Source organism: Ferrimicrobium sp., from assembly GCF_027364955.1.
Classification (GTDB): Bacteria; Actinomycetota; Acidimicrobiia; order Acidimicrobiales; family Acidimicrobiaceae; genus Ferrimicrobium.
Genome location: NZ_DAHXOI010000001.1, coordinates 346,027 through 396,994 on the forward strand (window position 1 = coordinate 346,027; position 50,968 = coordinate 396,994).

The 50,968-nt window shown below is 58.4% G+C and carries 44 protein-coding genes and 1 tRNA gene (1 of these 45 cut by a window edge); 12 read left to right on the forward strand and 33 right to left on the reverse strand.

Annotated features, from left to right (window positions below; all coding sequences use genetic code 11):
• Window positions 1–293, forward strand: partial view of a YecA family protein gene (locus M7Q83_RS01550; RefSeq protein WP_298334652.1) — the 3' end only. The gene continues 322 nt to the left of window position 1, outside the view; the window shows 293 of its 615 coding nt (coding positions 323–615); its start codon lies off the left edge, out of view; it ends in the stop codon at window positions 291–293.
• A 381-nt stretch (window positions 294–674) separates the two neighbouring features.
• On the opposite strand, the gene rsfS is transcribed toward M7Q83_RS01550, so the two are convergent.
• From rsfS to nadD, 3 genes are all read right to left on the reverse strand, one after another.
• Window positions 675–1,127, reverse strand: a complete 453-nt coding sequence (rsfS, locus tag M7Q83_RS01555) for a ribosome silencing factor (RefSeq protein WP_298334654.1) — start codon at window positions 1,125–1,127, stop codon at window positions 675–677.
• A 54-nt stretch (window positions 1,128–1,181) separates the two neighbouring features.
• Entirely contained in the window at window positions 1,182–1,544 is a 363-nt protein-coding gene (locus M7Q83_RS01560) for a hypothetical protein (protein WP_298334656.1), read from the reverse strand.
• A gap of 68 nt (window positions 1,545–1,612) precedes the next feature.
• Window positions 1,613–2,263: a nicotinate-nucleotide adenylyltransferase gene (gene nadD / locus M7Q83_RS01565; protein ID WP_298334657.1), complete on the reverse strand. Its 651-nt coding sequence runs from the start codon at window positions 2,261–2,263 to the stop codon at window positions 1,613–1,615.
• Window positions 2,264–2,424: 161 nt separating this feature from the next.
• On the opposite strand from nadD, the gene M7Q83_RS01570 reads away from it, so the two are divergent.
• The gene (locus tag M7Q83_RS01570) at window positions 2,425–3,768 is read left to right on the forward strand and encodes a class II 3-deoxy-7-phosphoheptulonate synthase (protein ID WP_298334658.1); all 1,344 of its coding nucleotides are present in this window, start codon (window positions 2,425–2,427) and stop codon (window positions 3,766–3,768) included.
• Between the two features lie 65 nt (window positions 3,769–3,833).
• Here the strand turns inward: M7Q83_RS01570 and boxA are convergent, their stop codons facing one another.
• From boxA to M7Q83_RS01605, 7 genes are all read right to left on the reverse strand, one after another.
• Window positions 3,834–5,021, reverse strand: coding sequence for a benzoyl-CoA 2,3-epoxidase subunit BoxA (boxA, locus tag M7Q83_RS01575; RefSeq protein WP_298334660.1), 1,188 nt, complete (start codon window positions 5,019–5,021; stop codon window positions 3,834–3,836).
• On the reverse strand, window positions 5,018–6,457 hold the full coding sequence (gene boxB, locus M7Q83_RS01580; protein ID WP_298334662.1) for a benzoyl-CoA 2,3-epoxidase subunit BoxB: 1,440 nt from the start codon (window positions 6,455–6,457) through the stop codon (window positions 5,018–5,020). The genes boxA and boxB overlap by 4 nt, the downstream gene beginning before the upstream one ends.
• A gap of 2 nt (window positions 6,458–6,459) precedes the next feature.
• On the reverse strand, window positions 6,460–8,067 hold the full coding sequence (locus M7Q83_RS01585) for an enoyl-CoA hydratase/isomerase family protein (RefSeq protein ID WP_298334664.1): 1,608 nt from the start codon (window positions 8,065–8,067) through the stop codon (window positions 6,460–6,462).
• 60 nt (window positions 8,068–8,127) lie between these two features.
• Window positions 8,128–8,946 carry an alpha/beta hydrolase gene (locus tag M7Q83_RS01590; RefSeq protein WP_298334667.1) on the reverse strand — a complete coding sequence of 273 codons (819 nt, stop codon included), beginning with the start codon at window positions 8,944–8,946 and terminating at the stop codon, window positions 8,128–8,130.
• Window positions 8,943–10,520, reverse strand: coding sequence for a benzoate-CoA ligase family protein (locus tag M7Q83_RS01595; protein ID WP_298334669.1), 1,578 nt, complete (start codon window positions 10,518–10,520; stop codon window positions 8,943–8,945). The genes M7Q83_RS01590 and M7Q83_RS01595 overlap by 4 nt, the downstream gene beginning before the upstream one ends.
• Window positions 10,521–10,769: 249 nt before the next feature.
• Entirely contained in the window at window positions 10,770–11,645 is an 876-nt protein-coding gene (locus M7Q83_RS01600; protein WP_298334672.1) for a shikimate kinase, read from the reverse strand.
• Window positions 11,646–11,831: 186 nt separating this feature from the next.
• On the reverse strand, window positions 11,832–13,082 hold the full coding sequence (locus M7Q83_RS01605; RefSeq protein WP_298334675.1) for an MFS transporter: 1,251 nt from the start codon (window positions 13,080–13,082) through the stop codon (window positions 11,832–11,834).
• A 131-nt stretch (window positions 13,083–13,213) separates the two neighbouring features.
• On the opposite strand from M7Q83_RS01605, the gene M7Q83_RS01610 reads away from it, so the two are divergent.
• A tRNA-Arg gene (locus tag M7Q83_RS01610) sits at window positions 13,214–13,286 on the forward strand.
• A gap of 446 nt (window positions 13,287–13,732) precedes the next feature.
• Here the strand turns inward: M7Q83_RS01610 and M7Q83_RS01615 are convergent.
• The 6 genes from M7Q83_RS01615 to M7Q83_RS01640 all read right to left on the reverse strand — a co-directional run bounded on the left by M7Q83_RS01615 (window position 13,733) and on the right by M7Q83_RS01640 (window position 19,195).
• Window positions 13,733–14,116 carry a DUF302 domain-containing protein gene (locus M7Q83_RS01615; RefSeq protein ID WP_298334677.1) on the reverse strand — a complete coding sequence of 128 codons (384 nt, stop codon included), beginning with the start codon at window positions 14,114–14,116 and terminating at the stop codon, window positions 13,733–13,735.
• A 93-nt stretch (window positions 14,117–14,209) separates the two neighbouring features.
• A complete protein-coding gene (locus tag M7Q83_RS01620) occupies window positions 14,210–14,608 on the reverse strand; it encodes a DUF3054 domain-containing protein (RefSeq protein ID WP_298334679.1) in 399 nt (132 codons plus the stop codon).
• The gene (locus M7Q83_RS01625; RefSeq protein WP_298334681.1) at window positions 14,608–15,384 is read right to left on the reverse strand and encodes an acyl-ACP thioesterase domain-containing protein; all 777 of its coding nucleotides are present in this window, start codon (window positions 15,382–15,384) and stop codon (window positions 14,608–14,610) included. The genes M7Q83_RS01620 and M7Q83_RS01625 overlap by 1 nt, the downstream gene beginning before the upstream one ends.
• Before the next feature lie 48 nt (window positions 15,385–15,432).
• Window positions 15,433–17,031 carry a long-chain fatty acid--CoA ligase gene (locus M7Q83_RS01630; RefSeq protein ID WP_298334683.1) on the reverse strand — a complete coding sequence of 533 codons (1,599 nt, stop codon included), beginning with the start codon at window positions 17,029–17,031 and terminating at the stop codon, window positions 15,433–15,435.
• Between the two features lie 83 nt (window positions 17,032–17,114).
• Complete coding sequence (locus M7Q83_RS01635) at window positions 17,115–17,399, reverse strand: Dabb family protein (RefSeq protein ID WP_298334685.1); 285 nt, start codon at window positions 17,397–17,399, stop codon at window positions 17,115–17,117.
• A 335-nt stretch (window positions 17,400–17,734) separates the two neighbouring features.
• Window positions 17,735–19,195, reverse strand: coding sequence for an MFS transporter (locus M7Q83_RS01640; RefSeq protein ID WP_298334687.1), 1,461 nt, complete (start codon window positions 19,193–19,195; stop codon window positions 17,735–17,737).
• A 327-nt stretch (window positions 19,196–19,522) separates the two neighbouring features.
• Between M7Q83_RS01640 and M7Q83_RS01645 the strand changes: the two genes are divergently transcribed.
• Entirely contained in the window at window positions 19,523–20,839 is a 1,317-nt protein-coding gene (locus tag M7Q83_RS01645) for an arsenic transporter (protein ID WP_366526346.1), read from the forward strand.
• A gap of 6 nt (window positions 20,840–20,845) precedes the next feature.
• On the opposite strand, the gene M7Q83_RS01650 is transcribed toward M7Q83_RS01645, so the two are convergent.
• Together M7Q83_RS01650 and M7Q83_RS01655 are read right to left on the reverse strand one after the other, a co-directional pair.
• Complete coding sequence (locus M7Q83_RS01650; RefSeq protein ID WP_298334691.1) at window positions 20,846–21,202, reverse strand: metalloregulator ArsR/SmtB family transcription factor; 357 nt, start codon at window positions 21,200–21,202, stop codon at window positions 20,846–20,848.
• A gap of 40 nt (window positions 21,203–21,242) precedes the next feature.
• On the reverse strand, window positions 21,243–22,646 hold the full coding sequence (locus tag M7Q83_RS01655; protein WP_298334693.1) for an FAD-dependent oxidoreductase: 1,404 nt from the start codon (window positions 22,644–22,646) through the stop codon (window positions 21,243–21,245).
• 190 nt (window positions 22,647–22,836) lie between these two features.
• Between M7Q83_RS01655 and M7Q83_RS01660 the strand changes: the two genes are divergently transcribed.
• Window positions 22,837–24,024, forward strand: coding sequence for a M20 family metallopeptidase (locus tag M7Q83_RS01660; protein WP_298334694.1), 1,188 nt, complete (start codon window positions 22,837–22,839; stop codon window positions 24,022–24,024).
• A 258-nt stretch (window positions 24,025–24,282) separates the two neighbouring features.
• On the opposite strand, the gene M7Q83_RS01665 is transcribed toward M7Q83_RS01660, so the two are convergent.
• From M7Q83_RS01665 to fahA, 11 genes are all read right to left on the reverse strand, one after another.
• A complete protein-coding gene (locus M7Q83_RS01665) occupies window positions 24,283–25,119 on the reverse strand; it encodes an LLM class flavin-dependent oxidoreductase (protein ID WP_298334696.1) in 837 nt (278 codons plus the stop codon).
• Window positions 25,120–25,283: 164 nt separating this feature from the next.
• Window positions 25,284–26,087 (reverse strand): sirohydrochlorin chelatase, encoded by an 804-nt coding sequence (locus tag M7Q83_RS01670; RefSeq protein ID WP_298334698.1) that lies wholly within the window; start codon window positions 26,085–26,087, stop codon window positions 25,284–25,286.
• Window positions 26,077–26,676 carry a precorrin-8X methylmutase gene (locus M7Q83_RS01675; RefSeq protein ID WP_298334700.1) on the reverse strand — a complete coding sequence of 200 codons (600 nt, stop codon included), beginning with the start codon at window positions 26,674–26,676 and terminating at the stop codon, window positions 26,077–26,079. Before M7Q83_RS01675 ends, M7Q83_RS01670 begins: the two co-directional genes overlap by 11 nt.
• Window positions 26,673–26,876 carry a 4Fe-4S binding protein gene (locus tag M7Q83_RS14145; RefSeq protein ID WP_366526347.1) on the reverse strand — a complete coding sequence of 68 codons (204 nt, stop codon included), beginning with the start codon at window positions 26,874–26,876 and terminating at the stop codon, window positions 26,673–26,675. The genes M7Q83_RS01675 and M7Q83_RS14145 overlap by 4 nt, the downstream gene beginning before the upstream one ends.
• Window positions 26,873–28,540, reverse strand: coding sequence for a precorrin-3B C(17)-methyltransferase (gene cobJ / locus M7Q83_RS01680; RefSeq protein ID WP_298334702.1), 1,668 nt, complete (start codon window positions 28,538–28,540; stop codon window positions 26,873–26,875). The genes M7Q83_RS14145 and cobJ overlap by 4 nt, the downstream gene beginning before the upstream one ends.
• A 26-nt stretch (window positions 28,541–28,566) precedes the next feature.
• Window positions 28,567–29,769: a precorrin-6y C5,15-methyltransferase (decarboxylating) subunit CbiE gene (cbiE, locus tag M7Q83_RS01685; protein ID WP_298334704.1), complete on the reverse strand. Its 1,203-nt coding sequence runs from the start codon at window positions 29,767–29,769 to the stop codon at window positions 28,567–28,569.
• Window positions 29,766–30,824, reverse strand: coding sequence for a cobalt-precorrin-5B (C(1))-methyltransferase (locus M7Q83_RS01690; protein WP_298334706.1), 1,059 nt, complete (start codon window positions 30,822–30,824; stop codon window positions 29,766–29,768). The genes cbiE and M7Q83_RS01690 overlap by 4 nt, the downstream gene beginning before the upstream one ends.
• Before the next feature lies 1 nt (window position 30,825).
• The gene (gene cobM, locus M7Q83_RS01695) at window positions 30,826–31,647 is read right to left on the reverse strand and encodes a precorrin-4 C(11)-methyltransferase (protein WP_298334708.1); all 822 of its coding nucleotides are present in this window, start codon (window positions 31,645–31,647) and stop codon (window positions 30,826–30,828) included.
• Between the two features lie 45 nt (window positions 31,648–31,692).
• Entirely contained in the window at window positions 31,693–33,078 is a 1,386-nt protein-coding gene (locus tag M7Q83_RS01700) for a cobyrinate a,c-diamide synthase (RefSeq protein WP_366526351.1), read from the reverse strand.
• Window positions 33,075–33,596, reverse strand: coding sequence for a cob(I)yrinic acid a,c-diamide adenosyltransferase (cobO, locus tag M7Q83_RS01705; RefSeq protein WP_298334710.1), 522 nt, complete (start codon window positions 33,594–33,596; stop codon window positions 33,075–33,077). Before cobO ends, M7Q83_RS01700 begins: the two co-directional genes overlap by 4 nt.
• Before the next feature lie 88 nt (window positions 33,597–33,684).
• Window positions 33,685–34,887 (reverse strand): fumarylacetoacetase, encoded by a 1,203-nt coding sequence (gene fahA, locus M7Q83_RS01710; RefSeq protein ID WP_298334713.1) that lies wholly within the window; start codon window positions 34,885–34,887, stop codon window positions 33,685–33,687.
• A 96-nt stretch (window positions 34,888–34,983) separates the two neighbouring features.
• On the opposite strand from fahA, the gene M7Q83_RS01715 reads away from it, so the two are divergent.
• From M7Q83_RS01715 to M7Q83_RS01725, 3 genes are all read left to right on the forward strand, one after another.
• Window positions 34,984–36,180, forward strand: a complete 1,197-nt coding sequence (locus M7Q83_RS01715; RefSeq protein WP_298334715.1) for a homogentisate 1,2-dioxygenase — start codon at window positions 34,984–34,986, stop codon at window positions 36,178–36,180.
• 119 nt (window positions 36,181–36,299) lie between these two features.
• Window positions 36,300–37,262, forward strand: a complete 963-nt coding sequence (locus M7Q83_RS01720; RefSeq protein WP_298334717.1) for an MBL fold metallo-hydrolase — start codon at window positions 36,300–36,302, stop codon at window positions 37,260–37,262.
• The gene (locus M7Q83_RS01725; protein WP_298334719.1) at window positions 37,241–38,845 is read left to right on the forward strand and encodes an FAD-dependent monooxygenase; all 1,605 of its coding nucleotides are present in this window, start codon (window positions 37,241–37,243) and stop codon (window positions 38,843–38,845) included. The genes M7Q83_RS01720 and M7Q83_RS01725 overlap by 22 nt, the downstream gene beginning before the upstream one ends.
• Window positions 38,846–38,893: 48 nt before the next feature.
• Here the strand turns inward: M7Q83_RS01725 and M7Q83_RS01730 are convergent, their stop codons facing one another.
• Both M7Q83_RS01730 and M7Q83_RS01735 read right to left on the reverse strand, forming a co-directional pair.
• Window positions 38,894–39,598, reverse strand: a complete 705-nt coding sequence (locus M7Q83_RS01730; RefSeq protein ID WP_298334721.1) for an N-acyl homoserine lactonase family protein — start codon at window positions 39,596–39,598, stop codon at window positions 38,894–38,896.
• A gap of 325 nt (window positions 39,599–39,923) precedes the next feature.
• Window positions 39,924–41,234 carry an IS1380 family transposase gene (locus M7Q83_RS01735; protein ID WP_298334723.1) on the reverse strand — a complete coding sequence of 437 codons (1,311 nt, stop codon included), beginning with the start codon at window positions 41,232–41,234 and terminating at the stop codon, window positions 39,924–39,926.
• A 136-nt stretch (window positions 41,235–41,370) separates the two neighbouring features.
• On the opposite strand from M7Q83_RS01735, the gene M7Q83_RS01740 reads away from it, so the two are divergent.
• Window positions 41,371–42,642, forward strand: a complete 1,272-nt coding sequence (locus M7Q83_RS01740) for an MFS transporter (protein WP_298334725.1) — start codon at window positions 41,371–41,373, stop codon at window positions 42,640–42,642.
• A gap of 328 nt (window positions 42,643–42,970) precedes the next feature.
• Here the strand turns inward: M7Q83_RS01740 and M7Q83_RS01745 are convergent, their stop codons facing one another.
• Complete coding sequence (locus M7Q83_RS01745) at window positions 42,971–44,419, reverse strand: PLP-dependent aminotransferase family protein (protein WP_298334727.1); 1,449 nt, start codon at window positions 44,417–44,419, stop codon at window positions 42,971–42,973.
• Window positions 44,420–44,471: 52 nt separating this feature from the next.
• On the opposite strand from M7Q83_RS01745, the gene M7Q83_RS01750 reads away from it, so the two are divergent.
• The 3 genes from M7Q83_RS01750 (at window position 44,472) to M7Q83_RS01760 (ending at window position 48,539) form a co-directional block, all read left to right on the forward strand.
• Window positions 44,472–45,143 (forward strand): hypothetical protein, encoded by a 672-nt coding sequence (locus M7Q83_RS01750; RefSeq protein WP_298334729.1) that lies wholly within the window; start codon window positions 44,472–44,474, stop codon window positions 45,141–45,143.
• A 520-nt stretch (window positions 45,144–45,663) separates the two neighbouring features.
• The gene (locus M7Q83_RS01755) at window positions 45,664–46,710 is read left to right on the forward strand and encodes an MBL fold metallo-hydrolase (RefSeq protein ID WP_298334731.1); all 1,047 of its coding nucleotides are present in this window, start codon (window positions 45,664–45,666) and stop codon (window positions 46,708–46,710) included.
• 851 nt (window positions 46,711–47,561) lie between these two features.
• Window positions 47,562–48,539 carry a hypothetical protein gene (locus M7Q83_RS01760; RefSeq protein WP_298334733.1) on the forward strand — a complete coding sequence of 326 codons (978 nt, stop codon included), beginning with the start codon at window positions 47,562–47,564 and terminating at the stop codon, window positions 48,537–48,539.
• A gap of 498 nt (window positions 48,540–49,037) precedes the next feature.
• On the opposite strand, the gene M7Q83_RS01765 is transcribed toward M7Q83_RS01760, so the two are convergent.
• Window positions 49,038–50,480, reverse strand: a complete 1,443-nt coding sequence (locus M7Q83_RS01765) for an AMP-binding protein (RefSeq protein WP_298334735.1) — start codon at window positions 50,478–50,480, stop codon at window positions 49,038–49,040.
• Window positions 50,481–50,968: the final 488 nt, after the last annotated feature.

Here is a 50,968-nt window from a genome sequence, read left to right on the forward strand (position 1 = left end):
AGGAGATCTCACCGGTGGAGTGGTGCGCTGGCTTCCTGTTGGCGACTGATCTCTTTCCAGAGGCGTTCTCCACGTTGGCCGATGATGATGAGGCGGTGAACCTTATGTTACCGTTTGTGGTGTTCGGGACCGAGGAGGGGCTCGAGGCGCTTGAGGAGAACCAGGATGGCTTCGCCGAGGAGCTGATCGATTCTATTCAACCATCGGTGGTCGGTCTCTTCCGTTACCTAGAGGAGCGCGATGCAGTTGGTTCTCCTCCGCAAGCAGCTACGGAGCCGTCGATACCTGAGTGATGGCCGATCCGCGCGCATATTGGCGTGCGTGCTAACGCCTCGCTGTCGGTGGTGTCGATTGCGTGCCAAGCCAGACCTACCAATGCCATCATCGGCGATCCCATTGTTGACAACTGCATAGCAGGTATCGTATCGAACGGGCGAGTTCGTTCATGATGGGCATGCTTCGCATCTGTGACCCACGCTAGCTGTGAGGCTTCATCTGGTCGCGGCGACTGACAACTCTCTCGCGAGCGCTGAGTCAACAAGCTCTCTTAGGGTCGGTGATTGGCGACGAGGATCGCTCGCTCTTGGCATTGAGAGGCACTCGTTGGTGATCGGTTGTGGCGGGGGCTTGACGTGAGCGTGCTTGGCTCTCACCCAGCGTGGTGGAACCCCTGTTCAGCGAGGTTGTGCGTTCGAGGGTATCGGTAGCTCGATGCGGGTAGCATCCGACCAAAGTCGTTCGAGTTGGTAGAACTCGCGCGCTTCGGTAGAGAAACAATGCACGATGAGCGATCCAAAGTCGAGCAGCACCCACTCCTCGCCTCGTTCACCCTCGACACGAACATGGAGACCGTATTCGTCCCGAGCGCGGTCGCGGAGTTCGTCGACTAACGAGTGCAGGAGTCGCGTGTTGGAGCCCGTCAGGATCAAAAAGTAGCTTGCGAAGGTTGACACCTCTCCGATGTCGATCGCCAGCACATCGCTGGCCGATTTTTCCATAGCGACGGCAGCAAGAAAGAGGGCTAACTCACGTGGATCGACATCGATGCGCTTGTATTCAGTGTGTGCAGGGGGGCCAGGATAGATTTCAATACCCAATTTTTGCCCTGGTCGTAGGTTATGTTTCACGATGCTTCCAGTGTAGCCGCCGACAACGGGCCCTTCGGTAAGGAGGGCGGGCTATCACGTGCCAGGCTGCAGAGGCGTGCCATCAAGGAGCGATAGCTCAATGGTACTGATTTCGCGGGTCATCGTGAGGTCGGCCTCGGATGAGCAGATCGGACATGGTTGTCGATGGCGCTGCGACCGAAGCACGCGGGAGCCATCGGCGGTGAGACGGACGATGAACTCTCCAGAGACTGGGTCCAGCGTGAAGGACTCATAGTGCTCCCAGGCCGACTCGGGCAGGAGTGAATACGAACTCGGAAGGGGATGACTACGCGGTAGACGTAAGAACCTCTTCTCCTGCGCCTCGAAGACCCACAAGCTGTTGCAGGTCTCTATCGTCTCGTAACGATCATTTGATTCGTTGATGCGTGCAGCCATGCGTAGTATTCCAATCTGCAAGGACATCTCTGTCCCGATCGTGCGTTCGATCCCAGGCTTTTATTATTTTAGTCCAGACGAGCCGACGACCCGGTAGGGCGACCTTGGTCCTCACCGGTCATCGCATTTCTCGGGTGTTGTTCACGGTAGAGCGCAAAGCGTTCTATGGCGTCGATAGCGGTCGCTGGCAAGAGGAATTGCAGGGGCCGATGATCACGTACTCTCTCCCGAAGATCGGTAGAGGAGATATCGAGCCATGGCATCTCCGCGAGTATTGGTTCATCAAAGTCCAGGATGTGGCTGATGGTGGGGTAGCCATAGCGATTGACGATGACCAGTCGAGCCAACCTTGAGAGCTCCTCGGCCCGTTCCCAGGTTGGCATTTGGGATGCTGCGTCAGCGCCGACGACGAGAAAGAGTTCGTCAGCTGGTTGCGCGTCGTGAAGTTCTATCAGGGTATCGATCGAGTACGATAGGCCCCCTCGACGGATCTCGATGTCGCTCGGCTCGAGTCCTGGGATAGGGGCGAGAACCTGTGTGACCACCAAGTGGCGTAGCTGAGCATCAGTGACCTCCCTGGTACCCTCCTTTTGCCACGGTTGGTTGGCGACGATAAAGAGGACGCGGTCGAGTTGTGCGGCGTGCATGGCGTTTTGGGCGGCCACAAGGTGGCCAATGTGAATAGGGTCAAAAGTCCCTCCGAAGACACCTAGCCGCATTGGCGGTGCCTTAGAGGGCGCTGAGCGACCTGGTCTCGCTGCATAGTGGTCCACTCCTCTGTTGCGCGGCTACGTTGCTAAGCAATCTTACTGGGGTCAGGGTGCCCAGAACGAACCGCTGGTGGGGTTCTTGTCACGTAGACTAGCTGCAGGAGGTAGACATGGAGCTGGCGTGGGATCCGTGGGATTGGCAGAACTACCAGATCGCGCAGCAGCCGGAGTGGCATAGTGCGGACGAGCTTGAGGCGGTACGTCGGGAACTTAGCCTGCGCGCGCCATTGGTCTATCCACGGGAGGTCGACGCACTGAAACGTGGACTCGCCCGTGCTGCGGCGGGTCGTGCCTTTGTCCTACAGGCAGGGGACTGTGCTGAGTCGTTCCATGAACATTCGGCCGCGGCCATTCGTGCAAAGCTGCGAGTCATTTTGCAGATGGCGGTCGTCCTGACGTACTCTTCGGGGGTTTCAGTCGTCAAGATCGGTCGTATCGCTGGCCAGTACGCCAAGCCGCGATCCGCTGAGACAGAACTCCATCAGGGGGTTGAGATTCCAGTTTTTCGTGGCCATATCGTCCATAGCGACGACCCGACTGTAGCGGCACGGCGTCCCGATCCACAACGAATGTTGACGGCATATGACTATTCACGTGCCACCGTCGCGACGGTGCGGGCGCTGACCGAAGGGGGGTTTTCTGACCTCTCGCGTGCGCATAGCTGGAACCAGGACTTCGTTGCCGCCTCGCCAGAGGGTGAGCGCTATGAGACCATTGCGGCAGAGATTGAGCGGGCGCTGAACTTCATGGGAGCCTGTGGGATCGACCTCTCCCAGGAAGAGGTCCTCCATCAGGTCACACTCTGGACCTCCCATGAGGCCTTGCTGCTTGGCTATGAGGCTGCCCTGACGCGCCGCGATCCTGCCTCGCATCGCTACTATGATCTGTCGGCTCATCAAGTGTGGATAGGTGATCGAACGCGTGATCCACAAGGAGCTCATATCCGCTTCGTGAGCGGGATCGCGAATCCCATCGGTGTCAAAGTGGGACCGACCATGGAGGTCGACGATCTGCTCACGATCTGTGGAGAGCTTGACCCGGACCGAGAACCGGGTCGTCTGGTCCTAGTGGCCCGCATGGGACACGATGTGGTGCGTGCAAAACTTGGCGAGCTGGTGAGGGCTGTCCAGACGGCCGGACATCCAGTCGTCTGGCTTTGTGACCCTATGCACGGTAACACCTTTGTCTCAGAAGCGGGGTACAAGACCCGAGACTTTGAAGATATCATGGATGAAATTTCGGGCTTCTTTGAGGTGCACCGACGGCTTGGTACCTGGCCAGGAGGCATCCATGTCGAACTTACTGGTCAAGACGTCACCGAGTGTCTCGGCGGAGGTGAGGGAGTCCTTGAGGAGGAACTCTCACGTGCCTACGATACGATCTGTGACCCTCGTCTCAATGCGCGACAGTCCTTAGATCTCGCCTACCGAGTCGCTGAACTGCTTATTCATTGAGTTGACACGCAAGCGGGGCCAGTCATCCTGGGCAAGCGGCAGGTACTCACGGGCTGCCCCAATGATCAGTAGGTTTCAATATGGAGACGGCCCTCCTGGAGGAGCTGCACCTCCCTTGCTGGCCAATCTGGGATCGACTCGGCCAGGACATCCCGGACAGATTCCTCCATTCCCTTGACTCCGCAAAGGTAGAGGTGGGTAGCGTCGTGTCCAAGGAGTTCTGTAACCTCGACGGCTCGTTCACGCAGACCATCTTGGACATGTCGAACTGGCAGTTCGTCTTCTCTCGAGAGACAGAGCTCGATGTCGATCAGCGTACGATCAAGCTTCATCAGCGGACCAAAATACGGGAGTTCCGACCGCGTGCGAGCTCCAAAAAACAGCAGCAGCTTGCCTGGCCCAGAAGGGAGGTGACGACGGTGAAACTCGGTCATGGCACGAAAGGGAGCAGAACCGGTACCGGTACAGATCATGATCAGGTTGCTCGCTGGATCGGTTGGCATGAGGAATGTGTCGCCAAAGGGGCCAACGAGGGCTACTTGATCGCCTTTGACAAGATCGCACAGATAGTTCGAGGCGAGTCCAGGCTGACCCCTTCCATTGTTCATCACTCGCTTGACGGTGAGCGCAAGATTGTTGTGGCCAGGTCGTTCACCATCACGAGGTGAAGAGACCGAGTAGAGTCGGAGTACCGGTCGCATCGTGTCGGGACTTGACGGGGGAAGAACACCCACACTCTGGCCCTCAAGAATCGGAAAGGCGTGGCCACCAAGGTCGAGAACGAGGTGGTGCACATCAGACTCGCTCTGTGGGTCAGTGATCCGATAGTTGCCCATGACGGTAGCGGTGATTGGGGAGTGTCGAGTGGCGACGTTGAGATGCGGAACAGTGGCGCTCTTTGGCGCGACCGCCCTTGGCGCTCCTTGGTGGGCAACCTCCAGAAGTGCTCGGGCCTCATCGTCACCTTCTGGGACCGATTCGAAGATCTCGCCAGTGTCCTCGGGCAAGAGTTCCCAGCCCAGCTGATCATCGATCGAATGTGGCGTCGTCACGATCCGCCACGAGTCGATAGCTCCGGTTGGACAGGGGCCAAGACAATCCCCGCAGGAGGCACAGATCGCTGGGTCGACGACATAGTTATCATCGTTGTGGGTGATGGCTCCGATCGGACAAGTCTCCTCGCAGGTATTACAGCGTATGCAGACCTCTGGGTCGATCAGATGTTGTCTGATCAGACCTGTGGAGGTAATCATGCGTGGAGGCGGACGAACTCGAAGTCCCCCGGCTTGTTGTCGATGGCAACCTTTGGTGCTGCGATCCAACGCGCATAATTGCCTGGCTCATAGACAGGTTGCATCAAGGAGTTGATGAAGGCGCGATCAGTGGCGTTTGGCAGGTGCGACACGGTCACCTGGTCGAAGGTGCGATCCGTTACCACGTTGCCCGCCGGATCGATCGGTTGGGACTGAAACTCTCCGACACGACGATGAAATCCGAGATGGGGTAGGGTGAGTTGGAATTGGATGCCTGACTTTTCAATGGCCTTGTTCCAACGCTTGACACCGTTGGCACAGTCGTTGGCGTAATCATCGCGCAGGCGTGCATTCAAGACGGTCAGCGCTGGTTCGTCGCGGGCAACGATCGCCCCACCTTGGAGTCGTAGCACCGGATAGGTCGCGCCGACGAGCCGGTGGTCATCGGTGATCTTGTGCTCATTGAATCGACCCTTCAGCCCTGAGGCGAAGGCATTCGCGGCATTCGAGGAGCCCTCTGCGCCAAAGAGATCGAGGCTCACCGAGAAGTGAAAGTTGAGATAGCGTTGCAGGGTTGGCAGATCGATGACGCCCAGGGTGCGGATTCGGTCGACATCGTAGGGGTCTTCGATACCCGCGGCCTTCATAGTGGCCAGGGTTGCATCGATCACGCGACCAATGCCACTCTCTCCGACGAACATGTGGTGCGCCTCTTCGGTCAACATGAAGCGAGTGGTTCGTGCCAAAGGATCGAAGCCTGATTGGGCCAGAGCCTCGAGTTGGTACTTGCCGTCCCGGTCAGTGAAGAAGGTGAACATGAAGAAGGAGAGCCAATCAGGGGTATCCTCGTTGAAGGCTCCGAGCATCCTCGGACGGTCCTCGTCCCCCGAGCGGCGATGCAGCAGCGCCTCAGCCTCCTCCCTGCCGTCGCGCCCAAAATACCGTTGGAGGAGATAGACCATCGCCCATAAGTGGCGACCCTCTTCGACGTTGACCTGGAAGAGATTACGAAGATCGTAGAGAGAGGGCGCGGTGGCTCCTAGGTGACGTTGTTGCTCGACGCTGGCGGGTTCAGTGTCGCCCTGTACCACGAGGAGACGACGCAGCATGGCTCGATACTCACCAGGAACCTCTTGCCACACCGGCTCACCGATGTGCTCACCGAAGCCGATTCTCCGCTCGGGATCACCAGGGGCCAAGAAGATACCCCAGCGATACTCCGGCATCTTGACGTATTGGAACTGCGCCCAACCTTTCGGGTCGACTCCAGTGGCGGTGCGTAGGTACACCTCTGAATCTGCGAATCCGTTAGGTCCCATCTGGTTCCACCAGTTCAAGTAGCCAGGGTGCCACTGTTCGAGGGCTCGCTTGAGACGCTCGTCGCTTGCCAACGCGACGTTGTTGGGGATTTGTGAGTCGTAGTCGATGAGCTCCATAGTTAGATCCTTTCTCGTTGGAAGTTGGTGGTAAGCCCGGTACCATACCGTTGCAGCGCTCCTTCAGGTCCGACGGCATTCGGACGATTGAAGACCCAGTTTTGCCACGCGCTGAGGCGTCCAAAGATTTTGGTCGCCATGCTTTCCGGACCGGCAAAACGCAGGTTCGCCTCCATGGCAGTGAGCGCATCCGGTGAGAAGGCGTTGCGCCCGTCAAGGGCGAGGCGTAGCTCATCCTCCCAATCGTATGCATCTGGCGTGAAGGTGACCAGACCCTTGTCTTGAGCGGCGTTCGCATCGAGCGGTTGGTTGATGAGTGGTTCCAGTGCGCGAAGTTGTTCAGGGTGACCCCAAAAGCGGGTGGCGAGTCGTGAGAGTCCGTTCATCATTGGGAAGGCCTCGAAGTTGAGGTGGTTCAGAACGAGTCCAGTCTCCCCATTGTCGAGGAAGTATGAGCGATCTGAGGCAAAGATAAGTTCCGCCAAAGGCCCCGCAAAGCAGCTGTCCCCATCAATCGAAGACATGATGGATCGAGAGGTCAGGTCGAGGCGAGCAAGGGTCCGCTGCCAGAGGGCGAGACCTTCGTCGACAATCCACTCGCCGCTCCACTGCAAGAGGAGTTCGCAATAGCGCTGGGCGAGAGCAAGATCTCCGCGGCTCTTGATAAGGAGCGTTCCAACTGTTGCTTCGTTGAAGCGTAGGTGACAGAGAAGGTCGTTAAGTTCTCGCGCTGTTGCGATCAACCATGAGGCATCGCCTTGGGCGAGGAGCTCGGCGGAGGAGGCCGGAAGCTCTGTTGGTCCGAGGATCTCGATGGCCACGACGCCGTTGTTCCGGTCGATGTCAGCTTGGAGGTGACCATACCTGATTGTATCGTCAGTGAGCTCGCGGTCGATGTCGTTCAAGGTGATGCCGGGTCCCGGTGGTGGGTCGGTACGTTTGCGGGAGGTGACGAGTTCGTCGAGGAGTCGATCGAGGCCGGAACGTGGTACCAAATGGTCGACCAGCTGCCAATTGAGAGCTCGTTGACCGCTGATACCCTCTTCCAGGGTGCAGAAGTAATCGGCGCGATCACGGCGTAGATGGCGTTTGTCAGTCAGCCGCGTCAGCCCACCCGTCCCGGGAAGCACTGCGAGCAGTGCAACCTCTGGCAGCGAGACAGATGCCGATCCGTCATCGACGAGTACGATGGTGTCACAGCTCAACGCCAGTTCATAACCACCTCCAGCCGCGGTGCCTTCGACCACTGCGATGAAATGGGCAGGAGCCCCTTCCATAAAGAGGCGCGTTTCGTTAGTGAACTTACAGAAGTTGACTTTGTGTTGGTGGGTCGCCCCGGCCAGCATGCCGATGTTGGCTCCTGCACAGAAGACGCGATCCTTCCCTGAGCGGACCAGCACCGTGGTGATCTGGGGGTAGGAGAGTCGTAGTCGCTCCAGGGCGTCGGCGAGCTCGATATCAACCCCCAGATCGTACGAGTTCATTTTCAGCTGGTAGCCGGTACCGATCGTCTCGTGCTCATCGACATCAAGGATGAGCTCTGCGCTCTGGTCGCCGAGTTTGAGCGTCCAATGGTGATAACGATCAGGGTTCGTGCGTAGGTCAATCATCATTCCTCCTATGATGCAGTATAGTTATATTTCCAGCGCCAAATACGGTAATATAGTGCATTATCCTGGTGGCGACCCGGTGAGGTTGGGGACGAGGATACCCCGCTGGGCGAGGAAGCATTCGATCGCGTCCAAAACCCGGTCGGTGTGGGTGAGATGAGGGGAGTGTTTGGCCTCTCGGATGAGGGTGAGGGTCGTCTCGGCAACGCGTGATGCGATGAGTTCTAGCTGCATGCTTGTCCCATATTCGTCCTCGGTTCCCTGCAGGGCGAGAACGGGCACGTCGATGGTGTCAAGTCGATCAAGGATCGAAAAAGTGCGAAAGTCCGGGTCCAGCCAGGCATCGTTCCAACCCCAGAAGGCACTCGAGAGATTTGAGCGATGATATCGCGCAAGCTTTGCGGCAAGGGCGCCGGCAGTAAACTGCTCCTTCGCCCCCTGGATTGCTGCGATGGCGATCGCTTCAACTACCACATGTGGTGCGATCACGACGACGCTGGTGAGGAGCGGATCTTGCTGGGCACCCGCATAGGCCAGGGCGATCGATGCACCGTCGGAGTGTCCGAGGAGTACCCTTGGCCCGCCGCAGAGCGCTTGGAGCAGATCGGGTAGTACTTCATCCGCCTCGCGTTGCATGTAGTCAAGCGAGCGAGGGAGATCGATGGTGCTCGACCCCCCGTAACCAGCCCTAGAGTAGGCGATGACGGGCAGCCGAAGTCGGTCTGCCAGTCGCTGGGGGAAGTCTTTCCACATCTCCACGCACCCGAGACCCTCGTGAAGCAGGAAGATGGTTGGACCATCACGGGACTCGAGGTTGGGCGACCAGTGTGCCACCTCTAGGGTGGCGGCGAGATGCTGGATCGTGGATGTCGTCCTCATGACTTTCGGAGTTTGAACCGTTGGATCTTACCGGTAGCAGTTTTGGGGAGTTCTTCGACGAATTCGATCCATCGAGGGTACTTCCAGGGGGCGAGTTGCTGCTTGACAAAGCCTTGGAGGTCGGAGACGAGCGTATCCGTGGGTTGGACATCCGAACGGGCAACGACGTAGGCCTTAGGCTTGATCAGATCATCGACATCCCTCCACGGGACGACAGCGGCCTCAAGAACGCTTGGATGGGCGATCAATGCTGACTCCACCTCAAAGGGCGAGACCCAGTTGCCACTGACCTTCATCATGTCGTCGGATCGACCTGCATAGTAATAGTAACCATCGTCATCGCGAAGGTACTTGTCGCCGGTATGGGTCCAATGCCCTCGGAAGGTGGCGAGAGACTTGTCGCGCTGATTCCAGTAGCCATCAGCGGCGGAGTAACCACGCACTACTAGTTCGCCGATGGTACCTGAGGTGGTGATCTCTAACCCCTCGTCGTCGATGAGGCGAGCGTCATACCCGGGAACAGGAACGCCGCTGGAACCATAGCGGATACCGCCTGGACGGTTAGCCAGAAAAATATGGAGCATCTCGGTCGACCCGAGGCCGTCGATAATCGCCGCACCGGTGAGTTCTTCAAAGCGGCGCCCGATCTCCGGGGGTAACGCTTCACCGGCTGAGGTACAGATCCGGAGCCCAACATCGGCAAGTTCTCGAGCGCGGGGGCTTGCGAGTAAGGAGGCAAAGAGTGTCGGCACGCCGCAGAAGACCGATGCGTGGCTCGTCTGCAGGAGATCGATGACGGAGTCCGGGGTCGGCCGTTCGTTGAGGTAGGCCACGCTTGCCCCAACGCCGAAGGGAAAGGTCAGCCCGTTGCCAAGGCCATAGGCGAAAAAGAGTTTGGCGGCAGAGAAGACCGTGTCAGTGGGGGTAAGGCCGAGCACTTGTTGGGCGAAACAGTTGATGGTGACTGCCACATTGCGGTGGAGGTGTCGAACGCCTTTTGGGCGTCCGGTCGATCCTGATGAGTACAGCCAGAAGGCGACCTCGTCGGCGACGGTGGCGATCGGTAGTTGATACGGCGAAGCCGCTAGGATGCGGGCTCCGATCCCCGGTCCGTGCAGTCCGTTGTCACGCTCGATCCACTTGACGCGTCGACACCCGGCCGCCGCCCGTTCGATCTTTTGCGCACCCTGGGTGTGGGCGACGATGGCTTTGACTCTGGAGTCTTCGATGATGTAGCGAAAGTCCTCTTCGGCTAGGAGCGGGTTGAGAGGGATGGGAACGATGCCCGCTCGAATGGCCCCGAGGAAGAGGGCAGGGAAGAGAATGGTGTCGCCGATGACCAAGAGAAGTCGATCCTCAGGCTCAAGGCCGAGCTCCATCAATGCGGTGGCAGAACGGAGCACGAGATCCTCAACCTCTCGGTAGGAGTAGGTGCCGTCCGCATCCGTGACCGCTGTGCGACCAAGCGGTTGTGATCGAGCGGTAGCGAGCAGACTCTCTGCAATGTTGTAGCTCTTTGGCAGGTTTGCGAGCCACTCTTCGATCGCGATCGTCTCTTGTTGTTGGACCTGCATCATCACTCCCCCTTCATGGGCACGCCTGCACCGGTCATCGATGACTCGTTCTCGGTCGGCATGCCATACAGGCACCTCTTTAGGTGCATCGGCACACTTGCACTATACTGCAAAATATGCGGGGAAAGTCCCGCAAGGACATGCATTATCATGCAGCCCTCGGCCGCGTGATCAATGACCGTGCAGCCAATGACGGTGCAGCCAATGACGGTGCAGCCATCTGTCGATGGCGCAGGTGGCGTTGGACCGCTACCCGTTCACCTCTTGTGGGGGCTCATCGGCTTCGGGGCGGTCGCCAACGCTGAGATACTTCGCAATCAGCCCTTCGAGTTCCGCGAGGGAGGTTTCGACGCTCCTCTGCGAAGTGGATAGATGGAGCTCGGCCGCTTGATAGAAAGGGGTCCGTTCGTACAGAATAGTCCTGAGCTCTTCCATGGCTCGATCGGAGCCGTGCATTGGCCGCAGGTCACCCTGGGCAATGACTCGTTGCATGTGTTCCTCTGGCGTTGTCGAGAGCCAAACGGTGGTCCAATGACGACGAAGTAGCCGGTAGGCCGGTTGATTTGTGACCAGTCCGCCTCCAATCTCTACGACGATTTGACCTTTGCTATCCTCGACGAGTTGTTGCAGGGTCTCGAGTTCAAGTCTGCGAAAAGCGGCATCACCCCCAAGAGAGAAGAGCTCGTCGAGGGGCATCTGGGTTCGTTCGGTGATCAGCTCCGTTAGGCGATAGAAAGGCCAACCGAGTTGAGCAGCTAGTAGGTGGCCTAGAGTTGTCTTTCCGGCTCCGCGTAGCCCGATCAGAGCGATGCCACGGCGCTCGGAGACGACGCGCTCCTTGAGCTTTTCGATGAGCGATTCCGCCTGGGTTGGCGTGGCGAGTGCGGCGACATCGATCAACTCGATGAGGCCGAGGTCGAGGGCTTGGGCCAGTCGGGTCAGTACGGTGAGCGAGGGGTTCGCACGACCAGTCTCGACCTGGGCTAGGTAGCGTTCCGAGAGCTGGGCTCGGCATGCGAGATCGGACCGAGACAGCCCTCGAAGGCTACGCTCCCGGCGCAGCGTGTGAGCCAGCTGGGCAACGATCCGTTCGTACTCAGAGCCTTGGGGATGGGAAAGGTCCACCTACGTCACCAACGACCGCGTAGGTGTGTCACGATGCGCAAGGAGACAAACTGGTGCACGCGTCTACTTTAGCGGCTTTGGCTGCGAGTTGACGGAGATAGTAGTCACGATGAGTGAGGTCGGTTGTCTTGGATGGATTGGCCAAAGCCGTCAGGCAATGGGAGCGGTGGGTGCAGCGTTGGAGCCCTATGGCGTCGGTCTGGCGACGGGGTTGTGTCGGAGACGCATAATGCCGACGACGCCGACAAAGATGGCGAAGAGCAGGATCACCGGGGCGAGCACCGTACCCATCATGAATCGATAGGTGGTGGCGGCGGCGATGACGCCAAGGATGAGTGGTGCGATGATACCAACGAAGTTGGAGGAACCCATCAACAAAGAGTTTGCACGGGGTAGCTGATCTGGTGGTAAAGAACTCGCCAGCGCCGAAAGTGCGAGGGGGAAGATCAAACCATGCGGGATGCCGAGGATGATCATTCCTACCAGAAAGAGAGTGAATGAGTGGCCGGCAACGATAAAGGTAAGACCGGTGATGGTCATGATCCCCGATGCCGCATAGGCCAATCCCTTGTGGTAGATGGGGGATCGCCAAGCGACAAGTCCACGGGAGCCGAGCGAGAAAATAAAAAAGACAGTGAAGGCGAGCTGGGCTTGGGCCGCAGTGGCCCGATCGGTCACGCGGGCAACCTCGGCGCCAAAGACGGTGAGGGCTGCAAAGGGCACGGCGTACATGAGTTGTGCGAGAAGGGCTTTGACGACCTCTGGAGTCTGGAGTAGTCGCACTCGCTCAGTATCGGCGGCAGGTGTGATGGACGGCTCTCCTGCAGCACTCGCGCGCGCAGCGGCAGCGATTGCTTCTCGACGTCGCGACATCATAATGCCGAGGGCAAGGAGCGGAAGAATGGCAAAGGCTAAGAACGGCCAACGAACATCTTGGTGGGTAGCATCGAGGAGGCCAGCCTCAAGAAGCGGTCCAATCGCGAGCGAGATGCTCAAGACTAGCGTGTAGATTGCGAGAATTCGTTGAGGATTCGAGGAGGTTTCACCCGCGGCAAGCTGCACTGAGCCGGCAAGCCCCGGCATTCCTAGACCTCCGCCAATGCCGAGGAGTATGGATGCGAATGCCGTGAGGTAGATTGAGTGGCTCACACCGATGATGACCAAGCCGAGAACGAGGGTAACAAGCGAGATTGCCACCGCGCGTTCGAGTTGCGCTGGCTTGAGGCGCGCACTGATCATGAGGGTGACGAGTACGAGAACAATACCGGAGAGCGCTGAGATCACGCCGATGGTTCCTGCTCCATAGCCAAGATCCTCTTTGATGATCAGCGCAAGGGTCGTGAGTGCCATGTTCTGGGCACCACGATAGAATCCCGCCACGGTATAGAGTCCAAAGACACTGTGAGGAAACGATCGAAGCCGCGACCGTTGTTGCATGTGCGCTTCCCTCTACCTCCGCGTGAGTAAAAGACTGTGGTTGCGTGCGGAGGAATACTCCCTCCACTCTAGTTGACAGAGTGGCGCTCGATTGCCGCTGATCGCGTCGACGGCTTTACACTTTACTGAGTGCCCCTGTAGCTCAGCGGATAGAGCAGCTGCCTTCTAAGCAGTCGGTCGTAGGTTCGAGTCCTACCGGGGGCGCTGCGCAGGACGCATCGACCTTCGCCGGCGGCCCAGATGCGACATCAGAGAGCGTCTTAGGCGCGGTCCCTCATCCCTCGCTCCTGTGGAGGCCGATACAACTGACGGTGTAGTCGATGAAGGTGCGGTGATCTACTGATGATGGGTGAGAATGTGCTGCGTCATCGAGACCGCCGAAACCCTCGGAGGCGCTAGGCAAACCGTGAGAAGGTAGGACCTAGAACGTTCTCTCGAGCCAACAGACGGCACACCCGGATGCAACCGCCGTTATGGCTTGACCACAACCATGCGGTGTGGGTCCGGTTGAACCGCAAACCTAGGTGAGTAGTCTCGTGTACGTTCCATGGAACGGTTGACGGATAGACGGCTCTTCCGGGTTCGTGGACTCCTCGGGAGTACGAAGGACTAGCTTGTGGCTAGGCAATCACAGGCGCACGTGGGCGTACTCATCCGAGGTGAACCTCGCCAATAGCTTCGAGTGCTGCATATAACAATTTGGTGACCGGCTCGGTGATCTCTGGGCGGTCAGGTAGAAGCTCCGCAGGGGCTGGGACACTGATGCGCGTGCCTGCGGGCGTGGCATCGAGGACGACATTACACGGGAGTAGGAGCGCGACGGACCGGTCGGCCGTCAAGGCATCGTAAGCGAACTGCGGATTACAGGCACCGAGGATTTTGAGGTTGCCGACTGAGCGACTCAGCTTCGACGCCAGAGTAGCGCCTAGGTCGATCTCGCTGAGAATGCCAAAGCCGACGGCACCGAGTTCGGTCCGGATCATCGCTTCGGCTTCTGGCAGGCTTCTGGTGGTCTCTACTGAGAGTGATTGCATCGCTTCCCTCCGTTGTCGATAGGTTTGCCTTCACCTTGCATGCTAGCCATGGAGATCGTTACGAGTTGTGGCAGCAACAGGAGGGATCCTCAGTCAGTGGGGCGCCCGATCTCGCCAGCCGAGGCCCACTCGTGCAATGATTCGCCAACCGAGTTCAGTAAGTGCAAAGAAACCCAGCGAGACAAAGATGAAGGGAACGGCGATCCCCTGGCCTGTGATGACCCGTAGAACCATGCCGACCGCAACCGTGGCTAGCCACACGAGTATCGCTGATCGGGTCAACGGGTTTTGCCACTGACGAGTTCCCAGCCAGCCGACCATGACACCAGTGGCGAATGGCCATGATGTTTTGATGAGACCGTGCAGGTTGTCGACGTGCCCGTGAACGTCTCGCCCGATTGCCACGAAGACCACGACCGCGATGAGGTCGAGCAGGATGTACAGTCCGCCGTGAAGAGAACGCGGTGGGGAAGATCGGCCGGTTTGCCCCATTACGATCCGATCCGTTGTTCCATGACCGAAGGCTCTTGCCGCTGTAACTCGACGACAGAGGCGACGCCTCCGCTCTGTGAAAGCCGAAGGGTCATGGATCCGCCACTGGTCCACAGGCTCCAATCTGCGGGATCTGGGAGTTCGAGACCATGATGGAACTCGATGACGAAGGATTCATACTGGATGAGTGGGGAGTCCGCCCCGCGTAGCGAGGGTGCGAGCAGCTCCTCTGCGAGCGCAAGATGGACGGCATTGTTCACGTGGCCGACGATATCGAGATCACTATAGCGCAGAGGGATACTGCCGGTGCTGGCAGGTTCGTCCTCGGGAAGGGAAAGCATAAAACGCGGTTTAACCGTCCTTCCCATTGCCGAGGGTCCGAAGACGGATAAAAAACCTTCGGGAAGTGATCGGGGAAAGCCGGTATCCGGGGCTACGTTGACCCAGAGCGCTTTGGCCTGTGCGACGAGCTGATCGTGGCGATAGAGGTCAGTGCGTCGCTCGGCCCACGCCCGCCCAATCCCTGAGCACCAGGTGCGCGAGACGATCGAGTCGAGATAACCGGGCCAGACGCGGAGTTCAACGGATTGGTTGCGCAGAATCCAGAGGCCCTTGTCTGGTGCCGGTGAAGCTTCATTGTCCAGCGTGGCGACGTTATGGAGAATTCGAGCGATGCCATCAAGGCGGAGACGACCCGTTGGGTCGCAGTCCGACAGCAGGTTGCAGTGCTCACTGACAAAGACGCGACCTTGCTGAGGTTCTGGAATGAAGTCCACTCCTTTAACCCTAATGTGAAGGCAACCGCCGGAAACCGCTGCGCACCATCAGGTTTCTCGGCTAAAGCGCGCCCGGAGCACTTTCTTGTCAAACTTGCCTACGGAGGTTCGAGGGACTTCGTCGATGATCTCAATGCGATCGGGCAGTTGCCACTTCGGGAATCCGAGGCCGAGTAAGTAGGCCTGGATCTCTTCGAGCGTGATCGTTTCGTGTGGTTTTGGCACCACCGTGGCAAGGGGGCGTTCTTGCCACTTTGCATCGGGGACGGCGATGACGGCTGCCTCGAGGATCTTGGGGTGTCCCATCAGCGCTCCCTCCAGCGCCACTGAGGATATCCACTCCCCACCGGATTTGATGAGATCCTTCGTGCGATCCACCAGTTCGATCACGCCAGACGGGTGGAGAACTCCTACATCGCCGGTGCGGAACCAACCCTCGACTTCGAACGATTCAGCACCGTGTCCACCCATGTAGGAGTCCAGCACCCATGGTCCTCGAACGTAGATGTCACCCATGCTCTTGCCATCGTGCGGCACCGATTGGTGGTCATCTCCGAGCAGCGTCGTCGCTATGCCTGTCACCGGTACACCTGCCTTCGAGACATAGTCAACCTGGGTTTCTATGGCTGCATTGAGCAAGGCGTGTGGTAACCGAGTCGTGGTTGCGATCGGGGAGGTCTCCGTCATACCCCATGCCTGGAGCAGGCGTACATCGTACTCCTCAAGATAGGACTTGATGATGGCGTACGGCGGCTGAGAGCCGCCACACAGCAGCTCCTTCAACCCGTCAAGCCTCTCGGAACTTCGATGTAACTCATCGAGTACAGCAATCCAGATGGTCGGCACGCCCGCGGCTTTGGTGACCTGCTCCTCGTTGATGAGCTTGATGACCATCTTTGGGTCAAATGAGGGGGTTGGGAAGACGATCTTTGAGCCGGCGGCGACTGCACCAAATGGGAGTCCCCAGGCATAGACGTGAAACATTGGCACAATCGGCATCACACATTCACCCGTAGAGAGGGCTGGTCCGTTGCCTGAGCAGACGGTAAGTGTGTGCAGGTAGGTGGAGCGGTGGGTGGCGAGTACTCCCTTGGGGCGACCGGTAGTACCCGAGGTATAGCAGATCCCAAACGGCGAAGTCTCTGGGATACTCCGTTCGCCTAGGAAGGGGGTTGCATCACTGAGCAGCGCTTCATAGGAGAGCATGGAGGAGGGGATGGCAGTGGTGTCGTCCCCGAAGACGATGATGTGGCGCAGCCCAGGGCAATGCACCCTAAGCCGCTCGGCGATCTCTACGAGGTCTGCTGGGATGATGAGGGCCTCATCATCGGCATCGTTGAGGATGAAGACGAGATCATCGAAACTCAGTCGCGCGTTCACGGTGTGAAGGACGCGACCTGAACAGGGAATAGCGAAGTAACATTCGAGATGTTCGAAGCTATTCCAGGCCATGGTTGCGACGCGTGCGTGCTCGGAGAGCGCAAGGCCATCGAGCGCTGTGATCAGCTGGCGTACTCGATGGGTGAAGTCTGCGTAAGTGTAGCGATGCTGGGATTGATGATCCCGTTGGGTGATGATCTGGACGTCTCGGTAGGACTGCTCAGCGTTACGGAACAGCATCCAACTGTTCAGATCCACATCCATCATGGCGGTTCCCCCTCGTGTGCTCGTGTTGTGACCACTCTAGCAAATTCTTGGTCGCAGAAAATGTCGGAGCGGGCAAATCCGAGTCACAGCACGAACTGCACGCGGGCAACCTCATCAATCATCGGTGCTAATTCCGCACGGATCTGATTGTGCTTGGGATCTTCGTCGTAGCCTCGATAGCTGTCGACATCGATAAAATCGGCCACGACCGCCAGCGTCCAGTTGCCGGGTCGGAGACCGGCATCGAGAGCGGCGGTGTAGGAGAGCGTGCCGGGGCAGTTCAACGTATACAGGCGCGCGACAAGAGTGTCGAGCAGAGAGGTGTCGTGGCCGGGTTTCATCTTCATCATGACGACATTGCGGATCATGCCATGACTGTAGCCGTCCCGACCGACTTCTCGGCTAGCACCAGGAGGTAGCCACGTTCATCGTCGGAGCTGCTCAATCAGTGAACGCGATTGTGGTAGATCTGTACAGCCACTCCTGGTGTTGCGGCATCAGAGTCAGACAAAGTTCGACAGGTGCGCGAAGATGGCGCATCCTCGTCCTCCTAGATACCCGCTTGGGGCTGTGCTCGCCGCATGGACTAGCACAGCCGCTGCTCACGGCATCGATGACGAGAGGACGGACGTATCTGACCGGTCCCCACCTGCGTAATGACGAAGCGAGCCAAGAGGTAACGTTGCCGGTTGCACTGATCGTCTTAGAGGATGAGCGCTTCGCCACCTGTCGTCTCATCAGCTGGATTCTTAAAACGGGTCACAACAGTCGTCGCGATCAAGAAGGCCACGAACCCAAAGACGGAGGCAAGGCGGAAACTCATTGCCCAGCCGTGGGTCTCGGAGATCAACCCCACCACTGCTGGGCTGATTTGATGGTGGATGATAGCGCTATGGAGCGAACTCGCGCGGCGTCGGGCAGCCGAGACGGCGATGGTGACGAGTACCGCGAGCCCGATGGTACCCCCCACCTGTTGACCAACGTTCACCAGTGCTGATGCCATGCCAGCCTCGTTTGGATTGACACCATGGGTCGCAGTGGGGAAGATGGAGACGAAGGAGAGGCCCGAGCCAGCGGACATAATCAAGAGGGGTATCAGGATCTGTAGGTAGCTACTGTGCGGTCCGATGAATGAGAGGAGAAACATCGCAATGGTGATGGCAAGACCACCAAGCATCATGAATATCTTGGGACCGACACGGTGGAGCGATCGAGCGGCTACTTGGGCAAAGAACACGATGCCAAGGGTCATCGGAAGAAAAGCAAAGCCGGTCTTCGTCGGTGAATATCCCATCACCTCTTGCATGTACTGGGTCAAGAAGAAGAAGATGCTGTACATGCCGGCCATCACAAACAGAATCATGCCAATGGCGCCGGCGCGGTCACGGCTCTTCAGGATGGCGAAGTTAATGATCGGCGCGGTGACATGGAGCTCGAAGAGGACAAAGATGATTAGCAGTGCAACACCAACGAGCGCAGGTACCAGTGTCGAGGCGGTTGTCCAGGTGTGCGAGGATGCGTTGATAATGCCATAGACCAGGCTGGCAAGCCCTGCGGTACCGATGATCGCGCCACCGACATCGATGCGCGTTCGAACCTTCGTGCTCTCTTGGAGCACACGGGGGGCGGCAAAGGCGAGGAGGATGGCGATTGGGGTGTTGACAAAGAAGACCCATCTCCATGAGACGTATTGGGTGAGCACGCCACCGAGCAGTAAACCAAGTGCGACACCCGCGACTGAGACGGCCGAGTAGATCGCGAAGGCACGTCCTCGCTCCTTGGGCTCGACAAAGTTGGTGGAGATCAGGGCTAAGGCGGTTGGTGATGCGATTGCGGCTCCGATTCCTTGGAGTGCACGGCCCGTCAGTAGCCAACTCGAGGTCGTGGCGAGCCCTCCAAAAAGGGACGCCCCAGCAAAGAGAAGCGTTCCAATCGTAAACATCTTGCGACGGCCAAAGATGTCACCGGAGCGACCTCCAAGGAGAAGGAGCCCACCAAAGACCAGGGTGTACGCGTTGACAACCCAGGCCAGTGATGATGGTGAAAAATGCAGAGCGGTATGGATTGAGGGAAGCGCGACGTTGACGATCGTGAGATCAAGTGTGATCATCAACTGAGCGCCTGCAACCACCGCGATGGCAAGGTTGGTGCTACGACGTGACATGGTACCCCTTTTCAGATGGTAGATGGAACTCCTTGAGATAACAGGGAGGAATGAGCTTTATTCCTCGAAATAGTTTACAATCATTAACAAATATTCCGGCTACACCCCTGTCGGGGAACGGTCGTCTCCGAAGCCATCGCCTGCGTTAGGGCAACTCCATCGCAACTAGTATCGTGTATCGTCGAAGAACGATTATAAGGCAAGGTTGGGATCGTTCAGTGCATCCGCGTGACCGTGGTCGTTGCAGGGTAGTGGAGTGTGCCTGGTTTGCCAGAGGTTGGGACCCGGGTAGGGTCGATGGGCGTTGGGTGGAGGTAAGGAGGTGTGTTGGTGACGTTGCACGGCGATATCTTGACGTTTTTGGCTGTCCTTCTCTTCCTCGTGACCCTGGTGCTGGTCATTTGGCAGCCGCGTGGACTGTCGATCGGGGTCTCAGCACTCGGCGGTGCCATTGTTGCGCTCGCCATCGGGGTTGATCAGCTCGCCAATGTGGTGACGGTCTGGGGGATCGTCTGGAACGCCACTATCACCTTTGTGGCAGTGATCATCATCTCGCTGATCCTTGACCGTATCGGGTTTTTTGAGTGGGCTGCGCTCCACGTGCTTGTTCTGGCCCGAGGCAGCGCCCTCCGCGCTTTTGTCTACTTGCTAATCCTTGGCGCTATTGTTGCCTCTGTCTTTGCCAACGATGGAGCGGCGCTCATCCTCACCCCGATCGTCTACCAGCAGACTCGTGTCCTTGGTTTCGATCGCCGCCGGGCGCTCCCCTTCGTGATGGCGGCGGGTTTTATCGCGGATACCACCAGTCTTCCTCTGGTGGTGTCGAACCTCGTCAACATCGTTACCGCGAATATTTTTCACATTGGCTTTCTTACCTACGCGTCGAGAATGGCACCGATTGATGTCGTCTCTTTTTTGGCGAGTCTGGGCGTTTTACTGGTGTATTATCGTCGGTCGCTTCCACGTAGCTACGATCCAGCGTCACTCGAGACTCCAAAATCAGCTCTTCGCGATATCCAGTTGTTTCGACTGGGTTGGGCCGTGCTCGGCGCGCTGTTGGCGGGCTATCTACTCTCCGAGCCGTTTCACTTTCCAGTGTCGGTGCCAGCCTCCGTTGCTGCGCTCATCTTCTTGTTGGCGGCAAGCCAATCAAGTGCACTGTCGAGCCGAATGATCCTTCGCGAGGCACCGTGGAGGATTGTCGTCTTTTCGGTGGGCATGTACCTGGTGGTCTATGGTCTGTTCAATGCTGGCCTCACCGTGTACTTGTCGCGTGGACTGGCCGACGCGAGTCATCATGGGGTACTGGCGACGGCGCTGGTTGGCGGGTTTGGCGCTGGCATCCTCTCGGCCATCATGAACAACATGCCGACGACGCTGATTGGGGCATTGAGTATCAAGGGCGCTCACTTGGCTGGCATCTCGCACAATATTGCCGTCTATGCGCTCGTCGTTGGGGCTGATATTGGACCAAAATTCACCCCCATCGGGTCGCTAGCGACACTGCTTTGGCTTCACGTGCTCGACACAAAAGGTATCAAGATCACGTGGGGACAGTATTTCCGTCAAGGAATCGTACTTGCTGCGCCAGTTCTCGCGATCACCTTGATCGCTCTGGCTGGCTGGGTGACACTGTTGCACTAAGGGCGGCTAGAGCGTCTCAATGGCGCGCTTATACGCTGCGAGGACTCGCTGATTAATACAGTACGAGGTCCTTGGCCCCTCAATCTCTCCTTGGATAAGGTTGGCCTCGCGCAGAATGCGCAGGTGCTCAGAGATGGTCGACTGCGCGAGGGGTAGCTCAGCGACGAGTTCTCCGGTCACACAGGTCTGGCGTTCCGTCAGGAGACGAAAGATTCTGATTCGGGTCGGATTCCCCAGGGCTTTGGTGATGTGGGCTAGTTCATCGTCATTGAGTGGGTCAACCTCATCCATCACTGGCTCGGGTATGGCGCACGCAACGCCATTGGTGGTGGGGGAGGTCTCGGTTGAGTTCGCTGGGTACATAGACGCTGATTCTAGTTCCGCCCTCCTCGCCATCGCTGTATTAGCTCCCTGTCACTGCCTGTTGGAGCCACTGAGCGGCGGTGACTTGGAGGGCATCCCATGGCGTGCCAAGCGGCGGCGTGTAGGCGAGATCGAGATGCAGGAGATCTTCAACGCGTGCAGGTTGGGCCAGCACGGCGGCTGCAGTGTCGATGCGTTTGTGGGCACCGGACGAGATTGGGCCGAGCATAGCGACTCCGAGGAGACGGTGGGTGGAGGCGTCGGCACTCAAACGGATGGTGAGTGTCTCAGCGCCGGGATAGTAGCGTTTATGGTCATCTGTTTGCGTGGTGATCGACAGCGGTGTGAAGCCAGCGCTCACCGCCTCGTCATCGGTCAGGCCTGTCCGAGCGATCACCTGGTCGAAGACCTTTACGACTTGGGTCCCGACTACCCCTTGAAACTCCTCTGCTTCGTGCCCCACTGCGGCTGCACCTGCGACCCTGCCTTGTTTGTGGGCGGTGGTTCCAAGCGGAAGGTAGGTTTCACCGAGCAGCTGATGGTGGGTGATCACGCAGTCGCCAGCTGCGTAGACGTCGGCGACTCCGGTCTCCATGCGTCGGTTGACCCAGACGGCACCACCAGGACCGATTTTGGCTCCAGCCGTGCGCGCGAGTGCAACGGCTGGTCGTACACCCGCTACGACGATCGCGATGTCGCCGCCCACCTGAGCGGCTCCTGATGATGGAGACGAGGTCGACAGTGCGACGCGATCCTCATCCGCAGCGATGGCGGTCACCACCGTGTTGGTCGCGAGTCGGACACCGTGGCTGGTCAGCACCATCTCAAGCTGACGAGCAAGGTCCGGGCTCACGGTGGGCAGTACATGATCTTTGGCCTCATATTGGTTGACCGTGATGCCACGAGTGGTGAGCGCCTCGGCCAACTCAAGGCCGATGTACCCGGCACCGATGACCAGCGCTTGCCGCACCTGACCTTTGTCGAGCGCCTTCATGATCGCTCGGGCATCGGTCATCGTATGAACGAGGAAGACACGATCTCCCTCAAGTGCTTCGACCAGCCCCTCGATCGGTGGTTTGATCGCCTGTGCGCCGGTGGCGATGATCAAACGATCCCAGTTGAGTGTTACCGAACGTCCATCCTGTTGCTGACAGTGCAGTTCGTGTTGCGCAGGATCAACCTCGAGGGCGTGGGTGTTGGTTCGTAAGTCGATCCCTTGATCCAGGAGTTCACGGTAGGAACGATGGGCGAGGTTTGACCAGTCCTGCACCTCGCCTGATAGATAATACGGGATGCCGCAGACGGAGAAGTTCGGGTACCCATCGTCGAGCACTACCGTCACCTCGCAGCTCGGCTCTAACTCACGAGCACGTAGCGCCGCAGCGATGCCGGCGTCACTACCTCCAACGATCACGAGTCGCAACACTTCCTCCTCCCAACTCACACAGAGACGTTCGTGACGCTACCTCGCAAGTCTGGTGAGGAGCAGAACGGTTATCGTCGATACACGATAGATAGTAGCACGTCGCGTGGGATGCCTCAGGCAGTTTTGCAGGCGAATTGTTCCGAGGGCTGATTCTTGCTTGATGGCGGTCGGTAGGCTGTTCGCAGGCGTGGCTGAAAGGGCAAAACAGATGGCGACAACAATTGATGTAAAGGGACTGTTGGCGGAGGCGAAGGCGATGGATCCCAAGGTCATCGAGGTGCGTCGCGCGATCCACGCCCATCCTGAGCTTGGACTAGATCTCCCGATCACGCAGTCGCTCATACTCGGCGAACTAGCGCGCATGGGGGTTTCGGCGACCCCAGGGAAAGCGATCTCTTCGGTGGTGGGGCGCATCGATGGCGCGCTAGAGGGTCCTACGACCCTCTTGAGAGCAGATATGGATGCACTGGCTCTCGTTGAGGAGACTGGCCTGCCCTTCGCCTCGACGATCCCAGGTTTGATGCATGCCTGCGGTCATGATGCGCATGTGGCGATGCTCCTCGGCGCAGCGCAACTGTTAATGGATCATCGTGATGCGTTACATGGTTCCGTCATCTTGGCCTTTCAGCCTGGAGAGGAAGGTGCAGGGGGTGCACGGCGGATGATCGAGGAGGGACTGGTTGATCCTGCTCCGGATCGAAGCTATGCCCAACACGTGATCACTAACCTCCCAAGTGGGCTCATCGCTACCCGAGGGGGGCCGATGATGGCCTCCGCTGATGAATTCCTCATCACGATCACTGGCCGAGGGGGACATGCCTCTGCTCCTCACGAGGCGCTTGACCCGATTCCGGTCGCTGCCGAGCTGGTCGTGGCACTCCAGGTCGCGCTCACAAGACGGGTCAACGTTTTTGATCCAGCGGTGTTGACGGTAGGGCAGATCGCTGCGGGGACCACCTTCAACATCATCCCAGAGCTGGCAACCATTCGTGGCACCTTTCGGACGCTCTCGGAAGAGACACGCCGTGTGGTTGAAGCTTTGGTGGCCCGAGTAGCCCACGGAATCGCAGATGCCCATGAGGTTGACGTCGCGGTCAGCTTCCCGATGGAGAGCTATCCAGTGACCATCAATGACGTTGCCGGAGCAGAGCGTGCCCTTGAACTCGCACGATTGCTGGTGGGAACTTCGGATGTCCTTGCGATGGAGACCCCGGTGATGGGGGCCGAGGACTTCTCTTACCTCTTGCAGGTCTCGCCAGGAGCGATGATCTTCCTTGGTGTTGCTCCCCCCGGAAGCGCACAGCCCGCCCCGAACCATTCGAACAGGATGCTCGTTGACGAAGCCGCTCTTCATCGAGGAGTGGCGCTGCACGCACTGCTGGCGCTCGCCGAGTGAGGTGAGCGCGCTGACAGCTGCTGAGAACAGGAGCTGCATGGATCGCGTCAAGGTCTCTGGTTCGCTTCGTTTGGTCATGGATCGCGCTTGCTGCAAGGATTCTCCAATGCGCTCGATCGGGGCCGGTTTGCTCATCGGAGGAGAACCGTGACGCCACTCCGACTGAGCGTTGCTACCGGGGTGATGGCGCCGGATGAGCCATCGGCAATCCGGAGCCGATGACGGCCGAAGGCTGATACGGACGTATCATTGTGGACTCTAGGCCTTCTTGCCAGCAGGGCCAGCGGCGACGATCTCTCGAATGATCTCGGGTTCAGGACCGAAGGCACCGAAGGCCTCGAGAATCCAGGTCACTCCGACCTGTGCGAGGAGTGTCGCGTCACGCACGGGATCAGCGGCGCGGGACATCGCATAGCGGATGACAAGATCATACCTTGAGTCCGTTTGAGAAAGGTGATCATTGATGGCGACGAGGTCGCTCTGGCCGGGGATGGGGGGAGGTTCTGGCCCAGCAAAGATCGGGAAGAAGCCTTGGTACCGTTTCGCTCTCTGTAGCGGGGGTTGATTCGGCCAGCGACCTGCAACCCATATGGGAACTGGGTGTTGGAGCGGGCGTGGCAAGAAGGGGGGTGAGTGTACCTGATACTCGTTACCAACAAAGTCCACCGGTTCTCCAGAGGCGAAGAGCCCGAGGAGTTCAAGGGCTTCATCGAGCTGGGTCGCACGCCCACGCGGATCGATGCGCTCCCCAAATGCGCTGAACTCGTGCCATCCATCATCGCCGAGCCCTACGCCGACAATGAGTCGACCTGATGAAAGGTGGTCGAGTGTTGCTATCTGACGAGCAAGCACCCATGGTCGTCGGCGTGCCAGTGGTGTGACCATGGCTCCGATGCGCAGCCGCTCCGTTGCGCTGGCGATCGCTGCCATCGTGATCCAGGCGTCCGCTACCCCAAAACCTGGTTCGCTGAGCATGTGATCCCAGAGGAAGATGCCATCCCAACCAGCTCGCTCTGCACTGGTAGCCAGTTCGACGACCACGCGAGGGTCGGCAAACTCGTGAAATGGCGGTAGAAAGATTCCGAATTGCACCATGTTCCTTTCTTGACAGGCAGTGACTTTTACGACGGGACGAGTGTCTCTCGTTGCATGCCGTCCTTATGGACTATCGTAGGGTGGCGAGGTGGCGCTTCCCGTTGGGGTCCACATGCGGCGCAACAGTGGTTGGTAGTCATGCCCAATGGGAGAGTTCCTCGTACTTAGGGTAGCGCTGTTGCGCTCGTGATGGAGAGCGGTGATCGATAGAGACAGGTATCACAGTTGGTGCGAACGTCTCCTCCGATCGCCTCTTGGACTCGTAGCCATAGCGCATCGATGACGAGCGGATGGGGACCAAGTTCTTCGCTGATGGCAACCGTCATGTGGTGGGTCGTTGCCCAGTCCAGCGCCTGGCTCGCGATGCGGTCCAGGAGAACGCCATGAAAGAGAAAATAGGGCGCAACGACGACGGATTGGGCACCGAGTAGGGCCAAGGTCTCGAGTCCTGTGGTGACATCAGGCGGAGTCAAAGAGACAAAGGCGGTGTGTGTTTTCGGGTATCCTCGACTCTCGCTCACGAGTCGGGTGATTGCGTGGAGTTCGGCGTTGGCGCTCGGGTCGCTAGCGCCACGCCCAACGACAAGAATGGCCTCTGTAGCCTCATCAACCCCATCGATACATTGATTGAGACGGGTGATCAGCTCGGCTGTTGTGCCAAGATCTGAGGCCAAGTGGACCACGAGTTGGGGCCACTGGCGGCGGGCATAGTTGGTGAGTTCGGCGGCATCGTCTTTTAAGTGACCCGCTGGCAGGAGCACAACGGGTGCGATGATGAGCTCATCGATCCCCTTGGCGGCGATCTCGTCGACGGCTTCGAACATCGTAGGTTGGGCGAGCTCGATGAATCCCCCTGTCACCGGCCCGTCAAAGCGTTGCGCAGCCAGCGCGACAAGTTCGTGGAACTGTGCTTGCCCTTTCGCTGATTTGGTGCCATGTCCCATCAACATCAGTCCTCTAGTGGTCAAGTCGGTACTCTCCTTGCGATAGTAGGGCCAGTGCATTGAGGGTTGCGGCCGCCATCGGCGACCCTCCACGGCGCGAGGTATTGGTGAGGTGGGTGATCCCGGAACGGATGAGATCCTGCTTGGATTCGACCGCATCGACGAATCCGACCGGCATGCCGATGACGACGAGTGGCACGGTCTCGCTGGCGTGTTCGAGGACCGCTCTCAGCGCCGTGGGCGCGGAGCCAACAGCGACGATCGGCGTCTGTTCGGTCATCGCAGCCAAAAGTGCCGCCATCCCACTGTGCGATCGAGTCTCATTGGTGCTCCTTAGTTGTTGAGCGGCCTGGATCGCGATCGAGGGGTTGAGCTTGGCAACCCCAGCCGCTAACATGGCGACGTCGACGACGATTGGGACGTGGTGGTTGAGCCCCCAGATCGCTCGCTCGATCGCCTCATCGTTGATGACGAGTTCGTGGATGATCTCGGTATCGCCGGTCGCATGAATGATACGGGCAGCGATCTCAGCACCTTGGCGACTGAGATGGGAGAAGTCGACTTCACGTTGGATTCTGGTGAAGCTCTCCAGTTCGATACTCGAGACGGTCATCGAATGCCAGCCTCTGACTCGGTGTCGAGTTGGGCGTGCCAGTCGATGGCTCCGACCGGGCAAATCTCTACACACTCGCGGTGCGCTTCACATCGTAGAGCAGACCAACGTGGGTGTTTTGGGTGCGGTTTAAGCGCGTGCGTTGGGCAGGTGACGATACAGGCCCCGCAGCCGGTGCAGGCGTCGGTAATCGTAATCATGGAGCACCTTGGTGGCCAGGTGTGGGCCCATAGCCACGCGGGGTATAGAGGTAACCATGGTTGGTGGCGGTGGTGGTGGCGCCGATGATGACGATCGTCTCCATGTCAATCGTCTCAAGGTCGATCTCAGCGAGGTTGGTGACCGTGATCGTCGCGCCTGAACGTTCAACGCGGGTGGCCACGAGCACCGGCGTACTCTGCTGGCGGTACTGGGCGATGATCGCCAGCGCCTTCTCCAGCTGCCATGTGCGTTGCTTGGACCGTGGGTTATAGAACGCAATGACGAAGTCAGCCTTTGCAGCTGCCTCGATACGAGTTTCGATGGCACTCCATGGGGTCAGAAGGTCGGAGAGTGAGATCATCGCGTGGTCGTGGCCAACGATTGCACCGGCCGTTGATGAGGCGGCGTAGGCGGCGGTGACACCTGGGATGATGCGCAGAGTCAGGTCCTCGGCGAGACGTTCGATGACGAGTTGTGCCATGGCGTAGACAGCCGGGTCGCCGGAGGTGACGAGGGCGACATGATTGCCGCGCGATGCGAGGGCAATCGCTTCGCCGACTCGCTCGACCTCGTGACCGATCGGGTAGGGTCGGAGTATCTGTGCGCGCTCGACGATGGGCTCGATCAGCTCAAGATAGCGGCTGAAACCCACGAGGAACTGGGCAGACCGCAGCGCGCCTAGGGCGCGCGGTGTTAACAGATCCAAGGATCCTGGTCCGAGTCCAACGACCGAGAGTGATCCACGCAGCCTTTGTCGGCGTGCAACGGCGACCGTGACCCGGTCGGCCTTGACCTTTTCCACCACAAGGGAGGCACCATCGCCGCTAGCGAGAAGCGCCGCTGCTTCGGCCACCGAGTGGGTTCCGACGGATTGGTAGACGACAAATGAGGGATGCACTGTTTCAACGGCATCGAGTTCCTCTGCCGAGAAACCGATAAGCTCCCGATGGAGCCCGATGAACGCGGGGTGGTTCAGTCGTCGATCGATAGTCGCCACGCGATCGATGGCACAAGGGTCAAGACCAGCGTTCTGGAGCGTTGTGGCGATGAGTTCGTTGATCTCGGTTGCGGTTGCATCACTGGAACATCCTACGCCCACGGTGAGGGTCGGCACGGTAGCTCGAAGATCACCTAGCCGCTCGTCCCTCGTGCGGTCGCTGATGATGACCTTTAATGGATTGTTGCCTTCATGAGCGAGTGCCAAAATGGCATCGGGCAAGAACAAATCGGTTGGGTTCACGAGGACGAGGCCATCGCCATGGTTGACCCTCGCCTGTAGTCTGGCTGGTACGTGACCGAAGTGCACCCGTGGTGTCTGATCAAGCGCGACCGTATCGTAGATCGAGGATGCGGTGGTAATGACGGCTGTTGCCCCGAGATGATGGGCGACCAGGCGCGCCAGCTGTTCGCCACCGTGATGAGCTCCCGCGAGAACGGTTGCAAAACGCATCCCCTCGTCGATGGCGACGACGGCCGGATCAGTGTCCTTTGATGCAAGCGTTGCTGCGAGGGCTCGCACGACGATGGGGTAGGCGGCAACGACAACGACTTGGTTATGATCGCGCAGGGCAGCGGTGAGGTCTGCGAACGTCGCGAAGCCATGCTCACGAAATCCAAGCTTGTCCGCGAGTCCTGTTGGGGGTGCACCTAACGCTATGATCATGCCCTCGGTACGTTCGGAGGGAGCCATTATCGCCACGCGAGGTAGATCGGGGTCTGGGGCAGCAACCGCGTGCCATCTGGACCGAGCGTCTTGCCGTGAGCCACCTGGATCAGTGACACGTTGCCGAGCAGGCGTTCGGCCGATCCTGCGCGATGCAGGTCGGCATAGGTTGCGACCACTGGTGCCGTGGGTCCGAGGAGACCAAGTGTATGCCGCAAGGCACCAAGGCCACCCCCGCCGACAAGTGCGGCGTCAAAGTTCCTTGAGATCGTCTCCACTGGCTGCTCAGACACTGTGGTCCGATAGCCTAGTGTCTTCGCATTGGCTCTTGCCATGACGGCGCGGTCATGTTTGGGCTCGAGCTGGGTGAGTTCGATGTCAGGGCGCAGCCGCAACAGTGTCAACCCTAAGGCACCGCTACCGGCACCGACTTCGATGACGTGTGCTCCGATGGGTAACCGGTCTGGGTTCAGGCGGGCGACAGCGGCGAGACGAACCTCAAGTTTGGTGAAGTTCGTGCCATCGGTTGCGAGCTGGTCCTCACGAAAGATGCTTGCCTCACCCGTAGTGTAGTCCATGAGCATCTCCATCGTGGGTTCGCCAATCTCGATGAACGCGACCGCCGGTGAAGCCGAACGCCAGTGCAGGGCCTCAGCTGGTGTCAGTTTGGTGATCGTCTCACCATCGGTCGCTAGGTCAGTGGCGATGGTGAGCGATACGGTCCCTGGATGGTCGCCGAGCCGTTCAATGAGCGGGTCAAGGAAGGTGTTGGGTGGGATGAGGAGCGCGATCGCTGCGTTCGGTCGGCTTGCGAGGAGAATTCCGGCTCGTTGCAGAGCCTCGTGGTGGTCTCTTCCCACGAGAGAAACCACACTGAGATCGTCCCAAGGGCGTCCAAGTCGAGCGGCGAGAGTCGCCACTGCACTGGGCCCTGGAAGGACGCGGAGTGGCTGCTCCGGTAGGGCTCGTCGGAGCGTCTTTGTGAGGCCAAAGAAGTTGGGATCGCCGCTGGCGATGACGGTACAGGCATCGGCGTGGTCGGCGATGGCGTGGATCGTGGTGCTCAGCGGGGACGCAAAGTCCACGATCGTCGACAATGGGCAGAGAGTTTGGAGCAGCTCGTGGAGTTCAGACCGAGCGAAGATCGTACGCGACGCCTGGAGGGCACGGAGCTGATCGCCCGAGAGTGAATCGATGCGGTTTCCTAACCAGCCGATGAGAGTGATCACGGTGCCAGTCTATGAGCGGCGACGACCTCCAGGGAGTCAAAGTCCACCATCAGCACCTCGATCGGGATGCGACCACCTGCCGCCTCGAAACACGTCGCTGCCGCCAACTCTGTCAGGGCCATGAGGGGTCGCAGGTCGCCCTCGCGTTGGCAGCACTCGTAGAAGTGTCGCGCGGTAGCGGTCGCCGTGGCGGCAGTGATCAGCGCCTCGCTGGCTCCGGCATCCCGGGCAACCGCTTCGAGCAACTTGGTATCGACGTTTGCGCGATGAAAATGGGTCATGAGCAGACCCTGGGCAAGTTTGGCGACCTTGCCAGCCATGCCTACCCAGGTGATGCGCTCAGGGTGATGGGAGGCTGCTCGCTTGACGGCGACACCGGTATAGTCACCCACTTCGACGATGGCGACGGGGTCGAGTTGAGGGAAGATTCTGCCCGCTGCGCTCTCCGTTCGAGAACCGGTTACGAGCACGATGTGGGATTGTCCATTCGCTGTAGCCACGTCGATCTGTTGGACGATGCTTGCTCGATAGGCGGCGGTCGAGAAGGGTTTGACGATACCGGTCGTGCCGAGGATCGAGATCCCACCGAGAATACCAAGGCGATCGTTGGTGGTGGCCAGTGCCATCTCTTGGCCGCCGGGTACTGAGATGATGACCTCGATGCCATGTTCGGTCACCGAGCGAACCGCTTCGGTGATCATGCGACGCGGAACGGGGTTGATCGCTGGGCCGCCGACAGGAAGGCCGAGTCCGTCTTTGGTGACGATACCTACCCCTGGCCCACCCTGGATGAGGACCTCATCTCCGTCGATTAGTCGCACCGAAGCGGTGATGTGGGCACCGTCCGTACAGTCCGGGTCGTCCCCTGCATCTTTGATCACTACGGCTCTACCAGCTTCATCGACTTCGACGTCAAAGGTGACGAGTTGGCCCTTGGGCAGACGAATCTCTACGGAAGAGGGTATCTGACCCGTGAGGGAACCGACCGTCGCCGCCTTCGCTGCCGCCGCAGCACAGGACCCCGTCGTGAAGCCCGAACGCAGCCGTTCGGTCAAGTCAACGCACCGACCGATTGGCTCGTCGCTTCGCTCGCCCAGCGGTGGTCCCTGGGTTCGATCGCGAGCGGAAACGGTGGGAGAAGGCAGGAGAATAAAGGTGCGATCGGCGAATGTTGGTGGTGGTGAGGACGTCGCCTACGAGCAGAAGGAGCGTCCTCTTGGCCCCCAACTCGGTGACCGTCGCGACGAGATCACCGATGGTGGTCATCGCAACCTGTTCGTCGGGCCAGGTGGCGCGCACGATGACTGCAACGGGGGTAGCAGGGCTGAACTTCGATCCTTTGGCGAGCAGCTCTTCGGCGACGCGCTCAGGGTGGGCTCCGGAGAGCAGTACAGCGATCGTCCCACCGAGCTGTGCATAGCCAGCGAGCGATTCGCTCGCTGGCATGGAGGCTGATGTCCGTCGAGCGACTCGTGTCGTCACGACGGATTGTGAAATCTCAGGGATCGTCAGTTCTCGGCCGACCGCGGCTGCTGCTGCCGAGATCGAGGTGACACCGGGAACGATTTCGAAGGGTCGCTCATGGTGTTCACACCAGCTGATCTGCTCCTGGATCGCGCCGTAGATCGATGGATCACCCGAATGGAGACGGACGATGCGCGCATCTGGGTGCTGCTCGAACACGAGCAACACGTCCTCAAGGGTCATCTCTGCTGAATCCATACAGATTGCCTCGCTGCTGGCCCACGCTAACATCTCCTCTGGAATCAGCGACGAAGCCCAGATGATGATGTCTGCCTCGCGCAGTCGCGCTTGACCGCGAAGAGTAATGAGATCCGGCGCGCCTGGACCCGCCCCAACAAAGCTGATGAACTCCATTACCTCATCCTACTCGTAGGGCCGACCTATCGATGAGAGCGATGGTCAGCGTGATTGGCGTTGGTGCTGTGCTGCAACGGTAACGAGTTGAGCGGCAAGCCCCTCGTTGGCACCGAGATGCCAGTGGAGGTAGCTTGAGAGCAATGCAGAGCGCCGGTAACCAGCTTGCCACTGTGCGCGTGCAGTAGTGAGTGTCAACCCCGTACCTTCGGGCGTTGAGGTAGCGTAGTGAAATTCGTGGGCCGGCAGTTGGTCGCCCTTGGTGAAGAGGAGCGTGTCTAACGCGTTCGCGCGCACCAGGCGATAACCCAGGGTCAGGCGAGGGGAGATGGTTGAGGAAAAGGGTAGGATTCCCGCCATTTTGCTGTCTTCAAGCCGAGTCCCGAGTACGAGGTGCCCGCCGCACTCGGCGATGAGTGGTCGATGTGCGGATGCTGCTTGGCGCAGGGCGCCCAAGAACGGTTCGTTTGCGGCTAGCTCTTCTCGGTAGTTCTCTGGATACCCACCATGGAGCCAGATGAGTCCTGCTTCCTCGGGAATCGACGCAAAGCGTGGGTCAAAACCGACGATATCAGCTCCAGCTTCTCGAAGGCGCTCAAGATTCTCTGGGTAGATAAAACTGGCGGCTGGACCCTCTGAGTAGGCGATGACGGGGCGCGGCGATGGCGAATCCTGCGCTTGGAAGAGGTTGTTGGAAGGACTAGGAGCCGGGGGAGGGATGATCGGTGCCGCGAGGTGAACGATCCGTTCGAGGTCGAGAAAGCCTTTGATCGCCTCACCAAGAGTGTCGATCCATCCGCGAGTGCTCTCGGGTGCCTCCTCGGCGGTTAGCAGTCCGAGATGGCGAGCCCGTCGTGTGGGAAGGCCGCCGTGAGGGATGACGCCGAGCACTTCGATGCCCCGAAGAGCCATGGCCTCGCGGACAAACGCCTCGTGCGTGGCGCTCTTGGTGTGGTTGAGGATGACGCCAGCGACGCGGACATCGGGATCGAATGAGCGATAGCCATGTGCGATAGCTGCGACGGATTGCGAAAGATGCGCACAATCGATGATCAGTAGGACTGGCAGAGCGGTTTGCTTGGCGACTTGAGCGGTAGAGCCAAGCGGTGAGGGCTCGGAACTCTGGTGTTGCGTGGGGAGGTCGGTTCCATCGAAGAGCCCCATCACCCCTTCGACGAGCACGAGGTCCACATGGCGCGCGGCTCTTGCGAGACTCGCCATGACCCCAGCTGCTCCGGTGAGCACAGGATCGAGGTTATAACTTGGGCGCGCGATCGCCAACGCGTGGAGATGAGGATCGATATAGTCGGGACCAACCTTGGCGGCACCGACGCGCGTCCGTTCACCCAGGGCAGCTAGGAGGCCAAGCGTGATCGAGGTCTTGCCGACTCCGGAGGCGGTACCAGCGATGATGATCCCACGGGTGCTCAGTACTCAATCCCTTTCTTGGCCTTGATCCCCTGATCGTAGGCGTGCTTGATCTTTCGCATCTCGGTGACCGTGTCGGCGACGGCGATCAAACCCTCCGTTGCACCACGACCGGTGATGACGATGTTGGTGCGAGCTGGCCGGTTCTGCAGGGTTGCAAGCACGGGAGCCTCCTCGATCCATCCATAGGTGATGGCGTAGGTGAGTTCATCGAGAATAATCAGGTCATAGGCGTTCGCGTCGATCTTGGTTTTGGCGAGCTGCCATGCTTGCTTGCCAAGCTCGGCGGTAGTGACTAAATCATCGGACTCCCAGGTGAAGCCGTCGCCGAGGGTGTGAAACTCGATTCCTAGCTGATCGGCGAGCTTTCGCTCTCCAGTCTTCCACTTGCCGCCCTTGACAAACTGGATCACAACGACGTTCCAGCCCCGGGCCCAGCCCCGGCTCATGACTCCGAAGGCGGCCGACGACTTGCCTTTGCCCTCTCCAGTGTTGACTAAGAGGCGTGAGCTTCGTTCCATAGCTCCACAGCCTAGGTCAGATGCACGCACCTAGGTTCTGTTGGCTAGTGATTCACCCCGTCGATGCAACGACGAAGGAGCCCGCCGTTCACCGGACCGTTCCACTGACCTCTCCCAGCTGCAGGCGACCGCCATTCGGAGAAGGTGCACTCGCTCGGATCACGACCGTGTCTCCATCCTCGAGGAAGCTACGGTGGGTTCCGTCGCTGAGGGTGAGCGGATTGGTGCCGGCGTCGGTGAGTTCGATCAGAGAGCCGAACTGATCGCGAGCTGGACCAGAGACGGTTCCCGAGGCAAAAAGGTCGCCAACGCGCACATCGGCCCCATTGATGGTTTGGTGGGCGAGTTGTTGGCCAGGTGTCCAGTAGGTGCTGGCGAATGGTGGGCGAGAAAGGACTGACCCGTTGAGTTCGATCGCAAGATCGAGAGCAAGATTCCACGGGTCGTTATCGATGAGATACGGTGCGGGTTTCGGATCCTGTGCGGTCGGCGTGGTGCGTGCCCGCGTCAGCGCCTCGAGTGGTGTGACCCACGCACTGATACTCGTGAGGAAGGACTTGCCGAGAAAGGGTCCGAGTGGGACAGACTCGAAGCTCTGGATGTCGCGCGCACTCCAGTCGTTGACCAACACGACGCCAGCGACGTAGTCATAAAACTCAGCAGTGGTGATGCTCGTGCCAAGTCGTGAAGCTCTTCCGATGACAAACCCTACTTCCGCCTCGACGTCAAGCCGGGTGGAGGGGCCAAAGACCGGCCCCCCATCGATGAGGCGTAGACCATGGGGGCGGTACAGTGGCGTGCCACTGACAACGACGGTAGAACTACGGCCGTGGTAGCCAATGGGCAGATGGCGCCAGTTTGGTGTGAGTGGATCGCCATTAGGTCGAAAGAGGCGACCAAGGTTGGTCGCATGGTAGAGAGATGAATAAAAGTCCACGTAGTTGGTGATGGCGATCGGGAGCCCAAGCTGCACCCGAGCAACAGGTTGCAGGGCGGAGACCACGCGATGGTCGCTTGGATCTCTGGTGAGCAGGTTTGCAACCCGCTCTCGAAGGGTGGCCATTCTCTCGTGCCCTAGGCCCAAGAGGGCATTGAGGTGTTGGCGGTGGAGCACATGGGCTTCGAGGCCGAGGTCGAAACCGCTATCGGCGAGTTGAGCGAGATCGAGGGCGTAGTCGTCGATTCGGGTGACTACGTGACTCTCATTGGGTTGGGCACCGAGCGCGATTCCGAGGGGCAGGTGATCGATTCCAAAACCATTCATTGGGTTAAGATCAAGGTCGTAGGCCATAGAGAACCCATCCTAGCCAGGACAGTGGTCGGTGTCGAAGTTGAGCAGGAGCACTGCAAAAGACTACGATAGAGAGTTGTCGAGGGGAGGTGAAGGGTGCCGTTTTACCAACGCATGGGCGAGACCCCACGGAAACGCCATCAAGTGCTTCGAGGAGCGGATGGTGCGCTGGTCGCCGAAGAGCTGATGGGGAATGAGGGCTTTGCTGCGGAGTCGGCGCTGCTCTATCACTTAGGTATGCCGACCGCGATCGTCGATGCTGAGACGCTCATGGCTGATGAGGAGGAACTCTTCCCCAATACTCCTCTGCTCCCTCGGCACTACCTGACCCCCAAGTTGGGGAGGCAGCCACCACCCGCTCCGCTTGGACGCCATCTCCTCTTGGGCAACCGTGATGTTCGACTCTCCTATGGTATCGTTGACCAGCCAACACCGTTGTATCGCAACGCAGTGGGAGATGAGTGCCTCTTTGTGCAGGCCGGACGGGGGCATGTGGAGACGGTTTTTGGACTCCTCGAGGTACGAGAGCGAGATTATCTTGTGATCCCGGCGTCATGCACCTATCGCGTGGTTCCTGAGGGTGATCGTTGCATGGAGTTGCTGGTGATTGAGGCGAGCGGCCACATCGAGTTCCCGAGTCGCTACCTCTCCAAACGAGGACAACTGCTCGAATCTGCACCCTTCTCGGAGCGCGATCTTCGGACGCCGAGTGAACTCTGTCTTGTCGAGGGTGCCGACGTTGAGGTGTTGGTAAAAACCCGAGCCGCCCTCACCCGTTACGTCTATGCGCGCCACCCCTTCGATGTCATCGGTTGGGACGGTTGCCTCTATCCCTTTGCCTTTAACATGGGGGATTTCGAGCCGATCGTGAAGCGCTTCCACGCGCCACCACCCGTGCATCAGACCTTTGAAGGCCCAGGCTTTGTCATCTGTAGCTTCGCCCCACGTCCTTTTGATTTCGATCCAGAGAGTATCCCCGTGCCCTACAACCACGCCAATGTCGACAGCGACGAGGTGCTCTTCTATGTTGATGGAGATTTTATGTCACGCAAAGGGTCGGGCATCGAGGCCGGTTCGATCTCCTTGCATCCGGCCGGATTTATCCACGGTCCCCAACCTGGATCGGTCGAGGCGGCGCTTGGGAAGCCGGGAACGAAGGAGTGGGCGGTCATGGTCGACACTTTTGCTCCTCTCGAACTCGGACGAGCGAGCGTAGCGATTGAAGACCCTAACTACCCCTGGTCATGGTCGAAGCGACACGGAGCGACCGAGTTGGCGTCTCCGGACACCTAGAGAGCGGGAGCCTTGGATGCGGCGGCCGTCGACGACGTCACCGTCGGTGTAGGCGTCGGGCGAGAAAAGAGCATGTCGAGTGTGTGTCAAGATAGTTGTGAACAATGAGAGGTGATGAGATGACCAGTAAACCATTCGCATCGTCAGCGGATCTCAGTCCGAAACAGGAGAGATTTGAGACGATCGTTCCCGGGGTCTTTGCAATGAGTGCGCAAGGGGATCCTAACGTTGGAGCTATCGAGGGCGAGGATTTCCTCGTCTGCATTGAGGCGCGCGCGACCCCGGTTGCAGCCCGCCGCTGGCTCGAGCGGCTGCGTGAGGTGACCACCAAACCTGTGCGGTATTTGGTGCTATCGCATTATCACGCGGTGCGCGTCCTTGGGGCTTCCGCCTTTGCGGCAACCGCCATCGTCGCCCACCAGAACACGGCCGAGCTCATTGCGGAGCGTGGGCGCCAGGATTGGGAGAGCGAATTCGCAAGGATGCCGCGCCTTTTTGAAGAACCGGACTCCATTCCGGGTCTCACTCACCCGACGATGACCTTTGCGGATCGTTTAACGATTGAGCTTGGCCCGCGTCATGGGCACATCGAGCTGTTCTACCTTGGACGGGGACACACACGCGGCGACATCGTCGTCTGGCATCCAGCGAGCAAGACACTCTTCGCCGGGGATCTGGTGGAGGCAGAGGCTGCGCTCTATACCGGCGATGCCTATCATCAGGAGTGGGCAAGTACCACACTTGACAATGTCGCTGCCCTTGGCGCAGAACACCTGGTCGGCGGTAGGGGTAAGGTCGTGCACGGCCAAGCTGAGGTTCAAGCCGCCATCGAGCAATCGCGGGCGTTCCTGACGACGCTGCTGAGTCAGACAAAACAAGTGGTTGACCGTGGGGGGAGTTTGAAAGAGGCCTTCGAGGCTTGTTACCAAGCACTCAACCCCGTCTATGGGCAATGGCCGATCTTTGAACACACGATACCCTTTGATGTGGCCCGTGTCTTTGACGAGTTGCGAGGGGTTGAGCACCCGGTGATCTGGACGGCGATGAGGGATCGTGAGGTATGGGACCAACTACAGGGCTAACCCCTGATGTCGTCGTCATCGGGGGAGGCCCGGTGGGGCAGACTGCAGCTCTGCTGTGTGCACAGTGGGGATTACGGGTCAAGATCCTTGAGGCGCAACCGCAACGCAATCGAGTGGGGTCTCGTGCTATTTGCCAGCAGCGTGAAGTGCTCGACACTTGGGATGCGATCGGGGCTGGGGTCTTAGCGCGTCGTGGTATTACATGGTCGACGAGTCGCACGTACTACCAAGGTAAAGAGATTTTTGCCGTTGAACTCAAGGATCGTGGTTCCTCACTTCTTCCTCCGTTCGTCAATGTCTCGCAGGCTGAGGTCGAGGAGGTGCTCCTCGGCCTTATCGAGGCACATCCATTGATCGAGATGGAGGGTGGTGCCACCGTTCACAAGATCACGAGCGACGACCACGGTGTGGTGATGGAGGTTGTCACCGAGCAAGGAGCTGAGCTCATCACGAGTCGATTCGCTATCGCTTGTTGCGGGCTCCACTCCGAGCATCTACGCGAGCAACTCGGAGTCGACTTTCCAGGCCACTCCTTTGACGATCTTTTCTTGATCTGTGATATCAAGGCTGACCTAGCTGACCAACGGGGTGAGCGTCGGTTTCACTTTGATCCAGACTGGAACCGGGGCCGTCAGGTTCTTATTCATGAACAACCCGATAGTATCTGGCGTATCGACTGGCAGGTCCCCGAGGATTTTGATCTATGCCAGGAGGAGGCCTCGGGTGGGCTCGATGCCCGTATTCACGAGATTGTTGGCCAACAGCCGTACCAGTTGGCGTGGAGATCGGTCTATCGCTTTCAAGGTCGGGTAGCCTCTCGGTTCCGTGTTGGTTCGGTCTTTTTGGCGGGAGACTTTGCCCATGTCTTTGCTCCTTTTGGGGCTCGGGGCCTCAACAGCGGAGTTCACGATGTCGAGAATCTCGCGTGGAAGCTCGCGATGGTAATGCGTGGGTTCGCTGATCGGCGACTGCTCGACTCCTACGAGCTTGAACGTCGCGCAGCTGCTCTGGAGAACCTTGAGGTGACATCAGCGACGATGCGATTCCTGGTTCCCCAGACCGATGCTGATCGACAGCGAAGGGTGCGGCTGCTGCAAGCAGCAGCCTCCGGGGCGGCTGACGCGATCGCCAACGTCGATTCAGGTCGGCTCTATGAACCCTTCTGGTATGTGGATTCGCCGTTGACGACGCCATCGCCGGATCGTCAGTTTCGTGGTCGCCCGCAGCGAGGACTGCCGGTCGATCCAGTCCCGGGCACTGTACTTCCCGATCAAGAAATTCAGGTTCCCTTTGGATCATTGCATCGTGGAGAATCGCGCCAGCGCTTACGTCAACTGGTCCATCATGGTTTTACCGTCCTAAGTGATGATCCAAGCGAGGTCACGATCCCCAAGGAGGTACCAATCGCCGTTGGCGATCTCCGTGCTATCGATCCAAGCCGTACCCTTCGTCGCGCGCTGGATCTCGATGCAAAGCCGGTGCATATCGTGATTCGTCCAGATGGACATATCGCTGCCATGGTCCAGACGGCCGATCAGGTGCCTCTGGCGCTTGAGCGCTCCCTCGGCAGGATAGGGAAATGAACTCCTTGTTGGTGCAACTCCACGTTGGTTTGGCGGTGTCTCAGCGTGCTAGTCTGATTCCCAGATAGCCATGTCGTGGGCAAACACGACTCGTCGTGGATCGAAAGCCTCGACGAGCGCCATCCAAGGTGGTATTGGTGCCAATCCTTTACCTTCCTGGTTGAAGATTTGTTGGGCGAGATGCGCACTGGCGAACTCCGAGGCAAAGTCCGTAGCTTGACCAGCGATGAGCAACGTTCCATCTTCGCATTCGGCCACGAGCGACTGGTGACCAACACTGTGGCCAGGCGTTGGCACGAGGGTGATGCCCGTGGCGATTTCAGCCCTGCCATCGATCACCTCGTAGCGAGCGCCAGGGAAGTCGATGAGTGCCTCCATCGTGTAATCTGGTCCGCGTGCGCATTGGAGTTCACTCGCTTGCACCCACACGTGACGGTGCCCAAAGAGTGGATTTGCGCCACAGTGATCGAAGTGCAGATGGCTGTTCGCGATGGCATCGATGTGAGCGAGGGTAGAACCGACGCCGTGGAGTGTCGACTCCAGGGAGATGCGATGCGGTCGATAGTGTGCCTCGGTCTCAGGATCGACTGCACCGATCCCCGTGTCAAAGAGCATCGTGATCTCGGGGTGGTAGATGAGGTAGGCATAGACTGGCTCGACCCTGGGCTCTCCGTTCGCTGTTTCGCTTCCTGGTCGCACCACATAACCCATATCTAGCCGGTGGATATCGCTTTGGCGGAGTGATCCCTTCATCCGCCCTAGTGTAGCTGTCGACGGCTCCGTGGATCATAGGCTAAGGAGAGGACGTAGGGTGTCGTTTGAGGGCTGATAGGGTTGGTTGCCTGACCATCTGGCCTCTGGAATCCGTTACCTTAGCCTGGATCCACCGACGCACCCCGGTTTCGGGGTGAGGCGGTGGTCCTGAGGTCGTGATTGTGTGCCGTTGAGCTAACCCATGGCTCTGGATCGGAGCTGACCCATGGTTAGGCGTGGTGGGCTAAGGATCTGATTTGGTGTTTCATTTGTGACAGCGCCTGGAGGGTGTTCTTTTGACCGCGCTTGGAGTCGGGGTAGTTCCCTAGATGGGAACTGGTTCGAGTGCTCGAAGGGTGATGAGTGCTCTCATGAAGGCCTTGGCCCATGGCCAGCGGGCCGGGGTACGAAGTGTGATCTTCCCCGATCGGTTGACGAGGCGTCCCGCGAGAGCGATGAAGTTTCTCCGAAAGCTACGAGCGATAACCATGGATTCACTCGGAGTGATCTCACCAAGGTAGCTCACCTGACGGATCAGGTTATGGGCAAGGATCGCATGGGAGAGCCAGGCACTGTTGGCATCAAACTTACCCGAGGGGATGTGTTCTAGTCCTGCCCCCTCCTTGAGATCTTTGATGGAGAGTTCAACCCGTGCTCGGTTCCGATGGAACTGATCTATCTCAACGGCACAACCCTTGAGGTCAGTAACAAAGCCGAAGTGACGCCAGTTAGGGAAGAGCTCTGCCTGGTCACCAATAAGGCGGGTATGACGGATGATGAGACGTCTGCCCTTATAGGTAGTCTGGGCTACTTGGGCCTCACCATTGTCGGTATAGTCAATCGGTATCCAAGCATCGGAATCGATGGCCTCTATCAGCGACTTTATCCCCTTGGCGTTGGCATGGACCGCCATGGTGTAGGACACTCCTAGTCGTTCTAGTTCCTTTAACGTCGCCTCTGATTGGTACCCAGAGTCAAAGCGGATGGTGATCTTGCCAGTCGCCCCGGCTCTGCGGCACCTGGGGATGAGCTCTTGGACAAAGCGCTTGGTTCCTCTCTGGGTGTTGGCTGAACCCTTTCGCATGCGACCATGGAGTACCTCACCGGTGTCAGAGCGAACCGCGAGGATGGGGTGATAGCCGAGCTTCTTGGTATAGCCATAGGCAGCTCCTTGCTTGTTGTACCCAGAGACCTCACAGATCGTAGAGTCGATGTCGATCACCATTGGATCATCTCCTGGAGCCAGACCCATTCCCCAAGCACGGGTGAGCTCTGCCTCAATCACCTCATCTAATTGACGGACATAACAGGAGGTGAAGGAACGAAGGTAGGTACCAAGGGTTGAGGGAGCAGCAACGTGAAAGGGAAGAACCTTCGATGATGCCCCGGCGCGCAACATATCTGCATGATCAATATGGGAGGCACCCGCGACCATCGCATGAACCAACGTCAGTGACTTACCCGCTGGATTGGCTCCACCTACGCGACCAGTGAGATCGACTCGTTCAGAGATGAGAGCATCGAGACCAAGCTTGGAGGCAAGGGTGGAGACCAATACAAGTCCCGCATTAGCGACCAGATTCTCATCGTCGAAACTGACTTCGATACCGTCTGGAGTCTGGTAAGATCGTGTCACAGAAAGTGTTCTCCTTGAGTGGTAGTTTCGGATGGTTTGTAACTCCTATTCTACCAGCTCAGGGGGCACTTTCTTCAGTTTTGGAGGACTAATTCCCAGAGTCGGTCGGTGCTTCTAGGCTTAGAGACTACTACTTGTGACCAGTCCTCACCGACCAGCATCCCATGGCATCCCACGCCCTAGAGTCTGGGCACCGCTGCACTATCCAGGCTTTGCAACGCTGTTCATCGGGTATTCAGTCTCCTCTCTTGGCAACGGAATGAGCGCAGTCGCGGTTGCTTGGCTCGCCATAGAGCTTGCCCATGGCCACGGTGCGGGATTATTGATTGGAGAAGCAGTAGCGGCCTACACGCTGCCAGGTGTCCTTGTGGCACTAGGCGCGAGCCGAGTTCTGAAGTGTCTCGACCCTCGCCTCATCATTTTGGTCGATGCAATCTTTCGAGCCGTGTCACTCGCTCTGATTGCTGGCCTTGCACTTACTGACACTCTATCACCTATTCTCTACGTCTCTCTTCTCGGATGCTCCTCCCTCTTTGGCCTGCTCGGTATCGCTGGCGACCTGGCTGCCACTACTGAGCTGTTGCCGTCCGAACTGCATGTCGCGGCAAACTCCTTGAACTCGGTAACAAGCTTCTCAGCTAGCATCGGCGGGCCTGCAGTTGCTGGCGTGCTCATCGCAGCGCTAGGACCAGGTTTAGTCTTTGCAATCGACGCCGCCACCTACGTCTTGCTAGCAGGAGCAGTTCTCGCGAGCCGGAGGTACCAACCACCTACTCCCATCGTCAAGAGCTCGTCCGCTGGTATTCGCGACGGTCTGCGTGCACTATGGCGCTTCCCGGCACTTGGTGCCATCACTCTACTCTGTGTCATCTTTTATGGCCTCTATGGACCCGTCGAGGTCGCCGTGCCGCTCTATGTCTCCTCCGTCTTGCACGCGAGTGCCAGCGTGCTCGGCGGCTATTGGACCGTCTTCGCGCTCGGAGCTACCCTTGACGCTCTCGGTGCTACGTCGATTCAGCGTTTTGGCCTATGGCGAATGACCATCGCTGCCGTCGCAGCCTGGGGTGTCTGCCTCATTCCCCTTGGCTTCACTACCTCGGCAGTGATCGGATTTATCGCCATGTCGGTAGGTGGTCTCGTCTATGGGCCCTTCATTCCACTGAAGAAGACAATCATTCAGCGAAGTGCACCTGGGGAACTTCTAACCCAAGTCGCGGCTGCAAGTGGCGTCTTCACAGTGAGCGCCTCACCAGTCGGTGCTGCGCTCGGTGGTCCACTGGTAGCGGCGCTAGGGGCTCGGGCAACCCTTGCCTTCTCCGGTCTCGCCACGGTCACCACTGCGTTGGTTGCCGTTGCAGTACTGCTGGCTTACCGAAGGCGCACCAGAAAACTCAGTGGGGACCGGTGATGCCACGCCATAGCGAGGTCACACGCCCCTGTCTGCCGAGAATACCCTGATCAACCGAGAACAGTCAACCGATATCACAGGTGGGCTATTGGAAGGCACCTTTCCGATGCTTCTTCTTGGTGCAGCGAATGCCCCACCTCGCAATTGTCTCAAGCGCCCCCTATTCTCGATGGGTGGTTTGTCTCTCGGCAGCTCCTTCCACTCGCCAAGAGAGACGGATCCACTGAATCGCCCCGCCAAAGCTCCCAAAGTTATGAGGAGATCCATTGATCACGTCGACAACGCATGTGGCTTATAGGACGAACCTTAATCCATCGGACAACAGTATCTATACCAGAGGGCCACCAACTGGCGGGGTAAACCTCCAGCCACTATCCACGTCGGCCATAACCGAACTCAGGCGCCCAACTGCGACGAGAAGATCTGGAGCTGGGAGTGTGAAAGGTATCCGAAGACAGTTCTCAAATGCCCCTGAGAGTCCAAACCGGGCTCCAACTGCCAGTCGAACCTGGTAGCTCTCCGCCCTGGCCACGACGAGCGTGCTGACCGGTTTGCCCAAGTCGATCCAGAGCGAGACGCCACCGGGCGGTACCGGGAATTGCCATCGTGGGAGGCGAGTGTGGAGGGCATCGACCAAGGTATCGCGCTGCACGCGAAGCGCCTCTCTCCTCGAATTCAGCAGATCCCGCCCTCCTCGGAGAAGCTCCACAGCAAGCAGTTGATCGACGACCGGACTCGACATGTCAACGCTGGCCCGAGTCTCTACCAGCTGCACAATCACCGCGCGATCTGCTCGCACCCACCCCACCCGCAGGCCAGCCCAATAGGACTTACTCATGGATCCAATAGAGATCACACGCCTATCGCCTCCAAAGCTTGCTAACGGAGCAACGGCCGGAGCATCCTCTAAACCCAGCTCCACAAAGCTCTCATCAACGAGCAGATAGGCACCACTCTCACCAGCTGCGCGCACCAGCGCTTCGCGTTCTACTGCTCCGAGAAGTCTCCCTGTTGGGTTGTGGAAATCAGCAATCAAATACACGAGTTTTGGCAAGACCTGGCGTATCGCGTGGGAAAGACCCGTCTGGTCGTGATCCAATCCAACGTCGATCACCCGCGATCGATACCGACGCAGCACATCCAACACCCCAGGGTACGTAGGCGTCTCGATTATGACTGGGTCAAGAGGGTCACTGAAGGTCTCGACAACCAGTGAGATCGCCTGCTGAGCACCGCTCACAATGGCAATCTGTTCCACGGAGGTCTCAAGGCCACGACGACAGTACTCATCAGCAACAGCCTCGCGTAAGGGTAACAGCCCTTGAGGGGCATAGCCATGGTGAGTGAGATGGTACGGCAGTGCCTCGAGCACACCGACCATCGCGGATGCGATGCGTGGATCACCAGGCATGGCCGCGACAGCAAGATCGAGCCAGCCGGAGTCCTGTGCTACCGCGGGTCCCCATACAGCACCCTGTCGGCTTCTCCCTACCGGCAGTTGAGTCACGCTACCTCCACCATGATGGCTCACGAGGAATCCTTCATCTCTTAGCATTGCATACGCGGAGGAGACGGTTCGTCGGCTCACATGCAACTCCACGGCTAGTGAGCGTTCGCCGGGCAGACGAACGCTATTGGGGATTCGGCCATCAAGAATGAGCGAGCGAATGCCCAACGCTAGACGGGCATAGAGTGGACCCTTGTGACCTGCCAATGGCCAATCGCCAAGGCTCTTCGCGAGCTGATAACCCGGTACTACCCTTGTTTTAGATGCCACATGATTCCAAGTGGATCCTAATTGAGTATCCATAATAACTTACAATAGTCTCATGAGTGTCGAACATCCCGAGGTTCCACTGTCCAAGTGGTTCAGACGAGTGCTTTCGGGCATAATTGCACCCGTCCCCCAAGACCGTCGCACCCGAAGATTGATCCAGCTCCTCACTGGACTCGTCCTCTATGGGGTGAGTGATTCGATGCTTGTAATCGCAAGGCTTGGTCTTGATCCCTGGGACGTCCTCAATCAGGGGCTCTCCCGGCAAACCGGTATCCCAATTGGCACTTGGGCGATCCTGGTTGGGCTGGTAGTGCTGACACTCTGGATTCCACTCCATCAAAGACCAGGTCTCGGCACCCTGGCGAACGTGGCTCTCATCGGTTCAACGATGGATTTGGTGCTTTGGCTTGCCCCTCATGCTCATGGCGATAGTCGATGGATTGTCATGCCCCTCGCGGTGGCCCTGAATGGTCTTGCGACCGGTCTCTACATCGGTGCCACACTCGGGCCGGGCCCTCGCGATGGGCTCATGCTCGCAATTGCAGCTCGAGGACACAGTATCCGAGTGACCCGGACCTCGATCGAGGGAACAGTACTTATCGTGGGATGGCTTTTAGGAGGTCAGGTGGGCTTTGGTACCCTCACCTACGCGATCGCGATTGGGCCACTCGTGCACCTACTCATCCCACTCCTGCGACTCAAATCGTCTCCCTCCTCCCAGTAACCTGATGGGCCCGCCGTAGGTCTATGGGTGAGTGATGCACGATTATTCTCGACATTCTGGCCCGGATCGGATGATCTGATGGGTCTCCCGTGCCACCTCCACCGGAAGCGGCTAGGTGCGATGACCGATTACCCCTCCCGCACCCACTTCGCGCACATTAGCGATCGAAACACCCCGGGACCCAGCAACTCAACGATGATCTCCCTCCCGTCAAGAACGCAAGATCCAAAAGCATCGACCCGTTCGCTCTGACATCTTCGAGTGCAACTACCATACGAACTCCTTGAGTTGGCCAGGGTTGGCTCACCGCATCTGGGGACCATCCAGACTTGTTGACATGGCACGGTTCTCGACCGTTAGCCTCTTAGAGAGGATGTATCGCAGTGTACCAGCGTTGTACGGAAATATCGCGCTTGGTTGAGACGCCTTGAGTTCCGCTCCTGGATGGGCTATGCTCCACTAACGAAAGCATAAAATCAGACGGGCGCCTACCCAGCCGACCTTTCGGAAAGGAGTCGCTATGTGCGACGACACCGTAGAGCACCATCATTCCTCGCACCAGGAGTCTACTCTTCGAAGACCTCTCGACAAGGGTATAGCTCTCCGAGGTGTTGACGGCGTTCGTGTCTTCACGCTGGTGGACAACTATGGCGATATGTTCGCCCCCTCCGAGGATGTAATCAAAAGGCACCATATCATTCATCCCGTTCCTGCCGAGTCAACGGCTGAGGGCTATACTCACATTCCGCTGAGAGCAGAGCATGGCTACTCTGCCCTGGTCACCATCGACGATGGGCCCCACACCTACCGCATACTTTTCGATACCGGGATCTCGCCAGATGGATTGGTCCACAACATGTCCCTCCTCGATCTCGATCCTCGAGATATCGACATCATCGTGTTGAGCCACGGACACTTCGACCACACCGGAGGGCTCGTGGGCCTCGTCGAGAAGCTCGGCGGTAAGAACCTACCGCTCATCCTTCATCCAGACTCCTTCAACGTCCGACGCCTCCATACGAAGGAGGGAATTATACCAATACCGACTCCATCACGCAGTTACCTCGCGGCATCCATGATTGACGTGATCGAAGAGCCTCAGCCGAGTTACCTCTTTAACGGGGCACTCCTTGTTACCGGGGAGATACAACGAACAACCCCCTTTGAACACGGGTTTCCAGTTCAAGAGCGTTTTGACGGGCAGGATTGGATAGGTGATGCTCTTGTGCTCGACGATCAAGCGATGGTCATCAATATCAAGAACCAGGGTCTCGTTGTGATCACCGGTTGTGGTCATGCAGGGATTATCAACACCCTCAACTACGCAACCCGCCTCACTGGAGAATCCAACATCGCAGCGGTGATCGGAGGGTTCCACCTATCAGGAACTGACTTCGCGCCCAGCATCCCAAAGGTCATCGAGGCCTTCGACGTCCTAAAGCCCAAGCGGATCCTCCCCGCGCACTGCACTGGCATGTCGGCAACAATTGCGATTGCACAGGCCTTTCCTGAGCGTTTTTTCGCCAACACCGTCGGAAGCGAGATGATCATCGCCGCCGGTTCGTAGCGCGAGCCACCCACAACACCTGCGATTTGACGATCCTTGATCGTAAATACCCTACTGCACAGCACTGCATCGGCACTGTTGCATGGGGACAGTTGCATGGGCCCTGATTAGCAAGAGTGCAAGCAGATTACGCGCTCTGCTTCACAAGCTGACGATGCTGCATAACTCACTCCAAGGTCCATCCATGAAGCGTTACCACCCAAGCTTCGGTCCTGGTTTCGTTGCTCAGACACCTGAGGAATGGCCGTGGTTGTCCGCCCTCGCGTCACAATCTGGAACCGTCAACCGGATGCAACCGCAGAAAGATCCAGCTGCGAAGAGGGACCTCGCCCCCAGTCGTACTGGTATAACCTGTACATGCCTGCTGCCAGCCATCCCCCTAGCGCGCGAGTAGTCCAAAATAAAGCAGGGAAAGACACGACTATTCTGTGGTGAGTCCCCCAACTTCCAGGCGTTACAGCCCCCTTTAACTAACATTGGCCCCGGCCAACCGCCTGCCGCCAGAGACTCGATGTGTGACGTTGGACATCACTTGCCATTGGCGAGTCCTAGAGCCTCAGCTCCTCGTCACGCTCGTAAACTCTCAAACAGGGGCGCGTCCCAACTCACACCTGGGCTCTGCTCGCCACCGGATCATTCTCCCATCGAACTCCGCGAGGTTCAACAGATGCAGGAAGACGCTAGGTTTGCTCAGGGGAGCTCTCCATGAGTGGTTCGGGCAGTGGCTGGGCACCCAGGAGGCACGATGACGTCAATCAAAGCCAGCTACTGGTACATGGTACTAGGCATGCAAACTATCTGCTCAACTTGGCAAATCTTTACTGAAGCTATGCCTTGGTAGGCAGAAAACAATGAAGACTCCAGCCATCACCCAACCTTTGGGAACCCACAAGTTCATGCGAGCCCTCGTCGCTGGGGTTGCGCTGTGTACAACAGCCTCCGGATTGGCCGCATGTGGATCGCTAACGGTAGCACATGATCCACCCCCGGTCTCGGCCCCATCTGCGAGTGCCATCGTTGGCGGCCGCTACGACAGGATCTTGACAGTGGGTAGTTTGCAAATCTCACCATCTCGAACTGAGATGACCACAAAGAATCTTGGGCTGACCTGGGACCAAGCCGCAAAGCTCTTCGAAGCTACTTCCGAAGTCCAAGGATCCCACGCTCAGGCGATCCTTGGCTACGGGCTCGTGACGCTAGGCAACTCAAAGGTACCACCTCCAGGCACCCCACCCCTTGATCACCGTGGCGCGTGGGTGGGGATCGCATGGGGTGGAGTCACCTCGTGCCCAGCGGCGAATCCGCCGAAAGATTCCACGTCAACTAAGACTGCCTATCGTTCGATCTATACCGCAGTCGTGATCTATGGTCAGGGTGGGGACGGAGCAGTTGTCTACACCAATCGGGGTACTCCGCCGTGTGGCGGCCCGCTGACCGGGCCAAAACTCGCGACCGCTCGCGAAGTGCTTTCAGTGCCTTGGCAACCAACATCAGCGTCAGAAGACGGGTCCATCCCCGTTGCCTACCGGGCGCCGAGCTGCGCCGGGCTGTTCTCGACCACAGCCGACGGCAATCTGAAGACCGACCTATTCAAGGTTGGTGTCGAAGTCACCGTCCCCTTCGACTACGCCAAGTGTCAAACCATCACCAACACGACCGATGTCGTTCTCGCTCCACACTCGACTACTCCTGGCACACCCACCGTCCCCCCGCATCCAATCCTTGCTCACGCTCCGACCGGTTTGGTAAAGGTTCTCGAGGTCGGCGATCTCGTGGACTCCGGTCCACATGCCTCGCCAACCTCCTTGTCTTCGTTATCGATCGATTGAACCTGAGTTCAAACAGCTTCATCGAAATCCGAAGGCACGCAGGATACAGCAGATACGAGCGAATTCGTGGACTCTCGCTGATCAGAGCAGGGTGAGTAAAGCCACTGTCCGCGGGCGGTTGAGAATAGGGACAAGAGATAAATTGGAGAGGATGCCAGCCCGTGAGATCGAGGAGGCTCGCTGGCAAATCTCGATAGCATTCCTGCGCCGGAGCACCAAAGACGCCTTGGAGAGTTCTGGTCGTGATTATCGACGGGAAGGGGCTGTTTTGAGCACGCGAAGGAGGAGGATGGAGTCGCCTGATTGGCTCGTCTGGTCACAGCACCATAGAGCGCAAGCTGGGTATTGGCGGGCATCGTTCTTCGCATTGTACTAGTCGCAAAGCGATGAATTCCCCAGAGAGCTTGAGGAGTTCCGCCACAACCCTGCGACCGCAGACCTACAGACTCCACGATGGAACCACCAGAGATTCACCAGGAGCACCCAACGGGGTCGTGACTACCCTCGCAGAAGTTCTCGCTGGATCTTGCCCATCCGATTCCGAGGGAGCTCTTCGATATAGCGCACCTCGTCAGGAACCTTGACACGACTCAAGCGCTCGGCAACGAACTGGCGCACGGTCTCCTGATCGGGTGGAGCACTCGCCGCAACAAGGACAGCCACGATTCTCTCGCCCCAGTACTCATCTGGCTCACCAATCACCGCCGCCTCAACAATCCCGGCCATTTCCTCAAGACAGCCTTCGATCTCTCGAGGAAAAACGTTCTGGCCCCCTTTGATGATCAGTTCCTTCGCACGACCATTGATCATCAGGTATCCATCCTGGTCCAGGGTGCCAAGATCCCCGGTTCGGAACCACTGGTCGCTGGTAAAAGCCTCACGAGTCGCCTGCTCCTGTCTCCAATAACCACCGAAGACCGCTTCGCCACGGACGAGAACCTCCCCCTCATCGCCACCGGAGAGTCGTATCGCTACCCCTGGCAGCGCCTTGCCAACGCTACCGGGGATACGGCGTCCACGATATGGGTTCGAGGTGATCATCCCCGTCTCACTCATCCCGTAACGCTCGAGTGGTTCTTGCCCAGTCACTTCGGTGATTCTGCGGAAAGACTCCGCCGAGAGTGGAGCCGAACCTGAAACCATCAGTCGTAAGTTTGCAAACGCCTCGAAACCCTCATGGCCCAACAACTTGGCATACATGGTCGGGACCCCAAAAAACATGGTCACTCTTTGGTTGCGGACCTCCTTGATGATGGCATCTACGTCGAACCTCTCAAAGGCCACGGCTGTCGCTCCTGCACACAGCGTTCCGTGGATGCCGATGCCAAGCCCATGCATATGGTGTAGTGGAAGCGCGAGAAGCAGGGAGTCCTCCCTACTCCACTCCCATGCGGCGAGCACCGATCGAGCGGTGGCGAGGAGGTTGCGATGAGAGAGTGGGACACCTTTCGGTTTTCCGGTCGTACCAGAGGTGTAGAGCATGAGAGCGACACTGTCAGCATCCGCATCGTCAATCGACACCTCGTCATCTGGACGCACATCGGTGTCGAGGTTCACTACCATCACGCCGTCTTCGCTCCATGAGGCGCTCAGTGAATGGTCGCTCAACACAACCTTTGGTGAGCAATTCCGTGCGAGATCACGAATCTCGCCATCACTCGAACCTTTGGGAACGGGAACACTAATGGCGCCAAGGCGCAGGACGCCTAGATGCGCGATGAGGAAGTCGATGGGCTCAGCGACATCGATCGACACGCGATCGCCAGCACCGCATCCCAGCGCGGCCAGTCGCCTGGCACTGAGCTCCGATCGGACAAAGAGATCCTCCGCGGTGAGTCGGCGCGAATGATGTGGTTCGTCGATCACGACTTTGGACGGTGATTGCCGATACATCTCTTGCCACACCGACACCAGCGTCTCAACCACGAGCTCTCCTCTCATTGGGCGATCGCACAAACCGCGTCCCCTGATCAACCCCTCCAAAGATCGTCAGCCCTCGTGAGATCACGTGCACGTTCGACGAACTAGAGGGGTCACTGTGAAGAATCCAGTTCTGTTCTACCTAGCATGGGTCATCCTAGCGACGACGCGATGGTTCGAGGATTTTGCATCCGCGACAGTGTTGGCGATGACCAGTCAACTTCGTTGTCATACGATTGCGAGCGAACGCCATCGCAACCCGATTTGATCCGGCACTCCATCAGGACCCGATAAACGCACACGAGAACGGTACATCCCTTGACGCAATTGTTCCGTTTTGTGAAGCTCCATGGAATCGGGAGCCAACTCTAGCGCACCGAGGTAGCGACGACTCTCGTTGTCCATGTCGCTTCATCGATGTCGGTACGCGTCCTAAGGAGTCAAGCAATAATAACTTGAACAGTCACGGAGTCTGTGCTATCATGTGAGCATGGCCGACGCAGCATTGA

What these genes read in the sequence shown, in the direction of transcription:
- M7Q83_RS01730 (WP_298334721.1), bottom strand. Translation starts at nt 39,598, where the DNA reads ATGAAGGGATCACTCCGCCAAAGCGATATCCACCGGCTAGATATGGGT.
- cobM (WP_298334708.1), bottom strand. Translation starts at nt 31,647, where the DNA reads ATGGAGTTCATCAGCTTTGTTGGGGCGGGTCCAGGCGCGCCGGATCTC.
- nadD (WP_298334657.1), bottom strand. Translation starts at nt 2,263, where the DNA reads ATGCGGCTAGGTGTCTTCGGAGGGACTTTTGACCCTATTCACATTGGC.
- M7Q83_RS01750 (WP_298334729.1), top strand. Translation starts at nt 44,472, where the DNA reads ATGAGTGTCGAACATCCCGAGGTTCCACTGTCCAAGTGGTTCAGACGA.
- M7Q83_RS14145 (WP_366526347.1), bottom strand. Translation starts at nt 26,876, where the DNA reads ATGATTACGATTACCGACGCCTGCACCGGCTGCGGGGCCTGTATCGTC.
- M7Q83_RS01725 (WP_298334719.1), top strand. Translation starts at nt 37,241, where the DNA reads ATGGGACCAACTACAGGGCTAACCCCTGATGTCGTCGTCATCGGGGGA.
- M7Q83_RS01615 (WP_298334677.1), bottom strand. Translation starts at nt 14,116, where the DNA reads ATGCAATCACTCTCAGTAGAGACCACCAGAAGCCTGCCAGAAGCCGAA.
- M7Q83_RS01650 (WP_298334691.1), bottom strand. Translation starts at nt 21,202, where the DNA reads ATGTACCCAGCGAACTCAACCGAGACCTCCCCCACCACCAATGGCGTT.
- M7Q83_RS01595 (WP_298334669.1), bottom strand. Translation starts at nt 10,520, where the DNA reads ATGCAGGTCCAACAACAAGAGACGATCGCGATCGAAGAGTGGCTCGCA.
- M7Q83_RS01635 (WP_298334685.1), bottom strand. Translation starts at nt 17,399, where the DNA reads ATGATCCGCAATGTCGTCATGATGAAGATGAAACCCGGCCACGACACC.
- cobJ (WP_298334702.1), bottom strand. Translation starts at nt 28,540, where the DNA reads ATGATCATAGCGTTAGGTGCACCCCCAACAGGACTCGCGGACAAGCTT.
- M7Q83_RS01570 (WP_298334658.1), top strand. Translation starts at nt 2,425, where the DNA reads ATGGAGCTGGCGTGGGATCCGTGGGATTGGCAGAACTACCAGATCGCG.
- M7Q83_RS01760 (WP_298334733.1), top strand. Translation starts at nt 47,562, where the DNA reads ATGAAGACTCCAGCCATCACCCAACCTTTGGGAACCCACAAGTTCATG.
- M7Q83_RS01720 (WP_298334717.1), top strand. Translation starts at nt 36,300, where the DNA reads ATGACCAGTAAACCATTCGCATCGTCAGCGGATCTCAGTCCGAAACAG.
- M7Q83_RS01755 (WP_298334731.1), top strand. Translation starts at nt 45,664, where the DNA reads ATGTGCGACGACACCGTAGAGCACCATCATTCCTCGCACCAGGAGTCT.
- boxA (WP_298334660.1), bottom strand. Translation starts at nt 5,021, where the DNA reads ATGATTACCTCCACAGGTCTGATCAGACAACATCTGATCGACCCAGAG.
- M7Q83_RS01585 (WP_298334664.1), bottom strand. Translation starts at nt 8,067, where the DNA reads ATGATTGACCTACGCACGAACCCTGATCGTTATCACCATTGGACGCTC.
- cobO (WP_298334710.1), bottom strand. Translation starts at nt 33,596, where the DNA reads ATGGAACGAAGCTCACGCCTCTTAGTCAACACTGGAGAGGGCAAAGGC.
- M7Q83_RS01675 (WP_298334700.1), bottom strand. Translation starts at nt 26,676, where the DNA reads ATGACCGTCTCGAGTATCGAACTGGAGAGCTTCACCAGAATCCAACGT.
- M7Q83_RS01640 (WP_298334687.1), bottom strand. Translation starts at nt 19,195, where the DNA reads ATGTCACGTCGTAGCACCAACCTTGCCATCGCGGTGGTTGCAGGCGCT.
- M7Q83_RS01560 (WP_298334656.1), bottom strand. Translation starts at nt 1,544, where the DNA reads ATGGCTGCACGCATCAACGAATCAAATGATCGTTACGAGACGATAGAG.
- M7Q83_RS01620 (WP_298334679.1), bottom strand. Translation starts at nt 14,608, where the DNA reads ATGGGGCAAACCGGCCGATCTTCCCCACCGCGTTCTCTTCACGGCGGA.
- M7Q83_RS01630 (WP_298334683.1), bottom strand. Translation starts at nt 17,031, where the DNA reads ATGATGGATGTGGATCTGAACAGTTGGATGCTGTTCCGTAACGCTGAG.
- boxB (WP_298334662.1), bottom strand. Translation starts at nt 6,457, where the DNA reads ATGGAGCTCATCGACTACGACTCACAAATCCCCAACAACGTCGCGTTG.
- M7Q83_RS01665 (WP_298334696.1), bottom strand. Translation starts at nt 25,119, where the DNA reads ATGGTGCAATTCGGAATCTTTCTACCGCCATTTCACGAGTTTGCCGAC.
- fahA (WP_298334713.1), bottom strand. Translation starts at nt 34,887, where the DNA reads ATGGCCTACGACCTTGATCTTAACCCAATGAATGGTTTTGGAATCGAT.
- M7Q83_RS01660 (WP_298334694.1), top strand. Translation starts at nt 22,837, where the DNA reads ATGGCGACAACAATTGATGTAAAGGGACTGTTGGCGGAGGCGAAGGCG.
- M7Q83_RS01605 (WP_298334675.1), bottom strand. Translation starts at nt 13,082, where the DNA reads ATGCAACAACGGTCGCGGCTTCGATCGTTTCCTCACAGTGTCTTTGGA.
- M7Q83_RS01590 (WP_298334667.1), bottom strand. Translation starts at nt 8,946, where the DNA reads ATGAGGACGACATCCACGATCCAGCATCTCGCCGCCACCCTAGAGGTG.
- M7Q83_RS01765 (WP_298334735.1), bottom strand. Translation starts at nt 50,480, where the DNA reads ATGAGAGGAGAGCTCGTGGTTGAGACGCTGGTGTCGGTGTGGCAAGAG.